Here is a 55,997-nt window from a genome sequence, read left to right as displayed (position 1 = left end):
CCGACCGGCCGGAAGCCGCCCCCACCCCCGAACAGGTGACCCGATGACCCGCCCCGACGCCACCGACGCCTTCCAGAAAGGCTTCGACACCCAGCTGACCCGCCGCATCCTGCGCTACGTCCGCCCCTACCTGCCGCTGGTGATCGGCGGCGTGCTGCTGGCCCTGCTGATCTCGCTGGCCGCGCCGCTGTTCGCGCTGATCCAGCGGCACGCCATCGACACCTACCTGTCCCCGCTGGCCCTGCGCACCGAGACGGACCGCGACCTGCTGCGGCGCGGCCTGACCGGCGCGGCCCTGCTGTACATGGGCCTGAAGGTCGTGGAGTTCGCCCTGCAGTACGCCTTCACGCTCGCCATCGGCTACCTGGGGCAGAACGTGCTGCGCGACATCCGCGCCGACGTGTTCGGCAAGTTGCAGCGCCTGCCGCTGTCGTACTTCGACCAGAACCCGGTCGGCCGCCTGATCACCCGCGTCACCAGCGACGTGGACGCCATCAACCAGTTCATCACGGGCGGCCTGGTCAGCCTGATCCAGAGCAGCTTCATCATCGTCGTGTACGTGGTCATCATGCTCAGCGTGAACTGGCAGCTGGCGCTGATCTCATTCACGGTGCTGCCCGTCCTGTTCCTGGCCACCAACTACTTCCGCGCCCGCCTGCGCGACGCGTTCCGCGAGACCCGCACGCAGCAGGCCACCGTGAACAGCAAACTGAACGAGAACATCACGGGCATGCTGACCGTGCAGCTGTTCGGCCGCGAACGCCGCAGCGCCCTGGACTTCAACCTGAGCAACCGCGCCCTGCTGAGCGCCAACGAGAACTCCGTGAAGTGGTTCTCGCTGTTCATGCCGGTCGTCGCGGTCCTCGGGCAGGTGGCCGTCGCGCTGATCCTGTACTTCGCGGCCCGGCAGATCCTGGGCGTGGACGCCAGCGGCGCCATTGCCGGGGCCATCACGGTCGGCACGCTGTTCGCGTTCGTGCAGCTCTCGCAGCAGCTGTTCCAGCCCATCCAGGACCTCGCGGACGTGTTCAACAACCTCCAGGCGGCCATGGCCAGCAGCGAACGCATCTTCGGCGTGCTGGACACCGAGGAGAGCATCACCGACAGGCCGGACGCCCGGACCCTGGCGAACTTCGAGGGCAGCGTGGACTTCCGCAAGGTGTGGTTCTCGTACGACCAGACCGTCACCGCCGACACCCCAGACACCGACGACCGCTGGATCCTGCGCGGCATCGACCTGCACATCCGCCCCGGCGAGAGCGTCGCCCTGGTCGGCGCGACCGGCGCCGGCAAGACCAGCGTCACCGCGCTCGTCAGCCGCTTCTACGACGTGCAGCGCGGCAGCGTGAACGTGGACGGCATCGACGTGCGCGACCTCGCGCAGCACGACCTGCGCCGCCACGTGGGCGTCGTGCTGCAGGACGTGTTCCTGTTCGCCGGGACCATCGAGAGCAACCTGACCCTGAACAACCCGGACATTCCCCACGAACGCGTGATCGAGGCCTGCCGGTACGTGGGCGTACACGACTACATCCTGAGCCTCGAACACGGCTACCAGACCGAGGTCCGCGAACGCGGCGCGACCCTGTCCACCGGCCAGAAACAACTGCTGGCCTTCGCCCGCGCCCTGATCCAGAACCCGGACATCCTGCTCGTCCTCGACGAGGCCACCGCCAACGTCGACACCGAAACCGAACTGCGCATCCAGCAGGCCCTGACCCGCGTCATGCAGGGCCGCACCAGCATCATCATCGCCCACCGCCTCAGCACCATCGAACACTGCGACCGGATCGTGGTCATGCGCAAGGGCCGCATCGTCGAACAGGGCAGCCACCACCAGCTGCTCGAAAAGGGCGGGTACTACGCCCGCCTGCACCGCCTCCAGTACGCGCAGGCCGACGCCGCCGACTGAACGGATGGATCTGGGACGTGGGCTGTGGGTTGGAGGACACTGTGTTCCCACAGCCCACAGCCCCCTCAGCGGTAGGTGAGATGGAGCGTGGCCTGCGTGCCCTCGCCCAGCGTGAGGTAGTCGCTCAGGCCGTTGCTGCGGGCAGTGCCGCCCATGAAGGCGAGGCGCACCTGCGTGCTGCCCACCCGGTTGATCGCCGCGAGGCCCGCCGCGTTCAGGGCCGCGCTGAGCGTGGTGCCGGCCGCCGTGCCCGGGGGGGCCGTGAACGTGGCCGCGCCCCCCGCCGTGACGGCCGCCGCGAAGTCGTCGGTGCCCAGCGCGCAGCCTGCCCCCAGGCAACCGCTGCGCACGTCGGCTCCCAGGGCCGCGTTGCCCGCCCAGGGATTGCCGTTCGGGGTGAGGCTGTACCGCACCGTCAGGGTCGCGCCGGTCACGGTTGCCCCGTCCGGTAGGTTCGACGTGTCGAACGACAGCACCCCCTTCCACGGGGCGTCCGCGTTGTCGCCCACGCCGATCCCGCCGGACGTCACCACGTAGCCGCCGGTCGTGGCGGACGGTGTGTTCGCCGCCACGTACCCGTCCTGGGAGGCCACGGAACTGAACGACACGGACGTATCTGGCGCGGCCGTCAGGGTGTACGCGGAGGCCTGCGCCGCAGACGCATTCCCCGCCGTGTCCACCCCGTAGGCCCGCACGGTGCCGCTGCTCGTCAGCGTGACGCTGCCCCCGCCCACCAGCGCGACCCGCGAGGCGCTGCTGGCCGGATCGCTGCCGTCCGTGGTGACGTACACGGTGCCGGGCTCGTTCAGGGCCAGCGTGACCGTCAGCGGTCCCACGTACGTGCCCGGCGCCGGGGACACGCTCAGGACCGGCGCGGTCGTGTCCGGCGTCGTGCCGCCCCCGCCCGGCCCGCCGGCACTGAAGAAGCGCCACAGTTCCGCGCTGGCGTCCGGTCCCCGCGGGTCCGTGTACGACCCGGCGGTACTCCCGCCACTCCAGGCGTGCCCCATGCCCGTCACCGACCACTGCTCGACCACGCCGCCCGCGAAGGACTTCACGCTGTACGCCCGGCCGCCACTGACCGTGCCTGAACGGGTCGTGACCTGCGCCGCGCTGCGACTCCCGTTGTCCTGCCCGTCGTCCGCGAGGTCGTTCGTCTGCACCCACTGCGCCGCCACCTGATCGCCGTTCACGGGGGACACCGTGGAGTCGCTGCTGCCGTGGAACACGATGGTCCGCACCGTCCGCTTGAACGCGCCCATCGCGGTGTACGCCGCCGTGCCCTGCGCGTCCGGATTCGGGCCGCCGCTGCTCATGGCCGTGAACGCCGCCGTGGAGGTCGTGGCCGCCCTGAACTCCAGGCCCGACGCGACCCCCACGCCGCTGAACACGTCCGGGTACGTGGCTCCCAGGATCACGCTCATGGCCGCGCCGGCCGACAGACCCGCCACGTACACCCGCGCGCCGTCCACGTTCCCCTGGCCCTTCACGGCGTCCACGACGGCCCGGATTGCGGCCGGTTCGCCCTGCCCGCGCGCCTGGTGCGCCGGTTCGAACCAGTTCCAGCATCTGTTCTGGTTGGCACTGACGGGTTGTTCCGGGTACACCACCAAAAAGCCCTGCGTGTCCGCGAGGTCGTTCATGCGGGTGCCCGCCGCGAAATCCGTCGGGGACTGCGTGCAGCCGTGCAGCATGACCACCAGTGGACGGGCCGCGCCCGCTCCGGCCGCCGGGGTGTACAGCGTGTAGGCGCGGGTCACGCCGGCCCCGGTGGCGCTGCCCGTGGTTGTCGTGCCGGTCGCCTGCGCACGCAGCGCGAGAGAAGTCGGAGCCTGAGCGCAGGCGGCCAGCAGAAGGGGAAGGCACAGCAGGGCGGCGCGGTTCATGACGGACCTCACAGGAGCAAGGCGCGGCGCACCCCGGGGCCGGAACAGCCAGGGTTCCGGCGCGGGCCGCCGGGAGAACGGATTGAGAACTGACCCGCCAAGCCTACGCGCGGGGTGTCACACGCCGGTTACAGCCGGGCAGCGGGGCCGACCTTCCGTTCCCCTGCCGCTCCCTTTACAGGTACGCCAGTTCCCACCTGTCTGCGCCGTGAGCCAGTCCGGCGCGCAGCAGCGCCAGGCCGTCCGGGGCGGGGTCGCGGTGATGGGGGAGAGGCGCGGTCAGGGCCGCGAAGTCCTCCAGGCTGTGCTTGGCAGGGGCGTGGCGCACCCCCACGACCGTGCCGGCCCTCACGTCGTATGCCGCGCCGTACACGTTGCCCTTGCGGGCGTCCATCGACACCGCCTGCGGGCCGTCCCCGGTCACCAGGGCCTCCAGGGTGCTCACGCCACGCACCGCCGCGCCCCACACCCGCGCGAGCCCCAGCGCGTAGCTCGCGCCGACCCGCACGCCCGTGTACGAGCCGGGGCCGGTCCCGATGACCACCAGATCGGCCCGCAGCGGCAGGCCCGCCCCCGCGAACAGCTCGGCGACCGCGCCGGGCAGAAGTTCGGCGTGCGCGCGGCCCACCTCGCGGGATACCACGCGCTCCCCGCCGGGCCAGCGCAGCGCCAGCGTCAGCCAGGGCGTGGCGGTATCCAGGGCGAGAATCACGGTGGGGGCGGGCGCAGCGGCGGTACTCATCACCGGGCATTCTAGGGCCAGTCGCCTGCCCCGGCCGCGCCGCTGTCACCCCGGCGGGAACGTCGCGTGAACCCGCTGTCAAGGGGGCGGGTGGTATCCTCGGTCATCATGACGAACATCGCCAAAGGGCTCGAAGGCGTCCTCTTTACGGAGAGCAAACTCACGTTCATCAACGGGACCGAAGGCATCCTGACCCACCTGGGCATCCCCATTCAGGAGTGGGCGGAGAACAGCACCTTCGAGGAACTGTCCCTCGCCCTGCTGGACGGCCAGCTGCCCACCGCCGCGCAACTCGCCACGTTCGACGCGGACCTGAAGGCCAACCGCGCCATTCCCGACGCGCTCGCGCAGGTCATCCGTGACATGCCGCGCGGCGTTCACCCCATGCAGGCGCTGCGCACGGCCGTGTCGTACCTGGGACTGCTGGACCCGCAGGCCGAGGACACCACCCCGGAAGCGCGCCGCGCCATCGCCACGCGCATGATCGCGCAGTTCTCCACCATCATCGCCGCCATCAACCGCGCGCAGGAAGGTCAGGAGATCGTCGCGCCCCGCATGGACCTCACGCACGCCGGGAACTTCCTGTACATGCTGACCGGCAAGGAACCCACCCCCGAGCAGGCCCGCCTGTTCGACATCGCCCTGGTCCTGCACGTCGACCACGGCATGAACGCCAGCACCTTCACCGCCATCGCCACGAGCAGCACCCTGTCGGACATGTACTCCTGCATGACCAGCGCCATCGGCGCCCTGAAAGGCCCGCTGCACGGCGGCGCGAACGAGGCCGTCATGGACATGCTCGACGAGGTCGGCACGCCCGACAAGGCCGAGGGGTACATCACGAAGAAACTCGACAACAAAGAGAAGATCATGGGCGTCGGGCACCGCGTGTACAAGTACTTCGACCCCCGCTCGCGCGTCCTGCGCGACTACGCCGAGGTGGTGGCGAACAAGGAAGGCAAGAGCAACTACTACCAGATCCTGGAAACCATCGAGAAGGTCGTCGTGGACCGCATCGGGTCCAAGGGCATCTACCCGAACGTCGACTTCTACAGCGGCACCGTGTACAGCGACCTGGGCATCCGCAAGGAGTTCTTCACGCCGATCTTCGCGCTGGCCCGCATCAGCGGCTGGTGCGCCAGCGTGATCGAGTACACCCGTGACAACCGCCTGCTGCGTCCCGACGCCGTGTACACCGGCGCCACCGACGCGCACTACGTGCAACTGCAGGACCGCCAGTAACAGCGGCGCGGAGGATGGCAGGCGCCCGGGGCCCCGGGCGCCTGCCATCCTTCCGTTGCGGCCAGGGGAGACCCGGCGCGTTCAGGCACTGAGGGACTCGACCACCCAGGGGCCGTAGTGGTTCACGAAGTGCGCCCCGCTGTCCCGGAACGCCTGCGCGACCTGCGGCACCTGCCCCGGCTGCCCGGCGACGTCCACGCTCAGCAGGATCTCACCCCAGCCGAGCGCCTCCACGTACCGCTCCACGTGAGCGCGTTCGTCGGTCATGCCCTGCATCAGCCGCAGCAGCCGCGCCCACAGCCCGTGCCGGTGGCCGTCGCAGTCCAGCGCGGCCACGCCGTCCTCGCCCATCAGCAGCTGCACCGACTGTCCCGCCAGCCCCAGGCTCACCAGCCGCGCCGTGCAGGCCTGCACGTCACCGAGGGAGCGGAACAGGCCGTACACGCGGCCCCGGCTGAGCATGGTCAGGGGCATCGGCCCCGGGCGGACCGGGCGGGACCCGGCGGCAGGACGACCATCGGTGAATCGGGTCATGACAGCAACCACCTTCGCGTGACACGCACGCCTGCGGGACAGGGCCACCCGACCTGCTCGGCACGGGGGCCAGGGACGACCGGACGGACGCCGCTCCTGAAGTGGAATGTACCTCCCGAGCGTACTCCCCACGTCCGGCCCACACCATGGGCAGGGACACAGACGGCCACGCCCGGTGCCGCCCGTGCACACAGTCGGCGGGAGGTCATACGGACTCCGATTGGAGGAGCTGCAAAGCTCATTCAATCCGAACGAAGCGAGTGGGAGCTAGGCGGGTTCCGGACGTGGAGTTGACAGATCGGTGGTGTTCCGATCTGTGAACGAAACAAACGGAATCCGTCTCAGGCGCTCATGCCGCGGCTGCCGTGCAGGGTGCGTTCGACGGACTCCGTGACTTCCGCCTCGAAGCGGCGCAGGTGTTCGCGCAGCCGGTCGAGTTCCGCCACGCCCAGATCCGGCAGCCACAGCACGCTGCGGCCCAGCACCGCGAAGGTCAGCGGGGCGTCCTCGTCCGGTTCGTCCGGCTCGACCGGGTCGAGGTTCAGCGCGCCGTAGTCCAGCCCCTGGTTCATCAGGTTCATGCCCATCAGGATGTCCGGCAGGCTGTCCTCCTCGACGTACAGGTCGAGGTCCAGGTGCAGACGCACGATCACGCCGCCCTGATGATCGGATTCCGCGAACAGGGCCACGCGCGTCTCGCCGTCCTGGATCAGGGCGCCGTCCTCGACGGCTTCGACGGTCAAACCGCTCTCTTGCAACGCAGTCATGATCCGCTGCAACTCTGACTGGGAGGCCGTCATGCGCTGGAGTATAGAGCCCACGCGCACCCGAGACGGTCACGGGGTCCACGGTCCGTAGGGGGAATGGTTGAAGGTTGCCGGTTGATGGCTCTTGCCCGGTCTATCTACCTTCAACCATCAACCTGAAACCCTCACGCGTGGTACAGCCACACGCCGCGCGGCTCGTTCCAGGTGCGGTACAGCTGCCCCAGCAGGCGCAGGTGCTCCACGTGCGCGAGCGTCTCGGCCAGCGCGAAGCGGCGCCCCGAGACGTTCAGGTCGCGGTTGAACATCACCAGCGACAGGTCGTAGGCGCTGCGGGCCTCGCGGGCCGCCTCGGCCTTCATGAAATCCAGCCGCTCGTGGTGATGGTCACGCAGTTCCCGCGCGCGGGCCTGCACGCCCTCCATGACCGGCCCGTGATGCCCGACGACGGCGCGGGCCGGGTTCAGGGCCTCCAGTTTGCCCAGGGTCTGCAGGTAGTCACCCAGCGGGTCCGGGCGGGTGTACGCGTACAGGCCCACGTTCGGACTGATGCGCGGCAGGATGGCGTCCCCGGCGATCAGGACGCTCTGCTCCTCGTTCCACAGGCCCAGGTGCCCGTCCGCGTGACCGGGCAGCCACAGCACCTCCCACTCCAGGCCGGAGAGGGTGACGTGCTGCCCCTCGCGCAGCGGCTGCACGCGCGAGGCCGGGTGAACCCGCTCGCGGCCCCGGCGGTTGTCGGCACCCATGTCGTTCAGGGACTCGGCCGGCAGGCCGTGGTCACGCATGTGCTTCAGGTGGCCGGGCAGCCACTCCTCCCACAGGTGCCAGTAGCGTTCCCCACGCCCGATCTCCACATCCAGCATGTGAACGGACGCGCCGCTGCGTTCCTCCACCACGCCCGCCAGCCCGTAGTGGTCGGGGTGGTGGTGCGTGATGATCACACGGTCCACGTCCGACCAGTGCAGGCCCAGGGCGCCCAGGCCGTCCTCGATGGCCTGACGCGCCTCGGGCGTATCGAGCGCCGTGTCGATCATCGTGACCGGCCCGCCCCGTGGGCGGTCGATCAGGACCGTCACGTACTTCATGGGGTACGGAATCGGGACCTGCAGGGCGTACAGGTCACCCAGCACGGGCGTCAGCAACGGAGCGGCGGACTCGGCAGTCATGCCGGCAGCGTAGCGCCTGACCCGGCGCTGCAACCGTGGGCGGCGCGCGGCAGGCGCAACCGGTCCGGGAACACACACGGGAGGCCACCGGTCCGGGAACACACACGGGAGGCCACCGGTCCGGGAACACACGGGAGGCCACCGGTCCGCGAGCACCGACCGACCGACCCGCCGCGCGGCCGCCCGTTCAGGCCGGGGGGCTCAGCGGACCTCGCAGCGGAACTCACCGGCCACGCTGCAGACAAGCGCCGTGACCCGGTTGGCGTTCACGCGCACCAGCAGGTTCTGGGCTTTCAGGGTGCGGTCGAACGGCACCACGTTCAGCGGCAGCACGCCGGGGCGTGCGGGCAGGTCCAGCGGCGTCTCGCCGAGCACGCAGTCCCCCAGCCACACCCGCGCCGGCACGTCACTGCGGACACTCAGGGTGCCCGTCACGGGCCGCAGGACCGCCTCGACCTCGGCCGTGGCGTCCGCGCGGACCGTGACACGCTGCGAGAACGGCTGGTACCCGCCCAGCGTCACGCTGACCGTCACCTGCCCTTCCGGCAGGTCCGGCAGCGTGACCGGCGCCAGGCCCACCGGCCGGTCATTCACGCGCACCTGCGCGCCCGCCGGGAAGGCCGAGACCCGCAGGGTGCCCAGCGGCTCGACCCGGTAGACGGTCGTGGCGACCGTGTACGCCCCGCGCGGCAGGCCGGTCGCGGCCGCCTGCACCACCCGCGAGAGCTCCTTCACGCTGCGGGCGCCGGCCGCGCCGTCCAGGTTCAGCGGGGCCAGGCTGGCCACCGTGAACACCTGCGTGAATCCCAGCGTGCCGGGCAGCGCCACCGTGACCGGCACGCCCGCCTCGACCTTCACGGCTGGCTGCACCCGCGCGCCCCCCGAGGCCGGCAGGACCACGCTGGTCACGAACGCCGCGCGGTCCGCCTGCACCCGCAGGGTTCCCGGCCCCGGCGGACGGTACAGGCCCTGCTCGCCGGTCACGGGCCGGGCGGCCGGGGTGGCCAGGTCGGCCCGCAGGTTCAGCAGCGCGTCCGGTTGAGCCTGCAGCGGCGCGGGCACGCACCCGCACAGAAGTCCTGCCAGTACCAGCCCTGCCCACACCCGTGTCATGCCCACAGGGTAGTGCAGCGGCCCGCTGCCGGGGATAAGGGTGTCTGACGCGCCCTTCACCTATCCTGGATGGCCGTGCGGCCCGCCGCAGCGGGGACCGCGGCAGAAGAAGGCCCCCGTCCGAGGACAGGGGCCAGGGAAGGTGCGGGTTACTTCAGGCGCTTCATGATGGCCTGCAGGCTGGCGCTGTCGGCCCAGCTCATGCCCTTCTCGACGTACATGCGGGCACTGGCGTTGTCGCCGCGCTGCAGCGCGAGGTAGGCGAGCTTGGCGGCGCTCAGGGAAGCCCACTGCTTTTCCTGGTCGTTCAGCGCGCCGAGCTTGTTCCAGGCGTTGTAGGCGTTGATCCACCACTGGGTCTTGGTGTACAGCTGCGCGAGGTACGCGCCGTAGTCACGGTTGCCCGCTTCCATGCTGGCGGCGTAGTAGGAGTGGTCCACGGCCGCCTTCCAGAGCGTGCGGTCGTAGAAGGGCACGGGGTAGGCCACGTCGGCCTGCACGGCGTACTCCTGAGCCTTGGCGAAGTTCTCGCTGGCGCTCATGGCCGCCGGGCCGGTCATTTCCATGGTGTCCGTGGTGGTCGGGGCGGTGTCCTGCGCAGCGGCGAGGCCGGTGAGCGCGAACGCGGTCAGCATGAGAATCTTCTTCATAACAGTTCGCATCTTAGGCCGTACCCTGACAGGCGTCCACACCCCGCCACCCGCCATGGCCCTACCGTAAAGGGACTGTAAAGGAGCTTACCTTCAGATGAGGATCACCCACGCACTTGCCCTTTCCACCCTGATGACACTGGCTGGATTCACCCACGCCACCGCCCAGCAGACCCCCACCCAGACTGCCCCGAAGGTCTCGGTCTTCAAGGAACTCCGCGTGATCTCCGGCGTGACCGTCAGCGCCGGCGGAGACCTGACCTTCGTCGGCTCGGACGCCCGCGTGCACCGCACCGACGCCAGCGGCAGCGAGAAATGGTCCTACCTGACCGGCGACATCGGGCGCGCCTACCCGGTCGTGACGCCGCAGGGCGTCACCCTCGCCGCGTCGTACGACGACCACCTGTACGCCCTGGACCCGAACGGCAAACTGCTCTGGAAGGTCAAATTCGACGGTGACATCTTCGCCACGCCCGCCCTGCGCGCCGACGGCAGCGTGATCGTCGCCACCGCCGGCGGCACCGTGCACGCCCTGGACGCCCAGGGGAAGACCCTGTGGACCTTCAAGGTCGGCGCGCCCGTGTTCAGCAGTCCGGCCGTCGCGGCCGACGGCACCATCTATTTCGGCGCGCAGAACAACCGCATGCACGCCCTCACCCCGGACGGCCGCCTGAAATGGACCTACGCGGCCGGATCGCTGGTGTTCAGCAGCCCCGCCATCGGCGCCGACGGCAGCGTGTACTTCGGGTCCAGCGACCGCCGCCTGCACGCCCTGAGCCCGGACGGTCAGCCCCGCTGGACGCACCTGACCAACCTGTTCGTGAACGCCAGTCCCATCGTGACCAGCGGCGGCCTGGTCGTGGTCGGCAGTTACGACGGCAACGTGTACGCCGTGAACGTGACCGGCGAACTCGAATGGACCTACAAGGCCGGGGCGGGCATCGCCGGAACCGCCGCCGAACTCAGCGACGGCACCGTGATCGTGCCGGACCTCTCCGGGACCGTCCACGCCATCGGCAAGGCCGGGCAGGGCCTGTGGCAGATCCGCACCGGCAAGAAGATCGACCTGGGCGTCAGCGTGAGCGACCAGGGCAGCGTCTACTTCGTGACCGACGGCGGCGGCCTGAACATCCTGCAGAAGCAGCGGCCGCTGGCCGTGGCCCCCTGGCCGACCTTCCACGCGAGCCCTGCCGCCTGGGGGCGCGTGCCCAGCGAGGCCGAACTGCAGGTGCAGGCGCAGGCCCGCCGCGCCGCTGCGACCGCCGTGCTGAGCGCTCCGAAACCGGTCGCGTCGGTCCCCGCGCCCCAGCCCGTCACGCCCCGCCCCACCCCGGCGCCGACCACCCCCCGCCCGACCCCGACTCCCTCAACGCCGGCTCCCGTCACCCCTGCGCCGTCCACCCCGGCCCCCGTCACCCCGGCGCCGGTCACGCCCCCACCGGCCCCGGTCGTCCGGACGCCCGCGCAACTGGCGCAGGACGCCGCCGACCGCGCCCGCAGCGCCGACGGGCAGGTGTTCCTGCCGCTGACCGAGGCGGCCGCCGCGCTCGGCCTGAACGTGCAGAACGTGACGGCCCGCACCGCCACGCTCGCCGTCGCCGACCGCCGCCTGCCGGTCACGGTCAGGCTGTTCGGCCGCGAGGCCTTCGTGCCGCTGGCCGCCCTGAGTGACCTGCCCGGCACGCGCGCCCGCCTGAATGCCGGCGCGGTCGTCCTCACGCGCGGCGACCAGGACGTCCGTTTCCCGCTGAGTGTCGCGAAACTCGTGCCGCTTCAGGGCAAACCCGAATTCCTGGGCCCGCTGCAGAAGTCCTGATACGGACTCCGATTGAATGGCTCTGTAAGCCGTTCAATCGGAGCGAAGCGAGCAGAAGCAGAACGGAGTCCGTATGAGACGCACCCGGGTTGAAGGGGTTGTGCAATCCCTTCAGCCCGGGTCCGTATGACGGGACGCCGGGAGCGTGTCGGCCCGGCCTGAACGGAAGACACCCGCCTGCATGAAACAGGCGGGTGCGGTGTGTGGTGGAGCCAAGCGGGATCGAACCGCTGACCTCGTCATTGCGAACGACGCGCTCTCCCAGCTGAGCTATGGCCCCACGGGCGAGAGGGAATCTACCACGCGCCGCCCGCCGCGTGCAAGGCCCGGCGCGGCGGTCAGGTGACATGGACACGCTTACCTTCTGTTCACGTCCGGGCGCTTACACTCGCCTGCATGAGTGCGCCCGCCACGCCCGTCCCCGCTGCCCAGGGCAGTGACCGTTTCGCCTACAAGTTCGCGCAGGAGGGCATCACCTTCGATGACGTGCTGCTGCAACCCCGGCACTCGCAGGTGCTGCCGCACGAGGTGAACATCAAGGCGCAGCTGACCCGCCGCGTCCGGCTGAACATCCCGTTCCTGTCGGCCGCGATGGACACCGTCACCGAGACGAACATGGCGGTCGCCATGGCCCGCGAGGGCGGCATCGGCGTCATTCACAAGAACATGCCCATCGACGCGCAGGCCGAGATGATCCGCAAGGTCAAACGCTCCGAGAGCGGCATGATCGTGGACCCCATCACGCTGCCCCCGCACGCGCCCGTGGCGGACGCCGAGCGCCTTATGGGCGAGTACCGCATCAGCGGCGTGCCCATCACCGACCCGAACGGGAAACTGCTGGGCATCATCACCAACCGCGACATGCGCTTCATCGACGACATGCACACGCCCATCGGGGACGTCATGACCCGCGAGAACCTGATCACCGTGCCGGTCGGCACCACCCTCGAAGAGGCGCAGGAGATCTTCAAGCAGCACCGCATCGAGAAACTGCTCGTCACGGACGCCGACCACACCCTGCGCGGCCTGATCACCATCAAGGACCTGACCAAACGCGTGAAGTACCCGCGCGCCGCCAAGGACAGCCTGGGCCGCCTGCGCGTCGCCGCCGCCATCGGCGTGGGCGCCGACCTGATGGACCGCGCCGGGGCGCTCGTGCAGGCCGGCGTGGACGTGCTGGTGCTCGACAGCGCCCACGGGCACAGCCAGGGCATCCTGAACGCCCTGAGCCGCGTGAAGGAAGCCTTCGACGTGGACGTGATCGCCGGGAACGTCGCCACGCGCGCCGGCACCCGCGACCTGATCCTGGCCGGCGCGGACGCCGTGAAGGTCGGCATCGGGCCGGGCAGCATCTGCACCACCCGCGTCGTGACCGGCGTGGGCGTCCCGCAGATCACCGCGATCTTCGAGGCCAGCGCCGCCGCCATGGAAGCCGGCATTCCGATCATCGCGGACGGCGGCATCAAGCAGACGGGCGACGTGCCCAAGGCCATCGCGGCCGGCGCGAACGTGGTCATGATGGGCAGCATGCTGGCCGGCACCGACGAGAGCCCCGGCGAGAGCATCCTGCGCGACGGCCGCCGCTACAAGAGCTACCGCGGCATGGGCAGCATGGGCGCCATGGACCAGGGCAGCGCCGACCGCTACTTCCAGAGCGGCAGCCGCAAGTTCGTGCCCGAAGGGATCGAGGGCATCGTGGCGTACAAGGGCACGGCGGGCGAGGTCATCTACCAGTTCGTGGGCGGCCTGAAAAGCTCGATGGGCTACTGCGGCGCGCCGGACCTTCAGACGCTGCGTGACGAGGCTCAGTTCGTGCGGATCACCGGGGCCAGCCTGGTGGAAAGCCACCCGCACGGCGTGACCATCACCAAGGAAGCCCCCAACTACGGCGGCCGCTGAGGCCACGGCAGACCGGGAGCGAGACGGGGGAGAGGATTGCACCCCGTCCCAGTTGACAGACTGTCATCAGCGGGTGGGGGTAGGGTAGGGGCATGCGCTTCCTGACCGCCCCCCGCGAACCCGTCAACGCCCTGACCCACTGGGCCGGCGTCCTGGCGGCGCTGATCATCCTGGGACCGCTGCTGTGGTGGGCGCACGCCCGCGAACTGGCCCTGTGGCCGTTCACCGTATTCGTGATCAGCATGACCCTGCTGTACGCCGCCAGCGCCAGTTACCACTCGTTCTTTCCCGGCGAGCGCGGCATGCTGTGGCTACGCAAACTCGACCATGCCGGCATCTTCCTGCTGATCGCCGGCAGTTACACCCCGATTGCGTACTTCGGCCTGCCCGACCCCTGGCAGGGCGTGGTCCTGTGGGTCATCTGGGGCATCGCCCTGAGCGGCATCACCCTGAAACTCGTGACCATGAGCCTGCCCCGCTGGGTCAGCACTGCCCTGTACCTCGGCATGGGCTGGCTGGCCGTGGCGTTCCTGCCGCAACTGGCCCGCCACCTGCCACCCGCCGCCATCTTCTGGCTCGCGGCGGGCGGCGTGCTGTACTCCATCGGGGCCGTCATCTACGGCACGAAACGCTGGAACCCCCGCCCCGGCGTGTTCGGCTTCCACGAGATCTGGCACCTGTTCGTGCTGGCCGGCACCGCCGCGCACGTCGTCATGATGTTCAACCTGCGCTGAACAACCTGTCCTGAACACAGCAGACAGCCGGGCCGGAGGTGATCACTCGACCTCCGGCCCGGCTGCTGTTAAAGGTCATACGGATTCCGTTTGTTTCGTTAACAGATCGGAACATCACCGATCTGTTAACTCCACGTCCGGAACCCGGTTTTCTCCCACTCGCTTCGCTCGGATTGAACGGCTTTGTAAGCCATTCAATCGGAGTCCGTATCACACGCCCACGAAACCGATCACCCAGTCCTGCACCGTGCCGATCAACTGCCCGATCTGGGGGCGGAACAGGTAGATGAAGCCCATCACGATCAGGAACGAGTACGGCATCATCTCGAACTGATTCAGGGCGCGGCCCAGTGACGGCACCAGCGCCCCCAGAATGCGGCTGCCGTCCAGCAGCGGAATCGGAATCAGGTTGAAGACCGCCAGCACCACGTTGATGCCCAGCACCGTCATCAGGATCGTGTACGTCAGGTCCGTCAGGGGCAGCACCTTGAGCAGCAGCGCGCACACCACCGCGATCAGCAGGTTACTGATCGGCCCGGCTGCCGCCACCCACATGGTGCCCCAGCGGCCCAGGTTGTTCGGGTTGATCGGCACGGGCCGCGCGAACCCGAAGCCCACCAGCAGCAGCAGCAGCGTCCCGAACGGATCGAGGTGCTTGATGGGATTCAGGGTCACGCGCCCGTAGCGGCGGGGCGTCGGGTCGCCCAGGCGGTCCGCCGTGTACGCGTGCGCGAACTCGTGAAAGGCCAGGGACAGGACCAGTGCCGCCGCGATGATCACGAACGCGGCGGGATTGCTGGTCAGCAGAGAGATGAGACCCATACCCCGGCATTCTAGTGGGTCCGCCTACCGGGCTTTCGTCGCCAGGAACGCTTTCAGCGCCGCGCGCTCCTCGTCAGGGTTGCGGACCTGCCCGGCCCGGCGCAGCGACCCCAGGTGCGCCAGCGCCTCGCCCACCGCCCGGCCCGGCGGGACGCCCAGCGCCAGCACGTCCTTCCCGGTCAGGGGTTCGTGCGCGTGCGGGCGCAGCAGGGCACGCAACTCGCGCTCCGGCGTGCCGTCCGGGTAGAAGGTGTCCGACAGGGCGCGGGCCAGCAGCGCGGCGGGCCGGGTGCCCAGGTCCAGTCGCGCCGCCAGCGCCTCCGGGTCTGGCGCGGCGTGCAGCAGCGCCGCCGCGTAGGCGTTCATGGACAGGGTCGCCCCCGCGTCCCGGCGGGCGTCCAGGGCGTCCAGCAGCGCCGTGTCCGGCAGCAGCGAGGCGGCCCCCCAGGCACGCAGCCGCGCGGCAGCCCGTCCAGGGCGGGGCTCATGCAGCAGCAGTTTCAGTTCTGCCCACAGCCGGGGGGTGCGCGGGGCCATGTCCAGCGCATCCGGCACCTGCGAGAGCAGCTCCGGCGCGGCACCCAGGTTCAGCCGCGCGGCCAGCCTCGCCCCGCGCACCAGCCGGCTGGCATCCTCACGCAGCGAAGCCGGGTGCAGGGGCCGCAGCACCCGCACGCGCAGGTCCTGCAGGCCGCCCGTCACGTCCAGCAGCGTGGGCTTCCCGGCAGGGGAGAGGTGCAGGGCCAGCGCGTTCACACTGAAATCCCGCCGCCACAGATCGGCGGTCAGCGAGCCCGGTTGCGGCCGCGGGTTCCCGCCGGGCACCGGGTAGACTTCCCGCCGCGCCCGCACCAGATCCGCCGCGCGGCCGTCCGGCAGGGTCACGGTCGCGTTCCCGAACGCCGGGTGGAACACGAACGGCAACCCCGTCCCGGCCGCCAGGGCCGCCACGTCCGCGTCGGGAATCACCACATCCAGGTCCAGCGGCGTCACGCCCAGCAGCGCGTCCCGCACCGCGCCGCCCACCAGCGCCGCGCCGCCCGGACCCGCCTGCGCCGCCACGGTCAGCAGCCACGCCCGGTCCTCCGGACGCAGCGCCGCCCACACGGCCTGCGCCTGCGCTGCGTTCTCAGCGGAACGAGGTTTCATCCAGCGTGACCTTCACCTCACGCGACTTCCCGGCCCGCACGACCGTCAGCGTCACCGTGTCGCCCTCCTTGCGGTCGATCAGGCCCGCCTGCAGGTCCTCCAGGGCGTCCACCGGCTTGCCGTTCACGGCCGTGATCACGTCCCCGCCCAGGCGGATCGCGCCGCCCCGGAACGCCTCGGTGCGCGTGCCGCCCTGCAAGCCCGCCCGCGCGGCCGGCGTGCCCGGCATGACTTCCCCGATCACCAGTCCCCGCTCCGGCAGGCCCAGCTCCCGTTTACCCTCCGACGACAGCACGCTCAGGCCCACCGCCAGCGTCTGCTGCTGCCCGCGCACCATCAGGCCCGCCGCCACGCCCAGCGTCGGCGCGCGCACCTCCTGCCCGTCCGCTGCCTGCAGGCGCGGCAACAGGTTCTTGGCCGTGTTCACGGGGATCGCGAAGCCCACCCCGGCACTCTGACCCACGCCGGTACTCTGCCCGCTGGGCGAGTAGATCTGCGTGTTGATGCCGATCACGCGCCCCCCGCTGTCCAGCAGCGGCCCCCCGCTGTTCCCCGGGTTGATCGCTGCGTCCGTCTGAATCGCCTTTTGCGTGATGCCCTCGCCCGCGCCGCCGCCCGAGAACCCGATCGGAATCTGCCGCGCCGTGCTGCTCACGATGCCCTCGGTCACACTGAAATCCAGCCCGAACGGCGCGCCCATCGCAATCGCCTTCTGCCCCACCTTCAGGGCGTCGCTGTTCCCCAGCGGAATCGGCCGGATCAGCTTGGCATCCAGGCCCACCGGGCGGATCAACGCCAGATCGTACTGCGGGGCCAGCCCGATCACGCGCGCCTCCACGCTCTGCTCCTGCCCCATGACCCGCACGCTGATCTTCTGCGCCGCGCCCGCCCCGGCCTCCCCGGCCACCACGTGGTAGTTCGTCAGGATGTCCCCCGCGTCGTTCACGAAGAACCCACTTCCCACCCCGCGCTGGACCTCCGTGCCGCCCCCGAACATCCCGAACGGATCCTGCCCCATCACCTCGTTCTCGGTACTGATGAACACCAGCCCCGGCTCGAACCGCCCGACCACGTCGATGGTGTTCTGCTCGTTCTGAAGCCGCGCGCCCGCCTCCGCCGCCACCGGATCGGCCGCCGCACCCGCGGCCGGAGCCTGCGCCCCACCCACTGGCACCTGATCGCGCAGCAGCGTCGCCCCCAGACCCAGTCCCACCAGCACCAGCACGATCCCGACACCACGACCCTTCATGAGAGGCATTATCCGCCAAGGAGCGGATGCCGGGTGGGGACGCGCTGTGGTGTGCTTCATGCATGGACCCTGAAGGCATCGACCCAGGCCGCATGAACCACGACCGCGCCATGCAGGACCTCCGCACGCACCTGAGCGACTTCATGAGCGGCCACCGCCCGGACGGCGTCTTCCACGTCCAGACCGGCGGTCCCGGCAGCGTCCCCGCGCTGGCCGACCTGGACACCCCGGAACTGCACTTGGACCTGCTGCCCGACCCGCCCACCCAGGAGCAGCGCGCCGCCCTGAGCCGTCTCGGCTACCAGCCACGATCGGAGCGCACCTGGACGCACCCCGGCGGCTGGCGACTGATCATCAGCGACCACGACAGCGGCTGGCGCGCCGAGCAGGCCGCGCTGCGTGACCTGCTGCGCCACGACCCCCAAGCCGCCCGCACCTACCGCGCCGCCTTCACCGCCGCCGGCCGCGACCACGCCGACCACGCCCTGCGTCCCGCCGCCCTGGCCCACCACGCCCGCACTGTCGGCCTGACCCCCGCCCGGCAGGTCGCCCGCCTGCTCCCCCCGCTGGACGCCCCGTGGATGATCGCCGCCGGATACGCCCTCGACCTGCACCTGGGCATGACCGCCCGGCCCCACGACGACCTCGACGTGATCCTGCCCCGCGAAGCCCAGGCCCAGCTGCCCCGCCTGCTGCCGGGCTGGCGACTCGACGCATCCATCCACGGCACCTACCAGCCCTACACGGCCCCCCTTGACCCGCCCCACTTCCAGATTCACGCCCGGCACCCCGACCTGACCGGCGTGCTGATGCTCGACCTGATGCTCAGCGACCTGAGCGGCGGCACCTGGCACTACCGCCGCGACCCCCGCCTCACGCTGCCGCTGGAGCGCGCCCGCTGCGTCAGCCCCGAAGGCCTCCCGTACCTCGCGCCCGAAGCCGTCCTGCTGTTCAAGGCAGGCGCAGCCGGACGCGACCCACGCAGCAAGGACGAACAGGACTACCAGCGCGTCCAGCCCACCCTGACCGCACAGGCCCGCGCGTGGCTGCGCGGCGCCCTGACCCTCACCCGACCGGGGCACCCCTGGCTGACCGGGCTGGAATGACAAAACCGCCCCCGGAGGGGCGGCGTGAGTACGGGGTCGATCAGACGCGGCGGATCAGTTGGTGCCGCTGAAGGTGACGGTCCTGTTCTGCGGGTTGGCACTACCGCTTGCCGCACCGTCGCGGTAGGTGAAGTCGCTGGCGTTGTTGTCCGTGTCCACGAACTGCCCGCCACTGACGTTCCGCGCCCAGCTGATCTGTGCCGTTGTGCTGGTGGGGCCGTTGGCGATGCAGGTGCCCTCGCACAGCACGCCCTGGGCGGTCGTAGCGGCGAAGCCGACCGTGTCCAGCACCGTGCCGCCCGCCGTCGTGACGCGGACCGCACGGTTGTCGGACGTGCCGGAGGTGGTGGTGAGGTCACCGGCCGCGGTGGTGGTCAGGCTGTACCCTCCGGACGCCGTGTTGTTGACCATCAGGTAGAACTGTCCGGGCTGAAGCACAGTGTTGGTGGGAACGGTGGCTCTCGTCCCCCAGGTGAGCGCATTGTTGTTGTTGCCCTGGATGAGGTACCCGCTGATATCCAGCGGCGCGGTGCCCATGTTGACCAGTTCGACGAACTCATCGTTCCCGCCGGAAGGCCCGCGGAAACGGAACTCGCTGATCACCAGTCGGCCGGTCGGCGCGGCCGTGACGGTCACGGTGAAGGTGCGGCTGGCCGTCTGGCCGTTCGTGCCGGTGGCCGTCAGGGTGGCCGTGTACGTGCCGGCGCTGCCGCCGGTGGCGGTGACGGTCAGGGGCGTGCTGTTGCCGGTGGTCGTGCCGGGGGTGACGGTGATGCTCGGAGCGCCGGCACCCGTGGCCGAGGCCGAGTAGCTGACAGTGCCCGCACCGTAGGCGGTCACGGCGGCGCTGGTCGTCGCGCCGGTCGCTGCGTCGGCCGCGCCGTAGCTGAGGTTACTGGGGGCGCTGAGCAGGATGCCGTTCACGTTCACGTCGTAGGTGGCGCTGGCGCTGGCGCTGCCGCTGCTGGTCCCCACGGTCACGCGGTACGCGCCGGGGGTGGTGTCGGCGGCGGCGGTGACCGTCACGTCGAAGGTGCCGTTGGGAGCGGCGGTCGTGGGGGCCGTGACCGTGGGGTTGGTCCCGGCGGCCGCGCCGTCCGTCTTGGTGAGGGTGGTGGCGACGTTCAGCGTGGTGACGTCCGTGCTGCTGGTCGTGAAGGTCCCGGAGACGCTGCTGCCCAGGTTCACGTTCGCGCTGGCGCTGGCGGGCGTCAGGGTGGTCGTGGGGTTCGTGACCACGATGGGCGTCTGGGCGGTCAGGTTCAGGCCGATCAGGATGGGGTCGTGGTCGCTGCTGCGGAAGGCGTCGGCGGCGTAGAGGCTGGTCAGCTGCCCGGCGCTCTTGAATTCGGTGTTGTAGTCCAGCACCGTGGGTTCATCGCTGTTGATGTGCCACTTGGTCTTCCCGGTGACCTGCGCGGCGAGGCTGGCGCTGCCGGTGGCCTGATCGAGGCTGCCCCACTGCCCGTCGAACTGGTAGGAGTACACGTTCCGGTCGAACAGGTTGGCGTACCCTCGGCCAGCCAGGATGGTCAGGGGTTCCTCGCCGGCGTAGGCGTTGTAGTCGCCCATCAGGATGCGGTCATCCTCGGTGATGCCGGTGGGGTTGGTGTCCAGCCAGTTGGCGATGGCGGTCGCGGCGTTGCGCCGCGCCTTGTAGCCGTTGCCCTGCCCGTCGCCGATGTCGGCGTCGCTGGTGGCGGCGCAGGCGCTGCCCTTGCTCTTGAGGTGCATGGCCACGGCCGTGAAGCGCCCGCCGTTCGCGTTGCTCTGGAAGGTCTGCGCCCAGGTGGGACGGTTGCAGGTGTCGGCGTAGTTCGGGTCGAAGGTGTTGTTCAGGATCGCGAGGTTCCCGACGGGCGTGACGGCAGCCGGCTTGTAGATCATGGCGAGGCTGATGGCGTCCGTGCCGACCTTCGCGCCGGGGTTCACGTAGGCGTACGTGCCCGCCCCGAGTTTCGTGTTCAGGGCGTTGACGAGCCACGCCACGGAGCTGTTGGTGCCCTTGTCGAAGTCGTTCTGGATTTCCATCAGGTTCAGCACGTCGGCGTTCAGGCCGCTGATGGCCGCCACGATCTTGTCCTGCTGGCGCAGGAACTCCTCGCAGGTGTTCGCGCCCCGGGCTGCGCTGCCGCCCACGCCGTTGGGCGTGCAGCCCGTGTTGCTCGTGACGAGGGACGTGAAGTAGTTCAGGACGTTCATCGCGCCGACGCGCAGGGTGCCCCCCACGGCTTCCGGGGCGCTCAGGCGGGGGTTGCTGGCGGTGACCTGCACGTCGCTCTGGCCAGCCAGGACGCGGTAGGTGTAGAGGCTGCCGCCGCTGGTCAGGGTGCCGCTGTCGTTGCTCCAGGTGAGGACGCCGGTGGCCTGCACCGTGTCGCCGCCGCGCAGGGTGTTCGCGGCGCTCAGGTTCTGGCCGCCGCGCGCGAAGATTTCCGGGTCGGGGTTCTGCTGGCGGTTGCCGTCGTCAATGCGGATGTAGCGGTTCTTGAAGTCCGTCTGGTACGCGGCGTACGCGGCCACGTCCGGTGCGTTCAGCTGCGTGAAGTTCGGCACGCGGTCGTCGGCGATGTCGAAACTCCCGAAACGGCCCAGCGGGAAGTTGTTCGTGACCTTCCCGCTCACGCTGACGCGCATGCCTTCGAGACGCTCACGGGCCGTGACGTTCAGCGGCAGGGTCAGCGTCTGCGCGTCCGGCAGGGCCACACCGCTGGCGAGGGTGGTGACGCTGGCCGCCGTGGTCGTGATCTGGGTGGCGGCGTTGAATTCGGCAGCGGTGCCGGTCACGCGGACGCGGTCCCCGACGTTCACGCCGGGGCAGCCGGCCGTACCGCAGTACACGAACACGCCGTCGCTGGTGGTGGCGTCACCGTCCGCGTCGATGCCTTCCTCCTGCAGGAAGAAACCCTGCAGGGACGCGTTGAACGCGGCCGTGACCACGCCCTCGACCGTGACGCTCTGGCCGCTGACGGGCGTGGCGGCGTCCCCGCTGGGCGTGCTGCCCTGCACGCTGGCGACGTTGGTCAGGGCGACCTGTCCGGGCGCGTCGGCCACGGCGAACACCAGCTTGAACGCGAAGGGGTCGGCGTCGCTGATCTGCGTGCCCTGCAGGGGAACGCGCGCCGCGAAGCTGATCGTCTGGGACGCCCCGGGCGCGAGTACGCCGCCTTCCCAGCCCTGGTGGCTGAGGCCCGCGACGCTCTGCCCGGCGGGCGTGGTGACCTGCAGGCCGCCGGTATCCAGTCCGCTGCGCAGGGGAGTGGCGTTCGGGTCGGCCTGGATGGTGCCGCCCGAGAGCTGGTGGGCGACCTCGACCTGCATGCCGGTCGCGCTGACGGGCACGCCGGTGCGGGTACGGACCTCGCCGAAGGGCGTGCTGCCGCTGGTGCCGCCGGTCCCGGCGGTGTCCACGGGAATGTAGGTGGGCAGCGTGATGGGCGTCTGGGTGGTGTTCGTGACGGTGAAGGTGGCGGTCATGTGGACCACGCGGTTCGTCTCGTCCACGAGGTTGGACATGCTGGTCCGGGTGAAGCTCAGGCCGCCCGTGACCTCGGCCGCCTGTGTACTCAGCCCGCTGGCGGGCCGGACGGTCGCCTGGGCGGACGGGCCGCTCAGGCCGTTCACGCGCAGTTCGTACAGGCCCAGCACGCGGGCGGCGCTGGGGGTGGAAGTCGGGGCGGCGGTGGGGGCGTCAGTGGTGGCGCAGCCGCTCAGGGCGAGCAGGCCGGCGAGCAGCAGGGCGCGGGATTCAGTACGAGCCACGGTTGTTCTCCTGTCCCGGCATGCCGGGGAAACGGTTGAAGCCGACGGACCCGATCAGGGTGACGGCCTGCCACGCGCCGAGGTCCTGCACGCGCGGCGGTTCGTAGCGGCGCGGCGGGGTCGGCTGGTGGGCGGAAGTGGGGGTGGACGGTGGGGCGTGGTTCATTCGGACTCCTGGGTGGTACCGGTGAAGAATTCGGAACGCACGTCGGTGCAGCCTCACAGCCCCCGGGAAGCAGGGCGTGCGGGGTGAAGATGGAGCTGGAAGTCGCATGGCAGCGGACGAAGCGGCGGTTACCTTAAGGTCTGACTGTCATGGTTTGTTCAGAATTCAGTGGCAGAATCTCGCGCCAGCCCCGGCCCCGTCAAGGTCAGTCAGTCACCTGATGCCCGCGGCGCGCCGCTGCGCTACCCTGCCTGTCATGTGGCAGGGAAACGAGGATGTGCTGGTCACCGATCTGGACGATGAACTGGTCCTGATGCACGCCGGCCGGAGCGAGATGTTCAGCCTGAACCCGGCCGGGCGGCTGCTGTGGCAGGCCCTCCCCGCGACCGAGGAGACCCTGACCGCGCTGCTGGCTGCAACGTTCGACCTGCCCGGCCATCAGGCGCAGGCGGATGTCCGGGCCGTCCTGAACGACCTGGCCGTCCGGGACCTGATCCGGCCGGGCTGACGCGTGGCCGACGCGCTGTCACGCCCGGATGCGGCCGGCTGGGCCAGCCTGGACGCCCTGGTCACCTGCGCGCCGCACGTGCCGCCCGCCTGGGAGGACGCCCTGCGGCACGCCTGGGGCCTGGGCTGCGGTCCCCAGGAGCACGCCGCAGTGGCCCGACGTGTCGAAGTGCAGGTGGGAACGTCGCCCCCCGTTCCACCCGGGGCGGTCACGCGGGAAGTGACGCTGCCGGACGGAAAGGCGCACGCGCAGGTGCTCGGGGATGAGCTGTGGCTCGGTGGTCGCCTGCACGTTCGGCTGGGCGCGGACCTGAGCGTCCTGACCTGCGCGCCGCAGGGAGCCGGGCAGGACCTGTGGGCACTGGCCTTCACCGAGGCGCACCGCGCGGCCGGCTGGGTGCCGCTGCACGCCGCGCTGATCGCCGGGCACGGCGGGGTGGTGGCCGTCACGGGGCCCAGCGGGGCGGGCAAGACGACTGCCTGCCTGCGCCTGCGGGCGGCCGGCTGGACGGTCCTGGCCGAGGACCGCGCCTGGATCGGCCCGGACGGGCAGGTGGCCGGTCTGGACCGCACCCTCCGCGCCCTGGATGACAGTCTGGCCCGTTTCGCGCCGGAACTGCTGGGCGGCGACGGACCCGTGGCCCGCGACGGCCGGGGCAAGCGCCTGCTGCCGCTGACCGTGCCGCCCGTGACCCTGCCGCTGACGGCCGTGCTGCTCCTGGGTCATCCGGGACCGCTGGGTGCAGCCGACCGGGTGCGGGAGTTCTGGCAGGCGACCGGCGTGCCGCTGGGCGCGGCGGGTCAGCGGGCGGTCAGTGCCGCCGCGCAGCGCCTCGTCAGGACGGTCCTGTGGCGTCCGGCGGGCCGGGAGGAGATGATGACGCTGGTTCCGGCGCTGCTGGGCGCACCGCTTCAGGAGTAGCCGTGACGGATTCCGGTGGGTACGTGAACAGCACCCGGAAGGTCTGCCGGTTGAAGTCCTCCCCGTAAGGCTCAATGGCTCCCCAGGTGTCCTCGACCCAGGCGTGACCCGTGATCTGGGTGCCGTGCCGGGCCGCGCCGCTCACGAACACGGCCGGGTGACCCAGGCGGCGCAGCGCCCGGTACGTGGCGTAAGCGCGCGGCACGCACACCCCGGCGTGCTTCTGGCGGGGATGCAGGGCCCGGGTGATCAGTCGGGCGGTCGTGACGGCGCGGTCCAGACGGGCGGGGTCCAGCGTGCGGGTCGGGCCGGGCGGTGTCCAGCGGTTCAGGTGGGCGCGCGGGTCGCCGCCGCGCCGCACGGCGCTCATGGCACCCAGGACGTCCGCCGTGGCCTGCGGCACGCCCGGCAGCAGGAACGCGGCCCGCTTCACCCGGTACCAGAGGTGGCGCAGGACCGTTGCCGGTCCGTGCCGGTACAGCCCGTCCCGGCGCAATGCTGCCGCCAGGACCGGACCGGTGCGGGCCGGGTCCAGGGTCAGCTGCGCGGGATCGCACAGCTGCTCGAAGGCCGCCCAGCTGTGCGTGGCGCCCAGTTCGGCAGCCCGGGCGGCCAGCCGTGCACTCCCGGCGGCGCCGGTCAGGGCGTGCCGTTCGCGCAGGCGCTGCAGGTCCAGCGGGTCGGCGGGTTTCAGGCCGCCACGGTCGCCGCCCCAGACCCGGCTGACGGCGAGGGCCGCGACAATCTCGTCTGTCGGGTGGGGCCTCCAGACACGCAGGCCGTCCCAGTCGTGCGGCCGGGCGGCTGCCCACACCTGCCGGGTCACGTGGAGGCTGCGGCGCCGGCCAGCGAACCAGTCGGGGATCAGCCAGCGGTGCACGTCCAGCCGCGCGTGCCCACCGGGACTGAACAGGTGCATGGTCTCGTGCGTCCAGCGGTCCGGGTGGGCGTGCTGGCCGTCGCTGCGCCAGCCGCGGGCCAGCGCGAGGTGCGCCGCGCGGGTCACCGTGGCGGGATCACCCGGCAGCAGCAGGTCCACGTCCCCGTAGAAGCGTTCGGTGCGGGTCGCGTACCCGAACTCGCTGAGCGCGAAGCCCTTGAACAGCAGGGCCGGGATGCCCTCTGTCTCCCAGGCACCCAGCAGGTCACGCAGTTCCGCGCGGATCAGGGCGTGCCGCGCGCCGAGCACCAGCGCACCGGCCCGCAACTCGGCCCGCAGCGGGTCGTCTGCGGGCAGGCGGGCCCGCATGGCGCCCTCCAGGCCGGCGGCGCGCAGGTGCGGCAGGTCCGCAAGGGCCAGAGGGCCGCCCCGCAGGGCCCGCTCCAGCACACGCAGGTCAGGCAGGTGGCCGGGAGAGACGGGATCAGGCATGAGCGCCCGCAGTTTAGCGGGGGCCGGGCGGCGGAAGGTCAGGCGCGGGCGTGGGTGTCGGTGGCGTCGAGCGCGGCGATCTCGTCCGGGGTGATCTGGTAGTGTTCGCCGCACCAGTGGCACACGATTTCCTGCCCGCCGGCGTCGATCATGTCCTGGCGTTCGCCAGCGTCGAAGAATTTCAGGGAGTCGCTGGCTTTCTCGCGGGAGCAGCGGCATTCGAAGCGGGAGCCCTGCGCCTCGGCGGCGAGCTGCACGTTCAGGCCGTCGGTGGCGCGGGTGATGGCTTCCATCAGGCCGCCGCGGCGGAGGTTGTCGGTGATCTGGCCCATGGCGCGGATGTTCGCCTCGAGTTTTCCGAGGGTCTCGTCGGTGACGCCGGGCATCGCCTGGATGAGCAGGCCGCCGGCGTGCGCGACGCGGCCGCCTTCCTCGTACACGCCGAGCAGCACGGCGTTCGGGATCTGTTCGGAGACGCCGAGGTAGGTGCTGATGTCCTCGGCGATCTCGCCGCTGACAAGGTGGGCGCTGCCGGTGTAGGGTTCGCCGTTGTCGAGCAGGCGCGTGACGCTCAGTTCGCCCTGCGTGCCGACGATGCCGCTCACGTCGAGTTTGCCGTCGCGTTCGCGCAGGGGCAGGTCCGCGCCGGGCTGGCGGACGTAGCCGCGCACGCGGCCGTCCACGCTGCCCTCGGCGACGATGAACCCGACCGGGCCGTCTCCCTCGACGCGCACGGTGACGCGGCTGTCGCTGCGTTTGCCGAGGACGGTGGCGAGCAGGACGCTGCCGGTCAGAGTGCGGCCGAGCGCGGCGGTGGCGGTCTTGCTGAGGTGGTGGCGCACGCGGGCGTCCTCGACGACCTGGGTGGAGTCCATGCCCACGATGCGCAGGGTGCCGCCTGCTGCGGTGCCGCGCAGGACGTAGGAGGCGGGGGTGGAAGCAGTCATCCAGAAACCTTAGCGGGCTACGCGGCCGGCTGCTGTGGGTGGACTTTCATTCACGGGCGGCCTGAGTGATACGGACTCCGTCTGTTTCGCCGACCATCCGGAACTTCACCGGATTGCCAGCTCCACGTCCGGAACCCGCTTCTCTCCTGCTCTGCGGAGCAGCTCTACGAGTCGCATCCGCTCGGATTGAACGGGCGTTGCAGCCCATTCAATCGGAGTCCGTATGAGGCGGCCTGCGGTCCGGTTCGGTCACGCACGGGAAGGGGGGGCTGTGGGCTCCCGTTCGTGCTGCCCCGCTCTCCGGGGCCGGATGAGGGGCGGGTGGGGCCGTGCGGGGGCGGGGGCGTTCCTGCTGCAGGGACAGTTCGCCGTGGCGGCGCTGTTCTGTATGGAGTACCTTCATCCTTCTGGCCGGGAACCCTCATTTGGAGTCCCTACGATGAGAATCCGTGACGACCTGCCCGGTTGCGCGCCTGACTTCACCTGCTTCCGCTGCGGCGGTCCCCGGCGCGTTGACCCCAGGGGCAGGGCAGAACACCCGGTCCAGACCTGTGGCGCCCGCACCCCTGCGCGGCGCTCCCTGAAGCACGTGCGCCCCAGCGGCGCGACCCGTAAGGAGAATCCGATGAACCGCAACAAGACCCTCGGCGCCCTGGCGCTCGCCACCCTGTCCCTGACCCTCGCCGCCTGCAGCAAGCAGGGCGGCGATACGAGCAGCACCCTGGTCATCCAGGAATCCTCCGACGTGCCCACCCTGGATCCCGGCACCACCTACGACACGGGCAGCGGGCAGATCGTCGAGAACCTGTACGAGACGCTGGTCGGGTACAAGGGCAACAGCCTGACCGAACTGGAACCCGTGCTGGCCACCGAATGGAAGGCCAACGACGCCGGCACCGAGTACCGCTTCACGCTGCGCGAAGGCGTGAAGTTCCACAGCGGCAACGACTTCGGCTGCAAGGACGCCGAGTACACCCTGCGCCGCAACCTCGTGACCAACACCGCCGACAGCGGGAACTGGTTCATCAGCGAGAGCCTGCTCGGCACGCCCTCCAACGCCAATGACGACAAGAGCGTCACGTGGCAGCGCATCACGGACGCCGTCAAGTGTGACGGCGAGGTGCTCGTCCTGAAACTCCCGAAGACCGACCCGGCGTTCCTGGCGAAGCTCGCGTACATCGGGCAGGGCATCGTGGACAGCAAGCACGCCATCGAGATCGGCGAGTGGGACGGCACCGAGGCCACCTGGAAGGCCGCTGTCGGCAAGGACCTGATGGGCAGCCCCCTGTCCGGGAAGCCCAGCGGGACCGGCGCGTACAAACTGGTCGGCAAGGACGCCACCAGCGTCAGCGTCACCGCCTTCGACGGTTACTGGGGGGAGCAGAAGCCCAGCATCAAGAACGTGATCGTCCAGAAGGTCCCCGAGCAGGCCGCGCGCGTGCAGGCCTTCCTGAAGGGCGACGCGGACTTCATCGAGGAGGGCGGCCGCCCCATCATCTCCGCGCAGCTGCAGGGCAAACCCGGCGTGAGCGTGCTTGACGACCTGCCCAACACCACCGCCTCGGGCTTCAGCATGAACCAGAACATCGCGGCCGGCGGCGCGCTCGGCAGCGGCAAACTCGACGGGCAGGGCATCCCCGCGAACTTCTTCAGTGACGCCGACGTGCGCCGCGGGTTCGTGGCGGCCTTCGACGTGCCCACCTACATCGAGCAGGTGCAGGACGGCAAGGGCGTGGCCCGCAACTTCCTGCTGCCCGACTCCTTCCCCGGCTACGACACGAACATCGACGCCGCCACCTTCGACCCGGAACTCGCCAAGGCCGCCTTCCAGCGCGCCTGGGGCGGTCAGGTCTGGGAGAAGGGCTTCACGGTCAGCATCTCCTACCGTGCCGGTGCCAAGACGCAGCAGACCGCCATGGAACTGCTGAAGAAGAACATCGAGGCGCTGAACCCCAAGTTCAAGGTGAATATCGTCGCCAAGGAATGGAGCGAGCTGATCAAGGCCACCAACGCGCCCAAGGAAGCCATGATCCTCTCGGCGTGGGCGCCCGACTACGCCGACCCCGACAACTTCGTCACGACCTTCTACGCCAGCACCGGCTACTACGGCCCGCGCCTGAATGCCAAGGACCCGGAACTGGACCGCCTGATCACCGAGGCGCGCGGCACGACCGACCAGGCCCGCCGTGACGAGCTGTACTCGCAGGTTGCCAAGCGCGCCCTGGATCAGGCGTACTACGTGATCATGCCCGCCTCCCCGAACGTGTTCACGTACCGTGACAACATCAAGGGCATCAGCGAGGAGACCTTCAACCCCATGATCGCCTTCTGGGGCGGCACCTACTGGAAGAACCTCAGCAAGAGCTGATACGGACTCGGATTGAATGGGATGCAAAGACCATTCAATCCGAGCGAATGCGACTCGGAGAGCTGCTGCGCAGAGTAGGAGAGAAACGGATTCCGGACGTGGAGTTGGCAGATCGGTGGTGTTCCGATCTGTCAACGAAATAAACGGAATCCGTATGAGGCCAGCGGGCCGCGCAGACGGGCGGCGCACGCGCAGACGGCAGGCGGGGATTCATTCCCCACCTGCCGTCTTTGCCGCCGGTGGCCGTCCGTTCCCGCCGCGCCGGTGGCCGCCCGCTGCACTATCCTGCGCGTATGCTTGACGCCGACACGCTGGAATCCGGGGCGACCGCGCCCATCACGCTGCTGCTGGTCGACGATCACCCGGTCGTGCGCAAGGGCACCCGCGAGCTGCTGGAGACCGAGGCGGACCTGCGGGTGGTGGGCGAGGCCGCCAGTGGCGAGGAGGCGATCGCCAGGGCCCGCGCCCTGAACCCGGACGTGATCCTGATGGACGTCAGCATGCCCGGCATGAACGGCATCGACGCCACGCGCGCCATCAAGGCCGAGCAGCCCGGCGTGGGCGTGCTGGTCCTGACCAGCTACGACGACGACGCGTACGTGTTCGCGCTGCTCGAGGCCGGCGCGGCCGGATACCTGCTGAAGAACGCCAGCGAGGACGACCTGCTGGGCGCTGTGCGGGCCGTCGCGGCCGGCGAGAGCGCCCTGCATCCCAGCGTGGCCCGCAAGGTCCTGGAACGCTTCAGCACGCACACCACCCCCACCCCGCCCGAGGACGACCTGTCCCCGCGTGAACTGGAGGTCCTGCGGGTCGCGGCGACCGGCCGCACCAACAAGGAGATCGCGCGGGACCTGGACATCAGCCCGCGCACCGTGCAGGTGCACCTGGCGAACATCTTCTCGAAGCTGGGTGTGGGCAGCCGCACCGAGGCGGTCCTGCACGGCATCAAGCGCGGCTGGATCGACCCGCAGAACCTCTGAGCCGCGCGTGCGCACAGCGGCGCCGGCAGGAGCGGACGTGAGCGGAACGGACCGCAGTGGCCCCGGCGGACACCACGCCCTGCCGCCGCTGCCGCCGGGACTGTCGGCCGCGGCGAGCGTGGCGCAGTTCGCGGCGATCCTGGCCGCGTATGCCTGCCGCGCCGCGCACGCGCATGGCGTGCGGGTCTGGATCCTGACGGACGGCCAGCCCCACCCGGTGGTGGAGGAGGGCCGCGGCCTGGCCCTCAGTGATGGCACGCTGGTCGCCCGCGCCCTGGACGCCGGGGTGCTGCTGACCGAGGGCATGCTCGCCGCGCTGCCCTTCGGGTGCGGCGCCCTGGAGTTCGTGGGCGCCGATCCGGCCGGCCTGCACGCCCTGGTGGGTGCCGGGCCGCTGCTGGCCCTGGCGGTCGAGGGCGTGCAGGCCCGCGAGGCCCGGCGCGGGCACGGCCGCATCGCGGAGACCGTCGAGGGCCTGATGCGCCGCCTGGGCGGCAGCCTGGACCTCGCGGAGGTGCTGACCGTCACCGCCCAGAGCGCCGCGCTGGCGCTGGGGTTCCGGCGGGCCTTCGTGGCGCTGTTCAGCGAGTTGCGTGACGGGGGCGCCCGTACGGGCGAGGTCTTCACGCACGGATTCACGCAGCCGTTCACGGGCGGGATCGGTGTGGGGCCCGTCACGTTCGAGACGCTGGTCCGGCGCGGCGAGGCCATCCGCTTCGAGCGGGGCCGGGACCACGAGTCGCCGCTGGCGCGCGGCCTGCGGGAACTGAGCCCGGAAACGGCCGTCATCGCGCCCCTCAACGCGCGCGGACAGGCGCTGGGCCTGCTGTACGTCGACACCAGCGAACCCGTCCCGGCCACCGAGGACGACGCGCGCATCGTGCTGGCCCTGGCCGAACAGGCGGCGCTCGCCATCGACAACGCCCGCCTGTACGGCATCGAGACCCGCAAACGCGCGGCGGCCGAGGCGCTGCGCGAGGCCGGGGCGGCGCTGGCCGGCAGCCTGCACCTCAGCGAGACGCTGCAGCAGGTGCTCGAACGGGCCGCGACCCTGTTCCACGCGGACGCCGCCGCCGTGTACGAGACGCAGCCGGACGGCCGCAGCATCAACATCCGCTCGGCGGTCGGTCTGCCCAGCGAGTACATGCTGCGCGTCCGCGCGAAGGTCGGCGTGGGCGTCACGGGGCGCGCGGTCGCCCAGGGCGCGCTGGTCGCAGCCCGCGACCTGACCGCCGAGGATTACGGTGGCAGCAGCCGTTACGCCCGCCAGCTGCTGGCGAACGGCACGTACCCTTACCGGGGCGTGGTGAGCCTGCCCCTGCGGGTCGGGCCGACCGTGTTCGGCGCCCTGACCCTGTACTGGGCGGCGCCGCTGCCGCTGGACAGCGACGACCTGGCGCTGGCGGGCGTGTTCGCCTCGCAGGCCGGTCTCGCCATCGAGAACGCCCGCCTGTACGAGGAAGAGCAGCTGCGGGAACGGGAGGCCGGAGCGCTGCTGGCCGTCAGCCGCGTCCTGAGCGACCGCGCGGACGGCGGAAGCGGCCCGGTCAGCGACGAGGCGCTGCGCGAGGCGGTCCGGGAGGCCACCCTGGCCCTGCACGCCGGGCGCGGCCTGCTGGCCCTGTTCGCCGGGAACGAGGGCCGGCCGCCCGGCAGCGGACCGGGAACGGTGAACCGCTGCGCGGCGTACAACCTGCACGCGCCGCACCCGCAGGAACTCGCGGACCTGGCCGCGCAGCTCGGGCGCGGCCCCCGCCCCCTGACCCGCAAACACACCCTGCCCGTGGCGGGCAGCGGCCTGATCGTGCCGCTGGTCGGCGCGCAGTCCGACGCGGGCGCCCCGCTGGGCTTCCTGTACTTCGACGATCCGGGCCCGGACCTGCCGGGCGCGCGGACCCTGCAGTTCGCGCGCAGCCTCGCGGATCAGGTCGCGCAGACCCTCACCCGCGAGCGTCTGCTGGCCGCCCTGGAACGCGAGGAGGCCCGCTACCGGCAGCTGGCCGAGGGAGCCCACGACCTGATCATCAGCACCGACGCGCAGGGCCGCGTGGAGTACGCCAACCCCGCCGCCCGCACGCTGCTCGAACCGCTGACCGGTCCCCTGACCGGCGCGAACTTCCTGACCCTCCCCACCCGCGACACGCAGGCGGCGCTGCAGGCCGCGTGGACGGCGGCGCAGGGCAACGCCAGCGGCAGCCGCGCCGAGGTCCGCATCGGCCCGTACCACCTGGAGGTGCGGCTGGGCAGCGTGGACCACGGGCGGGGCGTGCTGACCGTCAGCCGCGACCTGAGCGAACTGCAGACCCTCGCCGACGAGATCGCCCGGCGCGGTCAGGCGCTGGAGGCCGCCACCAGCCGCCAGAGCGAACTGCGCAGCTTCCTGACCCTGTTCACGCAGGCGCAGGAGGAGGAACGCCGCCGCATCAGCCGCGAACTGCACGACGACACCGCGCAGGTCCTGACCGCCACCACCCGCCGCGTGGCGAGACTGGCCCGCGACCTGAGCGGCGAGCAGAAAGCCCGCGCGGACGACATCCTGCTCGACCTGAACGCCGCCATCGACGGCGTGCGCCGCTTCGCGCGGAACCTGCGGCCCAGCGTCCTGGACGACCTGGGCCTGCTCCCGGCCCTGGAGTGGCTGGCCACGCAGGCCGCCACCGCCACCCGCCTGGAGGTCAGCGGGGCCGAGCGCCGCCTGAGCCCCGCCACGGAACTCACGGTGTTCCGGCTGGCGCAGGAGGCCCTGAACAACGTCGACAAGCACGCCCAGGCGCACACGGCCGCCATCCGCGTGGCGTTCGGGGAGCCCGGTCAGGGCGGGGGCGTGCGGGTGGTCATCCGGGACGACGGCCGGGGGTTCACGCCCGAACAGGCGCACGCGCAGGCCCAGGCCGGACACCTGGGCCTGCTGGGCCTGCGCGAACGCGTGACCCTGGCCGGCGGCACCCTGGCCGTGCAGAGCGCCCCCGGCGAGGGCACCACCCTGACCTTCACCCTGCCGGGTTAACCGAAGGTCAGTCGCAGTTCTGATGGGTCAGGATGCCCGGGCCGTAGGCCGTATCTACCGGAATCCAGCCTTCGGTCAACTCTTCAAGCCGGTCTCTGTCCAGTGTTAGCACGGCGGGCGTGTCGTGCTCCCGACTGGTGTGCCACAGGGGAACGCAGCTGATGATCTGGGCCAGTTCGTCGAGATGGGAGGCTGGCCATGGACACTCCAGTCCATCGGGAGGAGAGCCGTGGTACCGGTCGAAAAAGGCTGTGAGTGCTTCCAGATGTGACGGATGGAAGTTCGGAACGGCGAATCCCTCCACCGCTCGTTCCTCGTTCCGCATACCGCCCACCTGCGAGGCGTACATGACTCCAGTCGGAGTCTGCACGATGACTACGATGCCCGCGCCCTGCGTGCCGTCCGGGTCAAGAAAGACGTAGGCGTGTTCCTGTCCCATGCTCAGCGGCGCAGCAGTTCCTCGATGGCGTCCGCGAGGTGTTCGGGGCCCAGGTGGGCGTCGCCGCGTGCCACGCGCAGTTCGTAGGCCCGGCGCAGCACGTCCGCGTCCCGGAAGCCTTCGGGCGTCTCGAACTTGTAGCAGGCCAGTTCGACCTTCATGCCGTTCGGGTCGCGGAAGTACAGGGAGTCCATGAAGCCCCGGTCGCGTTCCAGCACCTCGATGCCGCGTGCGCGCAGCCGCGCGGGGGCCAGCTGGAAGGTCGCGCGGGACACGTTGAACGCGAGGTGTTCGACCGTCCCCGGTTCGCGCGGCGCGTCCCGCCCGGCGTCCACGCGGTTCTCGTCGGTGAACACCGTCAGCAGGCGGCCGTCGCCGGGATCGAAGTACAGGTGGTTCTCGGCCGGGTTGCCCAGGTTGGGTTGCTCGAACACGAACGGCATGCCCAGCACGCCCTCCCAGAAGTCCAGGGCGCTCTGGCGGGTGGACCCGACGATGGTGACGTGGTGAAGGCCCTGCACCTGCACCCTGCGGCTCACGACGTTGTGGCTCATGCCCCAGGGTACGGGATCAGCCGTAGCGGCGCAGGAACTCCTCGCGCGGCATCCAGGCCATGCGCGGCGTGCCCTCGCTGGGGCTTCTGGTCGTGCCGTACGCGGCGCGCAGCAGCCGGAACCCCAGGCCGTACCAGCGGGCCCGCAGGGGCGGCAGGTCCAGCAGCGTGAAGCCCGCCTGCGCCAGCGGCGCGTGGAACAGCGTGACCGCGAAGACCGCCTGCGCTCCGGTCAGTTCCGGACGTTCCTGCAGGGCGCGTCCCACATCCCGCAGGCTGCGCTGGTACGCCCGGTACGCGCTCAGCGCCCCGCGGGACGCCAGCCCCACCACCCGCTGCGAGTGCAGGTGCAGTTCAGCGGTGGGCGTCCCGGGCGGCAGGGGCAGGGGCGGCGGCGCGTGGTTCAGGGGCGCGACCCGCATCACCCCGTCGGCCCGCTGCGAGAGGTCGATCATGCCCTGCGACCGCGCGTACCGGTCCTCGACCACCCGCACGTACAGGGCGGTGAACAGGTCGCGTGGCCGCCCGGGACGCCGTTCGGGCAGGTCCCGCAGCGGCACCGGGCGGTATCCGAGCGCCCGCCACGTCGGCAGGCCCGCCGCCAGCTCATTCACGGGCACGCGCAGCAGGCCGCCGGGCCGGGGCGACGGGTCCTGCGCGGGGGCCACTGGCGGCAGCCCCCGCGCCTGCAGGTCGCGCAGCTGCCGCCAGTGGCGCGGGGTGTCCCAGGTCGTGACGGCCTGTCCGGCGGCGGCTTCCAGCAGGGGCAGGCCTGCCGGGTCGCCCTGCCCGGCGAGTTCGTGCCCGGCCTGCGTGGCGGCCCGCAGGCCGGCCGGGTCCAGGCGGGCCAGGGCCGGGGGGACCAGCAGGGTGGCCGGGGTCCCGGTCAGCGCCGACAGGGCCGCGCGCAGCTGCGTGGCGTCCGCGACCGGCACCAGCAGGGCCACCTGCGGCGTGCCGGGGTGTCCGCCGTGCCACGCGCCGCCCACTCCGGCCCGCAGGGCCGCGCGCATCATGAAGGTTCGTGCGTTCACTCCCGGACTGTAGCGCCCCGCACCGGCACGGTCGCCCTGCCGGCCGGCTGCGGGGGGACGGCCGGCGCACGAGAAGAAATATGGGGACACTCTCATCTCCGGCGTCGTATGCTCGGGAGTAGCGATGCTTCAGGATTCCTTAAACTTTCACGGGTTCCGGACAGCGGAACGCCGTCGCGGCGGCCCGGCATGAAACCGCTCCGCATCGGCCTGTTCACCGATACCTTCCTGCCCGACCAGAACGGCATCGTGACCAGCGTCGCGCTGCTCAGTGACGAACTGCGCGCCCAGGGCCATCACGTCGACGTCGTCGCCCCTGACTTCCCCGAGCACGTGGATACCCGCACGGACGTCGTGCGCGTGGACAGCCTGCGCTACGTCTTCCTGCCCACCTACCGCCTCGCGTGGCCCACCCGCAAGGACTTCCACCAGAAGTACGACGTGGTGCACACCCACACGCCCCTGACGCTGGGCCTCGCGGGCGCGCGGCTGGCCCGCAAGTGGAACGTGCCGCACGTCGCCACGTACCACACGCACATCGAGGCGTACACGCATTACGTGCCGGGCGTCACGGCCCTGCAGCGCCACACCGGGGTCGTCACGCGCGTCATGAGCCTGCTGTACGGCCGCGCGGACGCCGTCATCACGCCCACCGCCGGCATGATGGACGTCCTGCGCGCCATGCGCGTGCGCCACCCGGTCGTGATTCCCACCAGCATCGACCCCCGCGCCCTGGAAGCCGCGCCTGCCGTCGCCAGCCCCTGGCCGGCCGGGAAACGCCGCCTGCTGAGCGTGGGCCGACTTGCCCGCGAGAAACGCTTCGATCACGTGCTCGACGCCCTGATCGGCCTGCCCGACGCGCACCTCGTGATGCTGGGCGAGGGGCCGGAACGCGACCACCTGGAAGCGCACGCCGCCCGGATCGGCGTGGCGGACCGCGTGACCTTCCTGGGCGTGCGCCCCTGGGCCGAGATCGGCGCGTACTACCGCCTCGCGGAACTGTTCCTGTTCGCCAGCGACACCGAGACGCAGGGCCTGGTGTTGCAGGAGGCGCAGCTGATGGGCGTGCCGGTCGTCGCGGTCGGCGCGCGCGGCACCCTCAGCGGCGTCGCGCATGAACGCAGCGGGTACCTCGTGGCGCCCGCCGACGTGAACGCCCTGACCCGCCACGCCCGCGACATCCTGGACGACCCGGCCCTGTGGGCGCGGCTGTCGGCCGGGGCGCGCAGCTTCGGGGCGTCCACCACCCCGGCCGGCGTGGCGCGGCAGGTGCTGGACGTCTACGCCGCCGTGCTGGGCATGCCGCGCGAGGTCACCTTTCCGGGGGAAGCCGGGGCTCATCCCCGAAATACCCTCGCGTATGACCAGTGATGTTGCGCAGGTGCTGCCACAGGAACGGCCCCACGCCCCGTTCCAGGCGGCGCGCGCTGGTCTCCACCAGCGCGCCCGGCACGTACGCGACCTCGCCCAGCCGCGCGAGCGCCTGCCCGAGGATCACGTCCTCGTAGGCTTCCACGTCCGCGTACCCGCCGGCCAGCAGCGCCGCCTCCCGCGAGTACGCCATGTTCGCGCCCGCCAGGTTCGGTTTTCCCACGAGCCGGCAGGCGTGCAGGAACGCGCTGTACCCCGCGCCCGACAGCCGCGACCAGTGCGGCGCGACCCCGCAAAAGCGCATGGGGCCGTACAGCGCCGCGCGGCCCGGCGCGGCCTCACTGAGCGTTTCAAGCCACTGCGGACTGGGCAGCGAGTCCGCGTCGGTCGTCGCGACCCACTCGCTGCGGGCGGCCTCCAGACCCATCTGACGGGTGCGGGCCACGCCCGGCTGCTCGCAGCGCAGCACGGTGGCGCCCCAGGCCCGCGCGGCCTCCACCGTGCCGTCCTGGCTGCCGTTGTCCACGACGATCACCTCGTCCGGCGCTTTCCGCTGCGCCTCGAGGGCACGCAGGGTCAGGGGCAGGTAGACCTCCTCATTACGGGCGGGAATGACAACGGTGAAGCCGGGCACGGGCACAGGCTATCAGGCCCCGCTCCCGCGCGCCGGCCCCCCCCGCGGCCCGCAGGCCTCAGAATGGAAGGGTTGTGACCCTCCGAGCCCGCCTGCCCCTCCGACCCGGCACCCTGCGCGCCGTGATCGCCGCGACGTTCTCGCTCGCCTGCGCCGAACTGATCCGTTCGGGCCTGTACCTGTCGTACCTGGGGCAGAGCGTGCAGGCGCAGGACACGCTGGGCATCGCGCCGTCCGTGGTGGGGTTCGCCTGGGCGCTGCACGTCGGCGCGGACACCGTCATGCGCGGCCCGGCCGGGCTGCTGATCGCCCGCTACGGCCTGCGCCCGGTCATGATCGCCGGCGCCCTGCTGAGCCTGATCGCCATGAGCCTGCTGCTGGTCGCGCACGCCGGCTGGGTCCTGCTGCTCGCCGCGGCCCTGCACGGCGTGGGCTTCAGCACCTCCTGGCCCGGCGCGATGAACCTGACGGCCGACTCCACCCCGGACGGCGCGCAGGGCCGCGCCCTGACGGCCGTGTCCATGTCGGTCCTGCCGTTCATCGGCCTGGGGTACTTCCTGTTCGGGTTCCTGCGGGACTTCCCGGTGCAGACCACGTTCCTGCTGTGCCTGGGGGTGGTGGGCGTCTCGCTGCTCAGCGCGTTCCTGCTGCCGGCCCACGCCGTGCGCGGCCCCGCCCGCACCCGCCCGGAACGCGGCGAGCGGCGCGACATGCTGCGCCGGCTGCAACCCCTGCTGCCCGCCGCGATCATGCAGACCGTCACCCTGTCCCTGTTCGGGCAGGTGCTGTTCAAGCTCACGGACGTCCTGAACCTCCCGTACTGGACCATGATCGCCGTGCTGGTCACGGGCGCCCTCGTCGCGTTCGGCAGCCTGCCCGTCGTGGGCCGCGTCGCGGACCGCGGCCGCGCCCTGCTGACCCTGACGGCCGGTTTCGCCCTGATCGGCCTGGGCATGGGCGGCATCGCGGCGCTGCCGCCCACCTGGGCGCTGTTCCCGCTGGCCGCGCTGGTCGGCCTGGGCTTCGCCGGCGTGCAGCCCGGCTGGGGGGCGCTGGTCACCCGCACGCTGCCGGAAGCGCAGCGTCCCGCCGCGTGGGGGTTCCTGATGACCCTGGAGAACATCGGCACGGCCGTCGGCCCGCTGCTGGGCACCCTGGCCTTCGCGCAGTTCGGGGCGCGCGGCCCCTTCGGACTGGGCGCCGCGCTGGCCCTGCTGGCCGCCGCGTTCTACCTGCTGTTCCGCCGCGCGTTCCCGCCGGTGCCGACGCCCGCGGCGGGGGACTCCTGAACCGCCGGTCCCGGCTGGCCGGGGCGGGGCTGGCGCTGCTCGTCCTGACGGACCTGCTCGGCCGCGCCGCCGGGCTGGGCGCCCTGGGCGCCGGTTCCCGCCACCTGCCGCGCGTCGCCCTGACCTTCGACGACGGCCCCGGCCCCCGCACCCCCGCGCTGCTGGCCGTCCTGGCCGCCCACGGCGCGGCCGCCACGTTCTTCGTGACGGCGCCCGCCTGCCACGCCCACCCCGAGGCGCTGCGGGCCCTGCACGCGGCCGGGCATCAGGTCGAGGCGCACGGCCGCTGGCACCGCCACGCCCTGCTGCTGCCCCCCTGGCGGGAGTGGGCGCAGGTCGCGTGGCACCCCCGCGCCGGTCAGGGCGGCCCGCACCTGTACCGCCCCCCCTACGGCGGCCACAGCCCCCTGACCCGCCTGCTCGCCCGCCTGCACGGCCGCCAGATCGCCCTGTGGGACGTGGAGAGCCGCGACTGGACCGACCGGCCCGCCAGGGAACTGGCGGCGCAGACCCTGGCCCGCACCCGACCCGGCAGCGTGATCCTGCTGCACGACGGCCCACAGGTCACGCCCGAACTGCTGGACGCCCTGCTGACCGGCCTGCGCGAGCGCGGCCTGAGTCCCGTCACCCTGAACGCCCTGCGCCCCCACCGCATCGGCCTGCGAGAAGGCTGGACGCGACTGCGCGGCAGTTACGGAGGGTAAGAGGGCAGCGGAGCGCAGGAAGCCGGCAGTGGGAACAGAAAAAATCCCTCTCCGTTGGGGAGAGGGTTGGGTGAGGGGTCTGTCAGCTGACCGGGGGTTTGCTGACGCGTTGACGGCCCGCCAGGGCGCGGCCCAGCGTGACCTCGTCGGCGTATTCGAGTGCGCCGCCGACCGGGAGGCCGTACGCGATGCGGCTCACGACGGCGCCCAGCGGTTCGAGCAGGCGCTGGAGGTACAGCGCGGTCGCGTCACCCTCGACGGTCGTGCCGGTCGCCAGGATGACCTCCTGCCCCGCCTGCACGCGCGGCAGCAGCGGGCGGATGTGCAGTTTGTCCGGCCCGACGCCGTTCATGGGGCTCAGGACGCCGTGCAGCACGTGGTACAGGCCACGGTACTCGCCGCTGCGTTCGATGGCGATCACGTCGCCGGGTTCCTCGACCACGCAGATCAGCGCCTGGTCGCGGGTCGGGTCGCTGCACACGTCGCAGCGGTCGGCGTCCGTGATGTTGAAGCACACGGGGCAGGTGTGCAGGTCCCGCTTGGCTTCCAGCAGCGCCCGCGAGAGCCGCTCGATGTCCTCGCGCGGCTGCTCAAACAGGTGGAACGCCAGCCGCTGCGCGCTCTTGGGGCCGATGCCCGGCAGGCGCGACAGTTCCCGGATCAGTGAGACCAGCGATGGAGGGTACTTCAAGCGAGCCTCAGAATCCGGGGATGCCCAGGCCGCGCGTGGCGTCCTGCTGCAGGGCGTCGGCCTTGGCACTGGCGTCCTGCACGGCCACCAGGATCAGGTCTTCCAGGGCTTCCACGTCGTCCGGGTCCACGGCCTCGGGCTTGATCTTCAGGGCCGTGACCTTCCCGTGCCCGTTCATGGTGACGGTCACCAGGCCGCTGGCGCTGCCTTCCACGCTCTTGGCGGCCAGGTCGTCCTGGATCTTCGCGGCGGCGGCCTGCGCCTGCTGCATCTGCTTCATGAGTTTCTTCATGTCCATGCCACGCAGTCTAGCGGGCCAGGGCGGGGCAGAAGGTGGCGCGCGGCCCCGACCGGCGCGGCAGCTACAGGGCGGGCGTGCGGGTGCCCTTGGCGCGGCGGTACAGTTGCGCGGGGCGGCCCACGCCGCTGCGGCGCTCACCGCTGACCGCCAGCGTGCCCTGCGACAGCAGCCGCTTACGGAAGTTGCGTTTGTCCAGTTTGCGGTTCAGGATCGCCTCGAACACGCCCTGCAGCTCGGGCAGCGTGAAGGTGTCGGGCAGGAATTCCAGCGCCAGGTTCGCGTACTCCAGGCGCAGTTGCAGCCGGGCCAGGGCGCGGTCCAGGATCGCCTGGTGGTCGAAGGCGAGGCGGGGCGGGTGGTGCGCGCTGACCCACTCGGCGCCCAGGGTGTGCCCGCCGCCGCTGACGCTGACGGTGCCGTGCGGCAGGACCGCGAGGTGCGCGACGCTGACGATCCGGCCGCGCGGGTCGCGGTTGACCTCCCCGAAGGTGAAGAACTGTTCGAGGTGTCGGGGTTCGAGTTCCACGCTGGTCTCGGTGCGCAGTTCGCGCAGGGCGGCCTCGTGCAGTTCCTCGCCGGGGTGGACGAAGCCGCCGGGCAGCGCCCAGTCGCGCGCGTGCGGCAGTTCGCCGCGCTGCACCAGCAGCACCATCAGTTCCCCGGCGTGCATGGCGAAGGCGGCGACGTCCACCGCGAGGCCGACCTGGGTGGCCTGCGGGGGAAGGGCGAGGCGGTTCATCCCTGAATGCTAGGGTTTGTGTCCCTGGTACGTCAAGGATAAGTGTCCGTCCCTGCCCCCGCCTGAGGCCCGTGGGGGCGCACTTCAGGTCAGGTTTTGGGTGGACAGCGGCAGCGGTCCGGCCGGCGTGGGTGCCGGGGCAGGCCGCGCTGCCCGCGCCTCGGCCAGCGACACCAGCACGTGCGCGCGCAGCAGTTCCGCCGTGCTCCACGCCTGGAAGGGACACCCGCCGGGCCGCAGGCTGTCCCCGGCGAACACCTCGGACACGTGCCCGATCCCGGCCTCCCAGACGTGCCCGGTCAGGCCCGCCAGGGCCGCGCGCGCCCGCCGCACCTCGCCGCGCGAGAGCAGCAACTCCACGAACGCCGTCAGCGGCCACGGCCACACGGTCCCCTGGTGGTACGCGGCGTCCCGCTGCACCTGCGTGCCCCCGTAGTTGCCCCGGTAACGGGCGTCCAGCGGCGACAGCGTGTGCAGCCCGACCGGCGTGAGCAGCTGCGACTCGACCTCGCGGATCACGCGGTCCACCTGCGCGGGCGTGGTGGGCGTGTCCGGCAGCGCCAGCGCCAGCGCCACGTTCGGGCGGACACTGCGGTCCGGGGTGCCGTCGGCACCCAGGGTGTCGGCGTACGCGCCGCCCTGCCAGAACGCCGGGAAGGACTCGCGCGCGCGGGCCAGGGCCCCCACGTACTGCGGGCGTTCCCCCAGCGCGTCCGACAGCCGCGCCTCGGCCCCCAGCGCCGCCAGCCACAGCCCCTGCACCTCGACCGGCTTGCCGTGCCGGGGCGTGACCACCCAGCCCCCCACCTTCACGTCCATCCAGGTGAGCTGCACGCCCGGCTCGCCCGCCAGCAGCAGACCGTCGCGGTCGTCGGCGCGGATGCCGTGGTCCGTGCCGCGCAGGTGCCAGTCCAGCAGCTCCCGCAGCGCCGGCAACGACGAGCGCGCAAAACTCAGGTCGCCGGTCACGCTCACGTAGCGTTCCAGCGCCACGGCCAGCCACAGCGCCCCGTCCACCGTGTTGAACCCGGCGCCGCCCCCGTCATCATGGAAGTTGTTGGGCGTCAGGCCGCGGCGCAGGCTGGCCAGGAACGTGCCCAGCAGGTCGCGCGCCTCGGCGTGCCGGCCGGTCAGCAGGGTCAGGCCCGTCAGGGCGATCATGGAATCCCGGCCCCAGTCCGCGAACCACGGGTACCCGGCGATCACGGTCACGCCCGCCGGCCGCTCGCGCCGCACCAGGTAGGCGTCGGCGGCGACGGCCAGCGTGGCGACCAGTTCGTCGCGCACCCCGCTCGTGTCCTGCGCCCGCCGGGCCAGTTCACTGCGCCGCGCGGCCTCCTGCGCGTACGCCGCCCAGGGGTCCGTGACCGTGTGCGCGGCCGTCGCGGGCGTCAGGCCCTGCACGACCAGCGCCGCGCGCCCCCCACCGGCCGGAAGGCTGACCTCCCACAGCTCGCTGCCCAGCGTGACCTCGTGGTCCGGTTCGCCGCGCGCCGCGTCGTGCCGGTAGTACACCCGCTGCGGGTGCGGCTGCGGGCTCAGGGCGTCGATCACCGCGCCCGGCGCGTGCAGCGTGGCCCGCGTGACCGGCCCGCCGTCCGCACTGGCGTCCGCGCCGCGCACCGTCACCTCGCGCCCCCCCGCGCTGAACTGCAACTCCGGCACCCGCGCGTGAACGTGGTGCATGTCGCGGTCGACGAACAGCCCGCCCAGGCGCAGGGTGACCGGCTCGCGGCTCTGCACGTCGTACAGGAACACGGCCGCGCCGGAACCGGGCGGCATGAACACCCGCCGCCGCACCCGCACGCCCGCGAACAGCTGCTCCCGTTCGGGCAGCAGGTCCCACACGGCCGCCCCGGTCAGCAACTCCAGGCCGCGGCCCTCGAACACGCCGGGCGCGATCTCCAGCGCGTGCAGCGTCACCTCGCGCCCCGCCACGTGCAGCGTCTCCAGCGGCGAGACGAAGTGCGTGCGCCGCCGCACCGGCGGCTGAGCGCTGACCACCAGCCCCGAGTAGCAGCGGGTGGGTACGCCCGCCACGCTGCTCAGCGCAAAACCCCCCAGCCCGTCGGTCAGCAGCACCTCCAGGTCCGGGTTGCGGGCGGCCAGCGGGCCGTACGTGTAGGCCGACGCGGGGCCGGGGACGGCGGGACGGACGGGGCCGGGAGTTGAGGAACCGCTCATGCCCACAGCATGGCAGACGCCCGGTGGGTCGGCGCAGTGACCCTGCGTGATAGACTGAGGTTCATTCGCCCGCGACCTGTCGTGGGCAACAGCCGCCCGGACGGCCAGCGTGCACCGGGCGCGTAAGAGGTGATGAACATAGCGAAAGAACACAAGGTCAACGAGCAGATTCGTGTGCGCCAGATCCGGTTGATCGGCGCGGAAGGCGAGCAGGTGGGCATTATTGACACTCGCGACGCCATGCAGATGGCCCGCGAGGCGGGCATGGACCTCGTGATGGTCAGCCCGCAGGCCGTGCCCCCTGTCTGCCGCCTGCTCGACTATGGCCGGTTCCGCTACGAGCAGCAGCAGAACGAGAAGGAAAACCGCAAGCGCGCCCGCGCCCAGGAAGTCAAGGCCATCAAATTCCGCGTGAAGATTGACGACCACGACTTCAAGACCAAGACCGGGCACGTCCGCCGATTCCTGGAAGAAGGCCACAAGGTCAAGGTCACCATCATGTTCCGCGGGCGCGAACGCACCCACCCGGAACTCGGTGAGCGCATCCTGGTTCGCGTCGCCGAGACGCTCGCCGACATCGGCGCGCCCGAGGGAACGCCCAGCATGATGGGCATGGACATGAACATGATCATGACCCCCAAGGCCGCCCCAGCCCCGAAGAAGGAGCGCACGGACGACGCCCCGGCCGAGTCTGCGGCCCTCACCGAGGCCCCGGCCGCTCCCGGCGAGGCGGCCAGCGCCTGAACGCCGGTCAGCTTCCGGGCTGACCTCCAGCCGAGCGTGAACACCGTGGCCTGCCCCCAACCGGGGCGGGCCGCGTTGCCGTGGGCGCATGGCCGGGGGGCTGCGCAGCGGTGGCCTGCATTGTCGGCCGCCTCCCAATCCCCGGAATGCTTTATTTTATAAACTATGGGCTGTCCGGGCAGCGACCACACCCGGCCCCACCCCAAGGAGAATCCACCATGATCAAGATGTACACGACCAGCTGGTGCCCCGACTGCCACGCCACCAAACGCGCCCTGACCAGCAAGGGCCTCGCCTTCGAGGAAATCAACATCGAACAGGACGACCAGGCCGCCCAGTACGTCATGAGTGTCAACGGCGGCAAACGCAGCGTCCCCACCCTCGTCCACGGCGACGTCGCCGCCAGCCTCAGCGGCTTCCGCCCCCAGAAACTCGACGCCTTCCTCGCCGAAGCCGGACTGTAAGACACGTCGTAAGTAGAAGGTTGATGGTTGATGGAGGAAGCCCCTCCATCAACCATTGATCATCACCCCCTGCTCAGTCGGGCGGCCTCGCGCGCGGTCACCACTCCGTCCTCTGCCACCGTGTACGCCCAGACGGTCAGTGCGTCCGGCGTGATCTCCAGGCGCAGGAAGCCCGGCTGACCGTACGCCGCGAACGCCGCCGGGCGCACGCCGACCGGGCCGCCCCCCACCTCGCCCGCCGCGCCCGACACCGCCGTCCACGTGCCCGCGCAACCCGGCTGCGGCGCGAAGACCTCCAGCGCGTGCACGTGCCCGCTGAGAATCACGTCGGCCACGCCGCACGCCGCGCCGTACAGGTCCCGCACCGCGCCGCCCCGCTGGAACGTCAGCGGCAGGTCGTCGTACTCACCGGCGTCCCCGTGCTTCCCGTTACTGAAGAGCGGGTGATGCCCCAGCACCAGCCGCCAGCGCGCCCCACTGCCCCGCACCGCGCCCGCGAGCCACGCCCGCTGAGCGGCGTCCCACGCGCCACCCGGCCGCTCCGCAGGGCGCAGGCCCGGCAGGTACGCGGCCAGCGGCGCCGTATCCACCGCGAAGAACTCCGCCAGCGCCCCGACCGGCGCGCGGTACGAACGGCCCGGCATCACCCACTGCGCATTCAGCCGCGAGTACGCCACCTGAACCTCCGCGCCACGCGCGTCGGCACCGTCACCACCCACCAGCCACGACTCGTCATGGTTGCCCGGCACCATCAGGAACGGCACGCCGAGCGGCCCGTACAGGTCCGCGAACCGCTCCCGGAACAGCGGCGAGTTCACCTCACGCGGCCCGGCCGGGTAGAAGTTATCCCCCAGCCCCACCCCCAGGTCACAGCCCTCCCGCGCGCAGACCTCCCGCATGGCCGCCGCCACCCGCCGCTGCACGTCCGTCCCCGTGCCCTGATCCCCCATCACCAGCACCCGCAGCCGCTCGGCGGGCAGGGCCGGGAGTGCCGCCCGCACGTCCGTCACGGTCACGGCGCCCGTCAGGCGCGGCGCGCAGGCCACCAGCAATCCCCCCAGGACCAGCGCCAGCCCCATCCTCAACCTTGGCAACATGCACCCACTCTCCTCCCTACACTGCCTTCAAGCAACACACCGCACCAGGGAGACCCCATGAACGACTATGTCAACGCCATCCGCAACAACTACGCCAACTTCCAGGGCCGCGCCCGCCGCCGCGAATACTGGATGTACACCCTGATCAACAGCATCATCACGTTCGTGCTGTCCATCCCGCTCTACGGCGTCCTCATCGGCCTGAGCATGCAGACCGACGCGGGCATGGACCCCAGCGCCGCCCTGACCGGCAGCACCCTGATCTTCGGTGTGATCTACCTGATATACGCCCTCGCCACCTTCATTCCCAGCCTCGCCATCGCCGTGCGCCGCCTGCACGACACCGGCAAGAGCGGCTGGTGGTACCTGCTCAACCTCGTTCCCTTCGGCAGCCTCGTGATCCTCGTCTTCATGGTCCTCGACAGCGAACCCGGCAGCAACAAGTGGGGCCCCAACCCCAAAGGCCTGACCGGCGGCGCCCCCACCCCCGCGCAGAACTGGTAAGCCTGTGCGCTGAACGCCGCCTCCGGTCACCCGGGGCGGCGTTCCTGCGCGTGGACGCCACGTACCTGCGCCTCAGCGGCAGCCGGTACTACGGGGTGGGGGCCGGGACGGGCGTCAGTCTGGACGTGCGTACGTCGGATTCCGGGTTGCCGGACGCGCTGCTCTCACCGGTCGCGCTGGCCAACGCGCACGCCCTGGTGGGCTGGCGCGGCCCCGGCGTGAACGTGGAAGGCATCGTGCGGGCCGGACCGACCAGCCTGATCGGCCTGCGCGTCCTGGTGCCGCTGAGCTGACGCGGTGCGGTTCGTGACCCTGACCGCGCACGTCACGCGCCGCGAGGCCCTCACGCCGGAACTGGAGGCCGGGTTGCGGTTGCTGCTGATCGCCGCGTACCCGCACTTCGCGGACTTCTGGGCGGGCACGTCGTACTGGGGTAGCGAACCGGAGTGGCACCTGTGGCTGGCCGACCCGGCAGGAGTGCCAGTGGCCCAGATGGGATTCGGGCAGCGCGTGGCGCAGATCGGGGGGCGTGACGTGACCATCGTGGGGGTGGGCGGTGTCGCCACGCACCCCGCATTCCAGCGCCGGGGCGTGGGCTGCCGCCTCCTGCGCGACCTGCACGCCTTCCTGCTGACCCGCCCGGACGTGGAATTCGCGTTCCTGCAATGCCGAGAGGAGGTCGCGCCGTTCTACGAGCGCGGCGGCTTCACCCGCGTGCCGAATCCCGCCCACTACCTCGACCCGGACGAGGACCGGTGGGTCACGAACACCGGTCCTACCCTGATCCTCCCCGTCCACGCCGCCCTGCGGGACTGGCCGGTGGGGGAGAGGGTGAATCTGCGCGGATGGCCGTGGTGAGGAAGCAGATGAGGCAGTGACCGTTCTGTCAGTCAGTTAAGCTCGGTTCATGCGACGACTCCTGGCATCCATACTGATCCTCGGCGCCTCCGGCGCGGGCTGGCTCGGTTCAGCGCAGGCGCAGCAGAGCTGCAATGCTCCGGCGGGGACTTTTGACCGGGTGTACTGCGACGCCAAGCTGCTGATCCGCGCGGATGACGAGCTGAACGTGACCTACCAGAAGCTCCTGAAGAGATTGACGCCCCAGGCGCAGCAGACCCTGCGGCAGACGCAGCGGAACTGGATGAAGGAACGCGACTCGACCTGTGTGGACGTCGATCCGCGCTGGGGAAGCGTGGTGTACAGCGACTGCGCGGCGCGCAAGACCGTGGACCGACTCAATTTCCTGAATGACCGCCTGCGGGAGTGTCTGAGCACCGGCTGCCAGCCCAGCAAACTGCGCTGACCTTGCCGCTGCGTGTCCCCGGGCGCTATCCTGCCCGCATGAAGCTTCCCGCCCGTCACTCCGGTCTGGTGATGCGTGGCGTGGGGCTGCACCGAATGCCGCTGTTGCCCGGACTGGTCACGCGAACTCTCAGCGCCTGAGAACCCACCTTTCGTGGTTCTCAGGCGTTCTGCTGGGTGTGGTCAGACCGGGCTTTCTCTATGGACGCTGGTGGGCGCTGAAGGCGACCTGCCGGAAAAGAGGTTGATATGCACGTAGTTCTTCCCGACGGTAAACAACTGGAACTCGCTCAGGGCGCCACCGCGCTGGACGCCGCGCGGGCCATCGGTGAACGCCTCGCCGGTGACGCCGTGGCCGCCACCGCGAACGGTGAACTGGTGGACCTGATGACGCCCCTGCCCGACGGCGCGGCCATCACGCTGATCACCAAGAAGAATCCGGGCGACGCCGCGCCGCTGTTCCGGCATTCGCTGGGGCACGTGATGAGTCAGGCGGTCGGCGAGTACTACCGCGCCAAGGGGTACGCGGACGACCAGATCAAGCGCGGCGTGGGGCCCAGCATCGAGAACGGCTGGTACCAGGACTTCGACCTGCCCGAACCCATCAAGGAAGAGGACCTGCCGGAAATCGAGAAGGTCATGCGGGACATCATCAGCCGCAACCTGCCGTTCACGCGCCGCGAGATCACCCGCGCCGAGGGCCTCGCGCAGTTCCCGCACGACCCGTACAAGCAGGAACTCATCGCGGGCCTCCCCGAGGACGAACCCATCACCTTCTACACCCAGGGTGACTACACGGACCTGTGCCGCGGGCCGCACTTCCCGAGCACGGGCCGCCTGCCCGGCGCGTTCAAGCTCATGAGCACGTCCGGCGCGTACTGGCGCGGGAACGAGAAGAACCCCATCCTGCAACGCGTGTACGGCGTGGCGTTCGCCACGCAGAAGGAACTCGATGAGTACCTGCACGCCCTGGAAGAAGCCAAGCGCCGCGACCACCGCAAACTGGGCAAGGAACTCGAACTGTTCACCATCGACCCCATGGTCGGCAAGGGCCTGCCGCTGTGGCTGCCGAACGGCACGGTCCTGCGCGAGGAACTGACCGCGTTCCTCAAGGAACAGCAGTTCAAACGCGGCTACCAGGGCGTCATCACCCCGAACATCGGGAACCTCGACCTGTACCGCACCAGCGGCCACTACCCCTACTACGCCGAGTCGCAGTTCAACCCCATCGAGGTGGACGACGAGCAGTACATGCTCAAGCCCATGAACTGCCCGCACCACGTGCGCATCTACGGCAGCAAACCCCGCTCCTACCGCGACCTGCCCGTCCGGCTGGCGGAATTCGGCACGGTGTACCGCTACGAGCAGAGCGGCGAACTGAACGGCCTGACCCGCGTGCGCGGCTTCACGCAGGACGACGCGCACATCTTCTGCCGCCCGGATCAGCTGAAAAGGGAATTCCTGGACGTCCTCGACCTGACCGTCCTGGTCCTGAAGACCTTCGGCATGACCGACGTGCGCTTCCGCGTCGGCACCCGCGACCCCGAGAGCGACAAGTACGTCGGTGACGAGGCCAACTGGAACCTCGCCGAGAAGCAGATCATCGAGGCCGTCGAGGAAGTCGGCCTGCCCTACACCATCGAACCCGGCGACGCCGCCTTCTACGGCCCCAAACTCGACTTCGTCGTCAAGGACGTCCTGGGCCGCGAATGGCAGCTCGGCACCATCCAGGTCGACTACAACCTGCCCGAACGCTTCGACATCAGCTACGTCGGCGAGGACGGCCAGGACCACCGCCCGATCATGATCCACCGCGCCCCCTTCGGCAGCGTCGAACGCTTCACCGGCATCCTGATCGAACACTACGCCGGGGACTTCCCGCTGTGGCTCGCGCCCCGCCAGATCATGATCATCCCCATCGCCGACCGCCACAACGACTACGCCTGGCAGCTGCGCGACGAACTGCACGCCGCCGGCCTGCGCGCCGAAGTCGATGACAGCAGTAACCGCATGAACGCCAAGGTCCGCACCGCCGAACTGAGCAAGATCCCCGTCATGCTCGTCGTCGGCGACAAGGAACAGGAAGGCCGCGAAGTCAGCGTCCGCGAACGCACCCCCGAAGGCCTCAAGGAACGCAAAGGCGTCGCCTTCGACGACCTCAAGAGCGAACTGCTCACGCGGTACAAGACCCGCGCGTAACCGCCACTTGAGAACGCCACCCGCCTCAGTTGAGCGGGTGGCGTTCCTCCGTCTGTCCCTTCAGCGGGGTTCAGTCAACGTCAGGTGATCTGGCAGGGGCAGGCCCTGACTGGGCAGGCGTTGATCGGGGTTCAGGGCGAACGGTACGGAGATCAACAGGGCGACCGGGGCGCGCCCGGCATTCGCTATCAGGTCCGGCCACCGGGTGACGGTGTTCAACACGGTCACGGGACCCGCCGGGCTGGTGCCTCGCATGTCCTGAGGCACCGGGAAGAACGTCTTGCCGTTCGGTCCCGGCTCACCGAAACTCAGGTTGACTTCTGTGTATGTTCCATCCGGAGCGCCGAACGGGTCCGTGAAGTGCTGGGCGATCAGTAGAGCGTAAACCTGCCCTGTGCGTGTCGGCAACTTCAGGCCCATGGTGCGGCGCTGCGGCCGGCGGCTGACGGTGGTGGGTGGGACCGTCCAGCCGTTGGTTTCCGGCGCGACCTGCGAGAGCGTGAGACTCAGCTGGTGCTGGTAGGACGCCAGCATGGTCAGCATGTTCAGGGTGGAGTCCGGCAGTGTCTGACCAGCCAGAGTCAGGCGCGGGGCCTGGGTGGACCCGCCCAGCTTGACGGGCCAGCCCTGCCTGCGCGCGTCCAGAAGCAGTTCACTGTAGACGGTCGTGGCATGAGGGATCAGGCTCACTGGCAGTGGCCCGGCGTGGACCGTGAACCGGTAATCGTTCAGGGTGAGGGGCGCCGCGCCAGGCAGGGTCAACTTCTTCCAGCGCCCGGCGCCCGTGATCTGCGTGCCGGGTAGCAGACCCGCGAGTTCCTGCGGGCGCACGAGGTTCACGGTATGCAGGTTTTCTGGTTTCCACCAGTGTGCGCTGAGTTGCGTGCAGCGGGAATCCTTGCCGCAAGCGGAGCCGCCGGTACTCCAGCGTTCCAGTTGACCCTGCACGGCAGCCTGCCACGGGCCACCCATGATGCCCATCGTCAGCGCGGCGCTGAACAGGGCGGGAAGCGCGAGCAGGGTCGGCCAGCGGCCCGGCGCGCTTAATGAGTGGCTCTGCTGAAATCCCTGCGACATGGCCTTCGTGGGGCCCAGTTCCGCCTGCGCCCTCATCTGCGCTGCTTCCAGGGAGAGGCCGCCTCCCATCAGCTGCCCCGTGCGTTCGTGCAGGTGACTGCGCAGCTCGGCCTGCGCGTCGCGGCGGGCTTGGCCTCTCAGGCCACGGGTCGCCTGACGTACGAAGGTGTCTACCCCGTCGTTATTCGGCATTGACAGTACGTTCGGGCTGCTGGACGGCGTTCAGGGTCTCTGGGAGGCGAAGGTCGCGGGGGACCTCAATCAGCATGGCGACGTTCTGGCCTGCTTTCACCGCGCTCAGGAAGTGCTCGCGCGTGTTGACCAGCTGCACAGGCTGCCCGGATGTCTCCTGAAGGTCCACCATGGGATAGTTGAGGGTACCGGAAGTGGCCGGAATCTGAACAGCCCTTAAGGCGGCTTTTACGGTCCAGTGAGGGGTGCGGTGCTCCGGGATGAAACTGATCAGGGCGTAGAGGCTTTTGGGATTGGGGACCGTCAGAGACAGCTTCGGGATCATTGTTGTTCTAGATGCAAACGGAAAAGCCCAGGCCTGTGGCTGCCACCAATCGTTTTCAGGTTCGATGCTGGCCGCTGCGCGGACGTCAGCGGTGAGGTGTCGGTCAAGCAGGTCACTCAGGTACGTCTGGGTGACGTTCAGAGCGAGGTAATCGGCCTGTCCGACGGAGTGGCCGCCAACCTGAAGCTGCATGCTCCGGCCGTCATTACGGAGTTGAATGGGCCAGCCAACCTGCGCGCCGTCGATCATGGCGCGCGGCAGGTTCAGGTACCCGTTCTGAAGGCCGCTCTTCCCATCGCGGCCCACGCTGAACGGCTGCACGGGGATGGATGGGGCGCTCTCGAGAGTCAGGGATTTGCGGAGGAGACCGCGCACGCTCAGCCCACTGCCCTGCAGGTAGGTGTTCGCCTCGTTCATACGGATGAATCCGGCCCGCCGGGTGTCCTGCGTGGTGAGTGGGGCGTCGCTGTAAAGCGCAGCGCAATGAGTATGGTCTTTACAGGGATCCTGCCACCCCCAGTTATCTGGAAAGAGCCTGTGGTCAATCACGTCAGTCACGAGCTTGTTGTTCTGGGCGTACAGGCGCGCCGTGAGACTGGCGAGCAGGGTCAGGCCCACCAGGGTGCCCAGTGCCAGCTGGCTGGCGGTTGTGAAGCCCTGTTCCTGCCGGAGAGTGCGGGCCACTATGGGTGCCGGGCCAATTTCCTGGAGGGCGCGTTGCTGCGCGTGACTGGCGTCCAGGCCGCCCAGAATCAGCTGCTGGGTGCGTTCGTGCAGGTGGCTGAGCAGTTCAGTCTGGGTCTCCTGGCGGACCTTGCCGCGCAGGCCGCGGGTGGCGTTGCGGACGTAGTGTTCTTCGGGGCTCATGCGAATCCCAGGTAGGGGCGCAGGGCGCGGGCGTGGGCGCGTTGCTCGTTGCGCTGGCGGGTCAGTTCGGTGTGGCCGGTGTCGGTCAGGTGATAGTACTTGCGGGGGGGGCCGCCGGTGTCGCTGGGGCGGGTTTCGGCGCGGATCAGGTTGCGTTTTTCCAGGCGGTGCAGGGCGGGGTAGAGGGTGCCTTCCCTGAAGTTGAAGTGACCCTCTGTGCGCTGCTGGACGTCCTGGATGATCCGCAGGCCGTAGAGGGGGCCGTGTTCGAGGCTGGCGAGCAGCAGGAAGTCGAGGGTGCCGCGCAGCAGGTTCCCGTCCGCAGTTCTACTTTGCATGGCTACATAGTGATGCATGGTAAAGATGGGAGTCCATACCCCCGCCGTTGGTATGACCCGCCCGAAGCGGGCCGACCCTACTTACCGGAACAGCTTCAGTCGCGCGTCGATCAGGGTGGCGGCTCCCGGCGTGGCGGTCGTCACGGCCCGCACCTGCGCCACCTCGGCCGTGTCCGAGTAATTCTCGAGTTTCATGCCGTTCAGGAACACGGTGGGGGTGCCCTGCACGTTCACGCCCACGCCGGCCTGATACTGCGCCGCCACGTCGGCCTGGAAGGTCCGCTGGCCCACGCACGTCTTGAAGGCGGCCGTGTCCAGTCCGGCGGCCCTGGCGTACCCGGCGTACTTCGCGGGGGCCTCTTTCGGGTCCAGTGGCGTCCAGGTGGCGAAGTTGGCGAACAGCTGGTCCGCGAACGCCCAGAATTTCCCCTGTGCGCCCGCGCACTCGCTCGCCTCGGCCGCCCCCTGCGCGTTGCGGTGGAACGACAGGGGGAACTCGTGGTGCACCACCCGGAACGTCGCCGGCGCGGCCCGCCAGTCCCGCATGGACGAATCCCACATCTGCTTGCAGTACGGGCACTGGAAGTCACTGAACACCCGCAGCACGTTCGGCGCGCCGGCCGCGCCCACCGCGGCCTTCACGGGCGGGAAGGCACTGTCCGGCCAGATCTTGACGGCCACGTACCCCAGGTAGCGGGTGGCGGCGCCGCTTCCCGTGACCTTCAATGCGATCAGGTCGGTGCCGCTGTCGTCCGTCAGGTCCACGTACCCGGTGCGGGCGGCGGCCAGCAGCTGCGGGTTCGAGAGGTTCTGCGTCAGCTTCGGCAGGTCCTTCTCGGCCACGTTCCACCCGGCGCCCACGCCGCGGGCGAGTCCGTCCACCGAGTCGGATTCCACGAAGACGCCCACCACGCGCCCGCCTGCCACGTCCGCCGTGACGCGGGTCCCGCCGCTCGCCAGGGAAGCTCCCTGCGCCGCGAAGCCCTTCAGGGCCGGTTGCGCCGCCAGTTGCGCCGGCGTGCCCATCAACTGCGCCTGCGCGCCCCCCAGGACCAGCGCGGCCCCCAGGGCAACGGTGCGTGCCATCCTTCCCAGCTGTTCAGCGTTCACCGGCCCAGTGTAGAGCCCCGTTCCGGGGCGTGCAGCGCGAACCGGGCGGGCGGCCCGCTGTCGGTCCGGGCCGCCTGGGCCGCCGTTTCGCGGACGGTGGTCGCGGTGGGTAGCCCCCCTGTTTACAGTTCAGAAAGTCCGTGCTAACATTCCTTCCGCTGGAGAGGAAAGACCCGCCAGCCCCCGCAAGGGACAGCCAACGCCAGATGGAACCAACCGCCGGACGGCACGGACCAACAGGCACGGCGCTGTAGCCAAGTGGTAAGGCAGAGGTCTGCAAAACCTCCACCACCGGTTCGAGTCCGGTCAGCGCCTCCAAATCAGTACCCGGCCTTTCAGGCACGCAGACTCGTAGCTCAGGGGTAGAGCACTACATTGACACTGTAGGGGTCAGGAGTTCAAATCTCCTCGAGTCTACCAACCGAACACCCCCCGCCCAGGCGGGGGTGTTTTCTTTTCCCTGCCGCGCCCGGCCCGGACGCACCCGTCCCCGGTGGCCGCGCCGGATGAGGCGTGGTGCCGGACAGTGTCAAAGGCACTTTGCGGAAAAAATCCTTCCCGGCGACCGCGTCGGGATTAGACTGCTCAATCGCATGTCCGATCTCGATTTCCTCCTGACCGTCCTGGCTGCCGGAGCCAGCCTGTACTCACTGTTCACCCTGCGGGCCGACGCCCGGCGACTGCATTACCGTGACCGACGCGGTTTCTGGATCGCCGCGCTGCCCCTGCTGCTCGGCACGGTCCTCACGGTGACCCTGCTGATCCTGCCATTCTTCACGGACAGCCACTGGAACTGGCTGCCCTACGCGGCCGTGGCGCTGGCCGCCGTGGTGGCAGGCCTGACCTGGTGGGTGGACCTGGAACCCGGGCGGCTGCTGCGGGTGCGCGCACAACGCCGCTGAGAACCCCCTCCGGCCCAGGGCCCGGGGGCCTGCCGCGCCGTTCCGTCCGGACCGACACGCAGGGCCGCGCGACAGGGCCAGTCGAACGCCAGCGGCGGGCCTCCCTGCGGTCAGGTTCTTCTCACGCCCGCTGCGCGGCAGGTCCGGCCGGCGAGGGGCGACCGCTCATACACAGTCCGATGGAAGGGGTTGCCCAACCCGTTCCATCCGGGCGGATGCGGCTCTCATACGGATTCCGTTTGTTGCGTTGACAGATCGGTGATGTGCCGGGTGGAGGGCGGAACAGCTGGCCGTGCGTATCACTGGCCGGCGCCGGTCAGGAAGCGGCGGCGTGCCACGGCCAGGACCCACACCTGGGCGGGCAGGCGCGTGTGCGGCCAGCAGCCACAGTGCTGCCGGATGTCCTGCAGCGCGTCACCCACCGCCATCTCCAGCGTCGCTTCCGGGAGCTGCAACCGGCGTGCCAGCGCGAACAGCAACGGCACCAGCACGCCCAGACAGGGCCGCAGGTCCCCCTGACCGGCCATCAGGCCGCGCAGGGCTTCCTCGCAGGGGGACAGCAGGGGAGGCAGGGTCACCGGTCCAGTCTGCCCGCTGAGCGGCCCATGAGATGTGCCGGCCATTCATGAAGGCCATGGCTGGTCCCGGGCCTTTCTTCATGAGGGACCGCCCGCACCACGTCACGTGAGGACATTCCGCAGGGTAGACCCGCTAGACTACCCCCCGTGCTTCCTGTCCGCCTGTTTGTCATGCTGCTCGGCCTGCTGCTCGGCTGGGTCGCAGGTCGCGCTCTGGCGGTCGTCCAGCCCACCGAACTCGGGTATGTGAACACCCTGAGCCTCATGCTGGCCGGTATGCTGAGCGCCCTGCTGCTCGCGCCGCGCATCGAGGGTGTCTCCCAGACCCTCCTGGGACGACTGTCCCGCTGGTACGCCGGGCTGTCGCCGCGCACCGTGGCCGCCGCGACATCCGGGCTGATCGTGGCGCTGCTCCTGAGCGTGCTGCTCAGTAGCCTGCTGCGCAGCCTGCCCTTCTACAACTGGGTGTGGAACCTCGTCATCACCGCCATTCTCGCGGCGTTCTTCGTGTCGTTCGCCGCGCGCAACGCCGAGTCCTTCGGCCTGCTGGCCTTCCCGCAGGTCCGCCGCCGCCCGGGCAGCAAACTGCTGGACAGCAACGTGATCATCGACGGCCGCATCCTGGAACTGGCCCGCGCCGGCTTCCTGGACGGGGACCTGGTCGTCCCGGCGTTCATCCTCCGTGAACTGCAGACCCTCTCGGACAGCCACGACGCGCAGAAGCGCACGCGCGGCAAACGCGGCCTGAACGTCCTGGAAGACCTGCGCGAGCTGCGCCCCCTGCGCGTCGAGGACTGGGACGACCTCACCCTGCCCACCACCGACGACAAACTGATCCGCCTGGCGCGGGACACGGGCGCGCGCATCATCACGAACGACGGGAACCTCGGCAAGATCGCCCGGCTGCACGGCGTGCAGATCCTGAGCATTCACGAGGCGGCCGTGGCCCTCAAACCGCAGGTGCAGGCCGGGGATCACCTGACCGTCACCATCAGCAAGGGCGGCCAGCAGAAAGACCAGGGCGTCGGGTACCTGGAGGACGGCACCATGGTCGTCGTGGAGGAGGGCCTGAAGTTCCGCGGCAAGCCCGCCCGCGTCCTTGTCGTGAACAACGTGCAGACGAACGTGGGCCGCATGATCTTCGCCAAGCTCGACCGGGACGAGAACCAGCCGTAACCGGGGGCCATGGTGGGTGGGACCGGGTTGCCGACGCCACGCCCCACCGGCCGTTTCTCTGCCGCTCTGCGGCGCAGCTCCGAGAGCCACATCCGCCCGGATGGAACGGGTTGGGCCACCCGTTCCATCGGAGTCCGTCTTATACGGACTCCGGTTGAATGGCTTACAAAGCCGTTCAATCCGAGCGAAGCGAGGAGGAGCTGGGCGGGTTCCGGACGTGGAGTTAACAGATCGGTAGTGTTCCGATCTGTTAACCAAGAGTTTCCACGGGCGAGAGAACAGCGACTAGCACGAAGGCCCAGGAGGCAGGGGCTTGAAATTCCCCGGTCTCATGGGCCTTGATGCGAAGTGACTATGCCTCGCAC

52 protein-coding genes and 3 tRNA genes (1 of these 55 running past the window's edge) are annotated in these 55,997 nt (G+C 70.4%); 26 read left to right on the top strand and 29 right to left on the bottom strand.

The genetic code is table 11. The features are described 5' to 3' along the window. Together ABDZ66_RS00275 and ABDZ66_RS00270 are read left to right on the top strand one after the other, a co-directional pair. Positions 1–47: the final stretch of an ABC transporter ATP-binding protein gene (locus ABDZ66_RS00275; RefSeq protein ID WP_343754787.1), read on the top strand. It extends 1,894 nt beyond the left edge of the window; the window shows 47 of its 1,941 coding nt (coding positions 1,895–1,941); its start codon lies beyond the left edge, outside the window; the stop codon is at positions 45–47. Next, positions 44–1,912, top strand: a complete 1,869-nt coding sequence (locus ABDZ66_RS00270) for an ABC transporter ATP-binding protein (protein WP_343754785.1) — start codon at positions 44–46, stop codon at positions 1,910–1,912. Before ABDZ66_RS00275 ends, ABDZ66_RS00270 begins: the two co-directional genes overlap by 4 nt. Positions 1,913–1,977: 65 nt before the next feature. Here the strand turns inward: ABDZ66_RS00270 and ABDZ66_RS00265 are convergent, their stop codons facing one another. Continuing rightward, positions 1,978–3,798 carry an extracellular catalytic domain type 1 short-chain-length polyhydroxyalkanoate depolymerase gene (locus ABDZ66_RS00265; RefSeq protein ID WP_343754783.1) on the bottom strand — a complete coding sequence of 607 codons (1,821 nt, stop codon included), beginning with the start codon at positions 3,796–3,798 and terminating at the stop codon, positions 1,978–1,980. Between the two features lie 175 nt (positions 3,799–3,973). Next, complete coding sequence (gene tsaB / locus ABDZ66_RS00260) at positions 3,974–4,540, bottom strand: tRNA (adenosine(37)-N6)-threonylcarbamoyltransferase complex dimerization subunit type 1 TsaB (protein WP_343754781.1); 567 nt, start codon at positions 4,538–4,540, stop codon at positions 3,974–3,976. 108 nt (positions 4,541–4,648) lie between these two features. On the opposite strand from tsaB, the gene ABDZ66_RS00255 reads away from it, so the two are divergent. Beyond that, entirely contained in the window at positions 4,649–5,782 is a 1,134-nt protein-coding gene (locus ABDZ66_RS00255; protein WP_343754779.1) for a citrate/2-methylcitrate synthase, read from the top strand. A gap of 81 nt (positions 5,783–5,863) precedes the next feature. Here the strand turns inward: ABDZ66_RS00255 and ABDZ66_RS00250 are convergent, their stop codons facing one another. The 5 genes from ABDZ66_RS00250 to ABDZ66_RS00230 form a co-directional block, all read right to left on the bottom strand. After that, positions 5,864–6,316: a hypothetical protein gene (locus tag ABDZ66_RS00250; protein ID WP_343754777.1), complete on the bottom strand. Its 453-nt coding sequence runs from the start codon at positions 6,314–6,316 to the stop codon at positions 5,864–5,866. Positions 6,317–6,657: 341 nt separating this feature from the next. Further along, entirely contained in the window at positions 6,658–7,116 is a 459-nt protein-coding gene (locus ABDZ66_RS00245) for a hypothetical protein (RefSeq protein ID WP_343754775.1), read from the bottom strand. Between the two features lie 131 nt (positions 7,117–7,247). Beyond that, the gene (locus ABDZ66_RS00240) at positions 7,248–8,249 is read right to left on the bottom strand and encodes an MBL fold metallo-hydrolase (protein WP_343754773.1); all 1,002 of its coding nucleotides are present in this window, start codon (positions 8,247–8,249) and stop codon (positions 7,248–7,250) included. Between the two features lie 201 nt (positions 8,250–8,450). Then, positions 8,451–9,362, bottom strand: coding sequence for a PEGA domain-containing protein (locus ABDZ66_RS00235; RefSeq protein WP_343754772.1), 912 nt, complete (start codon positions 9,360–9,362; stop codon positions 8,451–8,453). Positions 9,363–9,511: 149 nt separating this feature from the next. Continuing rightward, positions 9,512–10,012, bottom strand: coding sequence for a hypothetical protein (locus ABDZ66_RS00230; RefSeq protein WP_343754770.1), 501 nt, complete (start codon positions 10,010–10,012; stop codon positions 9,512–9,514). Positions 10,013–10,145: 133 nt separating this feature from the next. Here ABDZ66_RS00230 and ABDZ66_RS00225 point away from each other — a divergent pair, with 133 nt between their 5' ends. Further along, on the top strand, positions 10,146–11,828 hold the full coding sequence (locus ABDZ66_RS00225; RefSeq protein WP_343754768.1) for an outer membrane protein assembly factor BamB family protein: 1,683 nt from the start codon (positions 10,146–10,148) through the stop codon (positions 11,826–11,828). A gap of 204 nt (positions 11,829–12,032) precedes the next feature. Here the strand turns inward: ABDZ66_RS00225 and ABDZ66_RS00220 are convergent. After that, a tRNA-Ala gene (locus ABDZ66_RS00220) sits at positions 12,033–12,108 on the bottom strand. A gap of 116 nt (positions 12,109–12,224) precedes the next feature. Here ABDZ66_RS00220 and guaB point away from each other — a divergent pair. Then, positions 12,225–13,727 carry an IMP dehydrogenase gene (gene guaB / locus ABDZ66_RS00215; protein WP_343754766.1) on the top strand — a complete coding sequence of 501 codons (1,503 nt, stop codon included), beginning with the start codon at positions 12,225–12,227 and terminating at the stop codon, positions 13,725–13,727. Positions 13,728–13,819: 92 nt separating this feature from the next. Further along, positions 13,820–14,461 carry a PAQR family membrane homeostasis protein TrhA gene (gene trhA / locus ABDZ66_RS00210; protein ID WP_343754764.1) on the top strand — a complete coding sequence of 214 codons (642 nt, stop codon included), beginning with the start codon at positions 13,820–13,822 and terminating at the stop codon, positions 14,459–14,461. A 210-nt stretch (positions 14,462–14,671) separates the two neighbouring features. On the opposite strand, the gene ABDZ66_RS00205 is transcribed toward trhA, so the two are convergent. Genes ABDZ66_RS00205 through ABDZ66_RS00195 form a run of 3 tightly spaced genes read right to left on the bottom strand, consistent with a single transcriptional unit; the run spans position 14,672 to position 17,681 of the window. Then, complete coding sequence (locus tag ABDZ66_RS00205) at positions 14,672–15,283, bottom strand: site-2 protease family protein (protein WP_343754762.1); 612 nt, start codon at positions 15,281–15,283, stop codon at positions 14,672–14,674. A gap of 24 nt (positions 15,284–15,307) precedes the next feature. Next, entirely contained in the window at positions 15,308–16,432 is a 1,125-nt protein-coding gene (locus ABDZ66_RS00200; RefSeq protein WP_343754760.1) for a tRNA nucleotidyltransferase/poly(A) polymerase family protein, read from the bottom strand. Next, on the bottom strand, positions 16,413–17,681 hold the full coding sequence (locus ABDZ66_RS00195) for a S1C family serine protease (protein ID WP_343754758.1): 1,269 nt from the start codon (positions 17,679–17,681) through the stop codon (positions 16,413–16,415). The genes ABDZ66_RS00200 and ABDZ66_RS00195 overlap by 20 nt, the downstream gene beginning before the upstream one ends. Positions 17,682–17,743: 62 nt before the next feature. On the opposite strand from ABDZ66_RS00195, the gene ABDZ66_RS00190 reads away from it, so the two are divergent. Beyond that, a complete protein-coding gene (locus ABDZ66_RS00190) occupies positions 17,744–18,787 on the top strand; it encodes a nucleotidyltransferase domain-containing protein (protein WP_343754757.1) in 1,044 nt (347 codons plus the stop codon). Between the two features lie 54 nt (positions 18,788–18,841). On the opposite strand, the gene ABDZ66_RS00185 is transcribed toward ABDZ66_RS00190, so the two are convergent. Both ABDZ66_RS00185 and ABDZ66_RS00180 read right to left on the bottom strand, forming a co-directional pair. Beyond that, positions 18,842–22,549: an ExeM/NucH family extracellular endonuclease gene (locus ABDZ66_RS00185; RefSeq protein WP_343754755.1), complete on the bottom strand. Its 3,708-nt coding sequence runs from the start codon at positions 22,547–22,549 to the stop codon at positions 18,842–18,844. Then, positions 22,536–22,715: a hypothetical protein gene (locus tag ABDZ66_RS00180; protein WP_343754753.1), complete on the bottom strand. Its 180-nt coding sequence runs from the start codon at positions 22,713–22,715 to the stop codon at positions 22,536–22,538. Before ABDZ66_RS00180 ends, ABDZ66_RS00185 begins: the two co-directional genes overlap by 14 nt. A 256-nt stretch (positions 22,716–22,971) precedes the next feature. Between ABDZ66_RS00180 and ABDZ66_RS00175 the strand changes: the two genes are divergently transcribed. Together ABDZ66_RS00175 and ABDZ66_RS00170 are read left to right on the top strand one after the other, a co-directional pair. Next, a complete protein-coding gene (locus ABDZ66_RS00175; protein WP_343754751.1) occupies positions 22,972–23,223 on the top strand; it encodes a PqqD family protein in 252 nt (83 codons plus the stop codon). Between the two features lie 3 nt (positions 23,224–23,226). Further along, positions 23,227–24,144, top strand: coding sequence for a hypothetical protein (locus ABDZ66_RS00170; protein WP_343754749.1), 918 nt, complete (start codon positions 23,227–23,229; stop codon positions 24,142–24,144). Here ABDZ66_RS00170 and ABDZ66_RS00165 read toward each other — a convergent pair. Continuing rightward, the gene (locus ABDZ66_RS00165) at positions 24,059–25,516 is read right to left on the bottom strand and encodes a lasso peptide biosynthesis B2 protein (RefSeq protein WP_343754747.1); all 1,458 of its coding nucleotides are present in this window, start codon (positions 25,514–25,516) and stop codon (positions 24,059–24,061) included. The genes ABDZ66_RS00170 and ABDZ66_RS00165 overlap by 86 nt on opposite strands. Positions 25,517–25,554: 38 nt before the next feature. After that, positions 25,555–26,463, bottom strand: a complete 909-nt coding sequence (gene hslO / locus ABDZ66_RS00160; RefSeq protein WP_343754745.1) for an Hsp33 family molecular chaperone HslO — start codon at positions 26,461–26,463, stop codon at positions 25,555–25,557. Between the two features lie 625 nt (positions 26,464–27,088). Here hslO and ABDZ66_RS00155 point away from each other — a divergent pair. From ABDZ66_RS00155 to ABDZ66_RS00145, 3 genes are all read left to right on the top strand, one after another. Continuing rightward, positions 27,089–28,831, top strand: coding sequence for an ABC transporter substrate-binding protein (locus tag ABDZ66_RS00155; RefSeq protein ID WP_343754743.1), 1,743 nt, complete (start codon positions 27,089–27,091; stop codon positions 28,829–28,831). A gap of 293 nt (positions 28,832–29,124) precedes the next feature. Beyond that, positions 29,125–29,811: a response regulator gene (locus ABDZ66_RS00150; RefSeq protein ID WP_343754740.1), complete on the top strand. Its 687-nt coding sequence runs from the start codon at positions 29,125–29,127 to the stop codon at positions 29,809–29,811. A 37-nt stretch (positions 29,812–29,848) separates the two neighbouring features. Then, entirely contained in the window at positions 29,849–32,818 is a 2,970-nt protein-coding gene (locus tag ABDZ66_RS00145; RefSeq protein ID WP_343754738.1) for a sensor histidine kinase, read from the top strand. A gap of 7 nt (positions 32,819–32,825) precedes the next feature. Here the strand turns inward: ABDZ66_RS00145 and ABDZ66_RS00140 are convergent, their stop codons facing one another. The 3 genes from ABDZ66_RS00140 to ABDZ66_RS00130 are packed head-to-tail and all read right to left on the bottom strand — an operon-like array spanning position 32,826 to position 34,844. Then, positions 32,826–33,257 carry a DUF6210 family protein gene (locus tag ABDZ66_RS00140; RefSeq protein ID WP_343754735.1) on the bottom strand — a complete coding sequence of 144 codons (432 nt, stop codon included), beginning with the start codon at positions 33,255–33,257 and terminating at the stop codon, positions 32,826–32,828. 2 nt (positions 33,258–33,259) lie between these two features. Beyond that, positions 33,260–33,811, bottom strand: coding sequence for a VOC family protein (locus ABDZ66_RS00135; protein ID WP_343754733.1), 552 nt, complete (start codon positions 33,809–33,811; stop codon positions 33,260–33,262). Between the two features lie 16 nt (positions 33,812–33,827). After that, positions 33,828–34,844: a YkoP family protein gene (locus ABDZ66_RS00130; RefSeq protein ID WP_343754731.1), complete on the bottom strand. Its 1,017-nt coding sequence runs from the start codon at positions 34,842–34,844 to the stop codon at positions 33,828–33,830. Positions 34,845–35,033: 189 nt separating this feature from the next. On the opposite strand from ABDZ66_RS00130, the gene ABDZ66_RS00125 reads away from it, so the two are divergent. Continuing rightward, entirely contained in the window at positions 35,034–36,215 is a 1,182-nt protein-coding gene (locus ABDZ66_RS00125) for a glycosyltransferase (RefSeq protein ID WP_343754729.1), read from the top strand. On the opposite strand, the gene ABDZ66_RS00120 is transcribed toward ABDZ66_RS00125, so the two are convergent. Next, complete coding sequence (locus tag ABDZ66_RS00120) at positions 36,157–36,849, bottom strand: glycosyltransferase family 2 protein (RefSeq protein WP_343754727.1); 693 nt, start codon at positions 36,847–36,849, stop codon at positions 36,157–36,159. The genes ABDZ66_RS00125 and ABDZ66_RS00120 overlap by 59 nt on opposite strands. Before the next feature lie 74 nt (positions 36,850–36,923). Here ABDZ66_RS00120 and ABDZ66_RS00115 point away from each other — a divergent pair, with 74 nt between their 5' ends. Both ABDZ66_RS00115 and ABDZ66_RS00110 read left to right on the top strand, forming a co-directional pair. Next, the gene (locus ABDZ66_RS00115) at positions 36,924–38,138 is read left to right on the top strand and encodes an MFS transporter (RefSeq protein WP_343754725.1); all 1,215 of its coding nucleotides are present in this window, start codon (positions 36,924–36,926) and stop codon (positions 38,136–38,138) included. Next, a complete protein-coding gene (locus ABDZ66_RS00110; protein ID WP_343754855.1) occupies positions 38,135–38,842 on the top strand; it encodes a polysaccharide deacetylase family protein in 708 nt (235 codons plus the stop codon). The genes ABDZ66_RS00115 and ABDZ66_RS00110 overlap by 4 nt, the downstream gene beginning before the upstream one ends. A gap of 82 nt (positions 38,843–38,924) precedes the next feature. On the opposite strand, the gene recR is transcribed toward ABDZ66_RS00110, so the two are convergent. The 4 genes from recR to ABDZ66_RS00090 form a co-directional block, all read right to left on the bottom strand. Continuing rightward, positions 38,925–39,533 (bottom strand): recombination mediator RecR, encoded by a 609-nt coding sequence (recR, locus tag ABDZ66_RS00105; RefSeq protein ID WP_343754723.1) that lies wholly within the window; start codon positions 39,531–39,533, stop codon positions 38,925–38,927. A 7-nt stretch (positions 39,534–39,540) separates the two neighbouring features. Next, on the bottom strand, positions 39,541–39,831 hold the full coding sequence (locus tag ABDZ66_RS00100) for a YbaB/EbfC family nucleoid-associated protein (protein WP_343754721.1): 291 nt from the start codon (positions 39,829–39,831) through the stop codon (positions 39,541–39,543). Between the two features lie 64 nt (positions 39,832–39,895). After that, positions 39,896–40,573, bottom strand: coding sequence for an NUDIX hydrolase (locus tag ABDZ66_RS00095; RefSeq protein WP_343754719.1), 678 nt, complete (start codon positions 40,571–40,573; stop codon positions 39,896–39,898). Positions 40,574–40,657: 84 nt separating this feature from the next. After that, entirely contained in the window at positions 40,658–42,757 is a 2,100-nt protein-coding gene (locus ABDZ66_RS00090; RefSeq protein WP_343754717.1) for an amylo-alpha-1,6-glucosidase, read from the bottom strand. 129 nt (positions 42,758–42,886) lie between these two features. On the opposite strand from ABDZ66_RS00090, the gene infC reads away from it, so the two are divergent. Together infC and ABDZ66_RS00080 are read left to right on the top strand one after the other, a co-directional pair. Next, entirely contained in the window at positions 42,887–43,501 is a 615-nt protein-coding gene (gene infC / locus ABDZ66_RS00085) for a translation initiation factor IF-3 (RefSeq protein WP_343754715.1), read from the top strand. A gap of 218 nt (positions 43,502–43,719) precedes the next feature. Then, a complete protein-coding gene (locus tag ABDZ66_RS00080; RefSeq protein ID WP_055362196.1) occupies positions 43,720–43,965 on the top strand; it encodes a glutaredoxin domain-containing protein in 246 nt (81 codons plus the stop codon). Positions 43,966–44,027: 62 nt separating this feature from the next. Here the strand turns inward: ABDZ66_RS00080 and ABDZ66_RS00075 are convergent, their stop codons facing one another. After that, positions 44,028–45,062, bottom strand: a complete 1,035-nt coding sequence (locus tag ABDZ66_RS00075) for a metallophosphoesterase (protein WP_343754704.1) — start codon at positions 45,060–45,062, stop codon at positions 44,028–44,030. A gap of 57 nt (positions 45,063–45,119) precedes the next feature. On the opposite strand from ABDZ66_RS00075, the gene ABDZ66_RS00070 reads away from it, so the two are divergent. From ABDZ66_RS00070 to thrS, 5 genes are all read left to right on the top strand, one after another. Continuing rightward, positions 45,120–45,566: a DUF805 domain-containing protein gene (locus ABDZ66_RS00070; RefSeq protein WP_343754702.1), complete on the top strand. Its 447-nt coding sequence runs from the start codon at positions 45,120–45,122 to the stop codon at positions 45,564–45,566. Positions 45,567–45,616: 50 nt separating this feature from the next. After that, positions 45,617–45,859 carry a hypothetical protein gene (locus ABDZ66_RS00065; protein WP_343754700.1) on the top strand — a complete coding sequence of 81 codons (243 nt, stop codon included), beginning with the start codon at positions 45,617–45,619 and terminating at the stop codon, positions 45,857–45,859. A gap of 4 nt (positions 45,860–45,863) precedes the next feature. Then, positions 45,864–46,424, top strand: coding sequence for a GNAT family N-acetyltransferase (locus ABDZ66_RS00060; protein ID WP_343754698.1), 561 nt, complete (start codon positions 45,864–45,866; stop codon positions 46,422–46,424). Positions 46,425–46,473: 49 nt separating this feature from the next. Continuing rightward, positions 46,474–46,869 carry a lysozyme inhibitor LprI family protein gene (locus ABDZ66_RS00055; RefSeq protein WP_088247091.1) on the top strand — a complete coding sequence of 132 codons (396 nt, stop codon included), beginning with the start codon at positions 46,474–46,476 and terminating at the stop codon, positions 46,867–46,869. Positions 46,870–47,117: 248 nt separating this feature from the next. After that, positions 47,118–49,067 (top strand): threonine--tRNA ligase, encoded by a 1,950-nt coding sequence (gene thrS / locus ABDZ66_RS00050; RefSeq protein ID WP_343754694.1) that lies wholly within the window; start codon positions 47,118–47,120, stop codon positions 49,065–49,067. Between the two features lie 60 nt (positions 49,068–49,127). On the opposite strand, the gene ABDZ66_RS00045 is transcribed toward thrS, so the two are convergent. From ABDZ66_RS00045 to ABDZ66_RS00030, 4 genes are all read right to left on the bottom strand, one after another. Further along, on the bottom strand, positions 49,128–50,336 hold the full coding sequence (locus tag ABDZ66_RS00045; RefSeq protein WP_343754692.1) for a hypothetical protein: 1,209 nt from the start codon (positions 50,334–50,336) through the stop codon (positions 49,128–49,130). Beyond that, the gene (locus ABDZ66_RS00040; protein WP_343754690.1) at positions 50,326–51,528 is read right to left on the bottom strand and encodes a hypothetical protein; all 1,203 of its coding nucleotides are present in this window, start codon (positions 51,526–51,528) and stop codon (positions 50,326–50,328) included. Before ABDZ66_RS00040 ends, ABDZ66_RS00045 begins: the two co-directional genes overlap by 11 nt. Further along, positions 51,525–51,866: a PadR family transcriptional regulator gene (locus ABDZ66_RS00035; protein WP_343754688.1), complete on the bottom strand. Its 342-nt coding sequence runs from the start codon at positions 51,864–51,866 to the stop codon at positions 51,525–51,527. The genes ABDZ66_RS00040 and ABDZ66_RS00035 overlap by 4 nt, the downstream gene beginning before the upstream one ends. A gap of 81 nt (positions 51,867–51,947) precedes the next feature. Then, on the bottom strand, positions 51,948–52,952 hold the full coding sequence (locus tag ABDZ66_RS00030) for a DsbA family protein (RefSeq protein WP_343754686.1): 1,005 nt from the start codon (positions 52,950–52,952) through the stop codon (positions 51,948–51,950). Positions 52,953–53,220: 268 nt separating this feature from the next. Here ABDZ66_RS00030 and ABDZ66_RS00025 point away from each other — a divergent pair. The 3 genes from ABDZ66_RS00025 (at position 53,221) to ABDZ66_RS00015 (ending at position 53,878) form a co-directional block, all read left to right on the top strand. Further along, positions 53,221–53,294: transfer RNA gene (locus ABDZ66_RS00025), tRNA-Cys, on the top strand. A 27-nt stretch (positions 53,295–53,321) separates the two neighbouring features. Next, positions 53,322–53,396: transfer RNA gene (locus tag ABDZ66_RS00020), tRNA-Val, on the top strand. 173 nt (positions 53,397–53,569) lie between these two features. Then, the gene (locus tag ABDZ66_RS00015) at positions 53,570–53,878 is read left to right on the top strand and encodes a hypothetical protein (RefSeq protein ID WP_343754684.1); all 309 of its coding nucleotides are present in this window, start codon (positions 53,570–53,572) and stop codon (positions 53,876–53,878) included. A gap of 299 nt (positions 53,879–54,177) precedes the next feature. On the opposite strand, the gene ABDZ66_RS00010 is transcribed toward ABDZ66_RS00015, so the two are convergent. Continuing rightward, positions 54,178–54,456: a hypothetical protein gene (locus ABDZ66_RS00010; RefSeq protein ID WP_343754682.1), complete on the bottom strand. Its 279-nt coding sequence runs from the start codon at positions 54,454–54,456 to the stop codon at positions 54,178–54,180. Positions 54,457–54,603: 147 nt separating this feature from the next. Here ABDZ66_RS00010 and ABDZ66_RS00005 point away from each other — a divergent pair, with 147 nt between their 5' ends. Next, complete coding sequence (locus tag ABDZ66_RS00005; protein ID WP_343754680.1) at positions 54,604–55,632, top strand: PIN/TRAM domain-containing protein; 1,029 nt, start codon at positions 54,604–54,606, stop codon at positions 55,630–55,632. The last annotated feature ends 365 nt before the right edge of the window (positions 55,633–55,997 follow it).

The organism is Deinococcus depolymerans, from assembly GCF_039522025.1.
GTDB lineage: Bacteria > Deinococcota > Deinococci > Deinococcales > Deinococcaceae > Deinococcus > Deinococcus depolymerans.
Note: the sequence above shows the minus strand (reverse complement) of the source record. Positions and strands in the feature narration are given on the sequence as shown.

Bases quoted from the DNA above. Each gene is read 5' to 3' on its own strand.
- ABDZ66_RS00270 (WP_343754785.1), top strand. From the start codon at position 44: ATGACCCGCCCCGACGCCACCGACGCCTTCCAGAAAGGCTTCGACACC.
- ABDZ66_RS00265 (WP_343754783.1), bottom strand. From the start codon at position 3,798: ATGAACCGCGCCGCCCTGCTGTGCCTTCCCCTTCTGCTGGCCGCCTGC.
- tsaB (WP_343754781.1), bottom strand. From the start codon at position 4,540: ATGAGTACCGCCGCTGCGCCCGCCCCCACCGTGATTCTCGCCCTGGAT.
- ABDZ66_RS00255 (WP_343754779.1), top strand. From the start codon at position 4,649: ATGACGAACATCGCCAAAGGGCTCGAAGGCGTCCTCTTTACGGAGAGC.
- ABDZ66_RS00250 (WP_343754777.1), bottom strand. From the start codon at position 6,316: ATGACCCGATTCACCGATGGTCGTCCTGCCGCCGGGTCCCGCCCGGTC.
- ABDZ66_RS00245 (WP_343754775.1), bottom strand. From the start codon at position 7,116: ATGACGGCCTCCCAGTCAGAGTTGCAGCGGATCATGACTGCGTTGCAA.
- ABDZ66_RS00240 (WP_343754773.1), bottom strand. From the start codon at position 8,249: ATGACTGCCGAGTCCGCCGCTCCGTTGCTGACGCCCGTGCTGGGTGAC.
- ABDZ66_RS00235 (WP_343754772.1), bottom strand. From the start codon at position 9,362: ATGACACGGGTGTGGGCAGGGCTGGTACTGGCAGGACTTCTGTGCGGG.
- ABDZ66_RS00230 (WP_343754770.1), bottom strand. From the start codon at position 10,012: ATGAAGAAGATTCTCATGCTGACCGCGTTCGCGCTCACCGGCCTCGCC.
- ABDZ66_RS00225 (WP_343754768.1), top strand. From the start codon at position 10,146: ATGACACTGGCTGGATTCACCCACGCCACCGCCCAGCAGACCCCCACC.
- guaB (WP_343754766.1), top strand. From the start codon at position 12,225: ATGAGTGCGCCCGCCACGCCCGTCCCCGCTGCCCAGGGCAGTGACCGT.
- trhA (WP_343754764.1), top strand. From the start codon at position 13,820: ATGCGCTTCCTGACCGCCCCCCGCGAACCCGTCAACGCCCTGACCCAC.
- ABDZ66_RS00205 (WP_343754762.1), bottom strand. From the start codon at position 15,283: ATGGGTCTCATCTCTCTGCTGACCAGCAATCCCGCCGCGTTCGTGATC.
- ABDZ66_RS00200 (WP_343754760.1), bottom strand. From the start codon at position 16,432: ATGAAACCTCGTTCCGCTGAGAACGCAGCGCAGGCGCAGGCCGTGTGG.
- ABDZ66_RS00195 (WP_343754758.1), bottom strand. From the start codon at position 17,681: ATGAAGGGTCGTGGTGTCGGGATCGTGCTGGTGCTGGTGGGACTGGGT.
- ABDZ66_RS00190 (WP_343754757.1), top strand. From the start codon at position 17,744: ATGGACCCTGAAGGCATCGACCCAGGCCGCATGAACCACGACCGCGCC.
- ABDZ66_RS00180 (WP_343754753.1), bottom strand. From the start codon at position 22,715: ATGAACCACGCCCCACCGTCCACCCCCACTTCCGCCCACCAGCCGACC.
- ABDZ66_RS00175 (WP_343754751.1), top strand. From the start codon at position 22,972: ATGTGGCAGGGAAACGAGGATGTGCTGGTCACCGATCTGGACGATGAA.
- ABDZ66_RS00165 (WP_343754747.1), bottom strand. From the start codon at position 25,516: ATGCCTGATCCCGTCTCTCCCGGCCACCTGCCTGACCTGCGTGTGCTG.
- hslO (WP_343754745.1), bottom strand. From the start codon at position 26,463: ATGACTGCTTCCACCCCCGCCTCCTACGTCCTGCGCGGCACCGCAGCA.
- ABDZ66_RS00155 (WP_343754743.1), top strand. From the start codon at position 27,089: ATGAACCGCAACAAGACCCTCGGCGCCCTGGCGCTCGCCACCCTGTCC.
- ABDZ66_RS00150 (WP_343754740.1), top strand. From the start codon at position 29,125: ATGCTTGACGCCGACACGCTGGAATCCGGGGCGACCGCGCCCATCACG.
- ABDZ66_RS00140 (WP_343754735.1), bottom strand. From the start codon at position 33,257: ATGGGACAGGAACACGCCTACGTCTTTCTTGACCCGGACGGCACGCAG.
- ABDZ66_RS00135 (WP_343754733.1), bottom strand. From the start codon at position 33,811: ATGAGCCACAACGTCGTGAGCCGCAGGGTGCAGGTGCAGGGCCTTCAC.
- ABDZ66_RS00125 (WP_343754729.1), top strand. From the start codon at position 35,034: ATGAAACCGCTCCGCATCGGCCTGTTCACCGATACCTTCCTGCCCGAC.
- ABDZ66_RS00100 (WP_343754721.1), bottom strand. From the start codon at position 39,831: ATGGACATGAAGAAACTCATGAAGCAGATGCAGCAGGCGCAGGCCGCC.
- ABDZ66_RS00095 (WP_343754719.1), bottom strand. From the start codon at position 40,573: ATGAACCGCCTCGCCCTTCCCCCGCAGGCCACCCAGGTCGGCCTCGCG.
- ABDZ66_RS00090 (WP_343754717.1), bottom strand. From the start codon at position 42,757: ATGAGCGGTTCCTCAACTCCCGGCCCCGTCCGTCCCGCCGTCCCCGGC.
- ABDZ66_RS00080 (WP_055362196.1), top strand. From the start codon at position 43,720: ATGATCAAGATGTACACGACCAGCTGGTGCCCCGACTGCCACGCCACC.
- ABDZ66_RS00075 (WP_343754704.1), bottom strand. From the start codon at position 45,062: ATGTTGCCAAGGTTGAGGATGGGGCTGGCGCTGGTCCTGGGGGGATTG.
- ABDZ66_RS00070 (WP_343754702.1), top strand. From the start codon at position 45,120: ATGAACGACTATGTCAACGCCATCCGCAACAACTACGCCAACTTCCAG.
- ABDZ66_RS00055 (WP_088247091.1), top strand. From the start codon at position 46,474: ATGCGACGACTCCTGGCATCCATACTGATCCTCGGCGCCTCCGGCGCG.
- thrS (WP_343754694.1), top strand. From the start codon at position 47,118: ATGCACGTAGTTCTTCCCGACGGTAAACAACTGGAACTCGCTCAGGGC.
- ABDZ66_RS00045 (WP_343754692.1), bottom strand. From the start codon at position 50,336: ATGCCGAATAACGACGGGGTAGACACCTTCGTACGTCAGGCGACCCGT.
- ABDZ66_RS00040 (WP_343754690.1), bottom strand. From the start codon at position 51,528: ATGAGCCCCGAAGAACACTACGTCCGCAACGCCACCCGCGGCCTGCGC.
- ABDZ66_RS00035 (WP_343754688.1), bottom strand. From the start codon at position 51,866: ATGCAAAGTAGAACTGCGGACGGGAACCTGCTGCGCGGCACCCTCGAC.
- ABDZ66_RS00030 (WP_343754686.1), bottom strand. From the start codon at position 52,952: ATGGCACGCACCGTTGCCCTGGGGGCCGCGCTGGTCCTGGGGGGCGCG.
- ABDZ66_RS00015 (WP_343754684.1), top strand. From the start codon at position 53,570: ATGTCCGATCTCGATTTCCTCCTGACCGTCCTGGCTGCCGGAGCCAGC.